The following is a 56,131-nucleotide window of genomic DNA, read 5'->3' as shown; positions in this document are numbered from 1 at the left end:
ATGAAAGGCGCATGAGACCGCGTTCACGGCCACATGGCCGCCAAAGCGGATCGTCAGATCGCGCGTTTCCAAGGAAGGTTGCATTGTCATGAATTTTGTCCGGTGGCTGTCCGGCCCCTGTATAAGGGGCCGGATGCATTGGGTTTAATTGTTGCGCCCGATGGGGATGTCCATCTCTTCGGCGGTGATTTCCCGCACCAGATCAGGGATCGCCCATGCCACATCATCATCCACACGGATTTTGAAGTGATACATGGATTGCAGCGCCTGATGGTCTTCGGGGCGGAAGGTCATTGTGCCCTTGGGGGTTTCCCAGCTCATGCCTTCCATCGCGGTGATCAGCGCTTCGGTTTCCCAGTCTTCGGCTGTCTCCAGCGCCTTGACCACGGCCAGCGCTGCGGCCATCCCGCCGGCGGTAAAGAAATCAGGCGGGCCGTCGAAACGTTCCTGATGGGTTTTCACAAGCCATTCGTTGACCGGATTCTTGGGCATTTCGTAGTAATAGTAGATCGCCCCTTCCATGCCCGGCGCGCGTTTGTAGGTCGGCAGTACCGGCAGGATGTGACCGCCAGTGGAGATCTCGATGCCGTGGCGTTCCGGCTGCATGGCCAGAATTTTGCCCATCGGGTCGCCGCCGCCCGCCACATAGATCAGGATAACCTTGCGGCCTTCCTTGTCCTTCAGCGCGTTGAACATCCGTTCCGTTGCAGCGGTGAAATCCGTGGTGCCCTGTGGTGTGTATTCCTCGGTCACGATGGTGGCACCAGAGCCATCCAGCGCCGCCTTGAACGCGGCAATGCCATCACGGCCAAAAGCATAGTCTTCGGCCAAGGTCGCCACAAAAAGGTTCTCATCCGGTGCCAAGGCCAAAGCCTGCGCCTGCATGTCCATCGACGAGTTGCGTGATGTCTTGAACACATAGCGGTTGCTGTCCGGCCCGGTCAGGCTGTCGGCAACGGCCGGTTCAATGATCAAGATACGCTCATATTCCTCGGCAATCGGCAGCAATCCCTTGGTCACGCCAGAGGATGTCGCCCCAACGGCGAGCAAGACCTCATCGTCACCGTAAGCCTCGGCCAGAACGGCGCGGGCCACATCCGGTTTGAACTGCGTGTCCTTGTGAATGATCTCGATCGGGTGGCCCTTGATCATATTGGTGCCGCCCGTTGCATATTCGATGCCCAGCTCAAACCCGGTTTGAGCCTGCTTTGAGAACACCTCGAACGAGTGCCCCGATATGCCGTGTACCAGCGCGATCTTGACCGGATCTTCGGCCTGCGCAGTGGTCGCGATGGCCAGACCAAACAAGGCGGCCCCAAGCCGCCGTGTGAATAATTTCATTCTTTCTCTCCCTACAGCAACCTGGCACAGCCGGGCATTGCGCCCGTCTGATCGGTCCCTTACTTCTGTAGGTGGAAATGTTTCAGGTCGTGCGATTGGGCGCAATATTGTGGAAACACGTATAGACGACAGCTTTCGAGAAGGGCAGTTCGCAGAGCTGGCCTATCTTTATGCGCCTGTGGGTCTGGTGGTTACGGAAAACCGCGTGATCCGCGATTGCAACCTTACATTTGCCAGCATGTTCGGATACGAAATCAAGGACTTGCGCGATCAAGTTTTTGCGGTTCTCTATCCATCGGACGAGGAGTTCGCCAATATCCGCGACCGCGGTGTGAAAGAGCTGCAAACCACCAACCACTATTGGGACGAGCGGATCATGGCACGCAAGGACGGCAGCCTGTTCTGGTGCCGGGTGCGCGGCCATTCCTTTACCCCAGACGCGCCCTTGGGCCGCGCGGTGTGGAGTTTCGCGGATCTGTCCGAGGTGCGCCCCTACAAGCCCCTGACCCGCCGCGAGCGCGAGATTGTCTCTTTTCTTGCGCTTGGCCTGACCAGCAAAGAGATCGCCATCAAGCTGGATATCTCTCATAGAACGGTCGAGATTTACCGCGCCAAACTGCTCAAGAAATTCGGCGTCGCCAACACCAGCAGTCTGCTGCAATCGCTGGGCGAGGTGGATTCTGTGCATGTTGTTGGACGCTAGGCGCGGCTGACCTCTTGCCCTAGTGTGATCTGGTCCATGCTCACCGAGCTGACAGAGTGAGGGACAGAAACATTTAAGGATCACATCATGACCGCACAAAATGGCCCCTTTCAGGGCGGATGCGCCTGCGGGCATGTCCGCTATGAGATCAGCAGCACTCCAATGATTGTCCACGGATGTCACTGCCGTTGGTGCCAGCGCGAAAGTGGCGGCGCGTTGGCGGTGAATGCATTGATCGAAGCGGACCGGGTGACGGTCACCAAGGGTGACGTGGCCGATATTTTGGTACCCTCGCAAAGCGGCATCGGACAGTTGTTTTCAAAGTGTCCGCAGTGTCAGGTCACACTATGGAGCAAATATCTGGCGATGCGCGGCGGTTTGGGTCAATTGGTGCGGTTTATCCGGGTTGGCACCCTTGATAATCCTGACGCCTTTCCGCCCGATGTGCATATTTTCACCTCAACAAAACAGCCGTGGGTGGTGTTGCCGCAGGATGCGCCTGCCTTTGAGGAATACTTCGTCATCAAAGATGTATGGAGCCCAGAAAGCCTCACACGGCGGGCGGTTCTGCACAAGATGGCGGGCACCCCTGCCCCCTAGTTTGCCCTTCCCCGCGGCCTGCGCTTGCGGTTAGGCTTGCGCGGCACACTGCAGGAAAGCCATGCCATGACGCCAAAAGATCTGCGCCAATTGCGGCGGCATTTTCATCGCAATCCCGAACTCGGCTTCGAAGAAGACCAAACCAAGGACAAAGTGGCCGAGATTTTGACGGATCTCGGGATCGAAGTGCATCGCGGCGCGGGCATTATTGGTATCCTCAAGCGCGGCACCGGCAATCGCGCCATCGCCCTGCGGGCCGATATGGATGCCTTGCCCATTCTAGAGACCAGTTTGCACGACTACCCATCCCAGACCCCTGGCAAAATGCATGCCTGCGGCCATGACGGGCATATGTCGATGCTTCTGGGGGCAGCGGCAGATCTGGCTGGCAATGATGGTTTTGATGGCACAGTGGTCCTGATTTTTCAGCCCAACGAAGAGCACGGGCTGGGCGCCAACGCCATGATAAATGAAGGGGTGCTCGAACGGTTTCCAGTTCAGGAGATCTACGCCATTCACAATCTGCCCGGCGCGCCGCTTGGGCAACTCTCCACCCGTCCCGGCCTGATCTGTTCCAGCGAAAGCCTGTTTGAAGTCACCATCCAAGGTCAGGGCGGTCATGCGTCGATGCCGCAGGCGGGGCGCGACAGCATCACTATCGGATCAGAGATCGTGCTGGCGCTGCAAACCATCGTATCGCGCAAACTGGCACCCGGCGCTGGTGTGGTGGTTTCGGTGACAGAGTTTCTGACAAATGGTCAGCGCAACGTGTTGCCCGGATCTGCGGTTCTGAAGGGGGATGTGCGTGCCCGGTCCGGTGAGGACAGGAAAGCCGTCGCAGCATTGATGGACCAGATCGCCAAGGGGATCGGCATGGCACATGGCGTTGAAGTGACTGTGGCGTTCAACACGGAATTTATTGAAACGGTGAATGCACCCGAACCGGTAGAGGCTGCTTTGGAGGCAGGGCGAGCCTTGGGACTTAACGTGATCGGAAACCGCGAACCGATGAGCTTTTCCGAGGACTTCGCCCATTTCAGTGCCGCCATTCCGGGGTGCTTTTTGTTGTTGGGCAATGGAACTGAAGGCGCAAATGGCCGCCCGCTGCATGCATCGGATTACGATTTCAACGATGATCTGTTGCCCATTGGCGCGGCGTTTTGGGCGCAGCTTGTGCGCAGCCGACTGCCCGCCCAGACATGAAGGGAAAGCCGATGTTCCAACGCAACCTTGAGACCTTTCGCACAAGGATGACCGAGGCGGGTTTGGATGTGGCGCTGATCACGGATGAGGACAGCGTCTATTACCTGACCGGCTATTACGACTATTTGCATATGGAATTTGGCCGCCCGACGATTTTGGTTGTGCTGCGTGACGGGTCAAGCGTTCTTATCACCCCGACCATTGACTATGTCGCGGCCCAAAATGCGGCGCAGGTGGACAGGATCGCCCCATGGAATGATGGGGCTGGCGCAGAATGGCGGGCCGAACTTCCCGCCGCTTTGAAAGGAGCCCGAAAGATTGCGCTTGAAACCGCGCATATGCCGCCCGCTGTCCGCCGTTTTGTGGATGACCTCGCAGGGGCGCAAATGGTGGTGGATGCCACGCCGATCCTGTCAAAGATGCGGATGATCAAATCCCCCGCCGAATTGCAGCTGGCCCGCCATGCCGGGCAAGTCGCCAATGCGATGATGCAGGCGGGACGGGACGCCATCGGAGACGGTGTACCAGAATTTGAGGTGGCCATCGCAACCTCACAGGCGGGCACGCGGAAGGCCGCGCAACTGCTGGCCGCGCATTATGAGGACGCCGACATGTCCCCCAACACCCATTTCCTGCAGATCATGGCCTCTGGGGATCAGATCACAAAAACCCACCACCGTGCCTCAACCCGCGTGATGCGGCGCGGAGAGCCGGTGTTTCTTTGCTTTTGCGGCATGACCAATTTTCACCGCTTCAAGCTGGGCTTTGACCGGACCTTCTGGATTGGCGAGGTTGCGGATGCGCGGCAGATTCCAATCTATGATGTTGCCGTGGCCAGCCAAAAGGCCGCGCTCAAAATCTTGCGCCCCGGCGTAACGGCAGAGACTGTGCATGCCGCCTATGCCGAGGTGATCCAGACGGCGGGCTATGAGTATCCGTTCCGCTGTGGCCGCGCGACGGGGTTTAGCTATCTTGAAGATCCACAACTGGTGACGGGTGATACCACGATCCTGCAGCCCGGCATGGTTCTGGCCGTGGACGGGTCGGTGAACACCGATCATTTCAGGGCACAGGTTGGTGACAGTTTTATTATCACCGAAGACGGGTTTGAACAGATCACGGACCACTCCAAAGCGCTCGACGATGTGGTGTTGTAGGCCTCTACCCGCGCTTGATCATCAACCGCGCCGAGACGCCAACAGCCGTGTCTTCAAACGACAATGCTCCGCCATGCAATTGGGCGATGGTGGAGACGATCGTTAGACCAAGACCATAGCCATCAATCGTGGCAGTATTGTCGCCCCGTTGAAACGGGGCCAGCAATGCCTCGATGTCCTTGGCGGAACTGTCGGAGCCTTCATCCTCGACAATGATCGTTGCGGTGTCTGCGTCTGCCTCAAACGAAACCGTCGCCCGCCGCCCGTATTTCAGTGCATTGTCGATCAGATTGGCCATCGCCCGTTGCAGGGCAATCGGGCGGCCTGTGACCGTGATCTGGCGATCTCCTGCCATCACGCTTTGCCCCTGACGGGACATGAACACCGAGCCGCCCCCCTGCATCACCACATCCTGTGCGGCGCGAAAACTGACGGCGCGGCCCATATCTTGATAGTCCGTCACCACCGCATCGATCAGCGCATTCAGCGACAGCTTGCGCGGCTCCTCCACGTTCATCTCGGCGCGGGTGTAGGTCAGAACGCTTTCGATCATGCCGGTCATGCTGTCGATGTCCGCGTCCAGTTTGCCGCGCAGTTCGGGATCGCCAATAAGCGCCGTGCGCAGCCGCAGCCGTGTGGCAGGTGTGCCAAGGTCATGACTGACACCTGACAAAACCGCAGCCCGATTGGCCAGTTGCTCCCGTTCCGCCTCTAGATAGCTGTTCACCGCCGCAACAATGTCCTGAAGCTCTTGCGGACCGGGCAGATCATAGCTCGCTGGCCCGCCCACCCGGCGGCGATCCCGCAACTGCGCGGCAAAGCGGGCGAAGTCGGAGGATTGGTTGAGGGCAATGGTTATCAGAATGCCGAAAGCGACAATGGCAAAGAGAACCGCAGGCAGGCGCAGGTCCGCAGGCGCCGCATCGCAGCCCCAGACGGGTGCACCCTCGATCCGCACCCAGGGCGCCTGCCCCATCTGGGCCACCACCACAGGATCGCTGCAATAAGAGGCCAAGAGCCGCAGCACCGCGCCTGTGGTTTCCGCCGCTGTTTGCCCGTCGCGGTGTGGCAGTCCGGCCAAACGATAGGTCAAGTCAGGCGACAGGATCGCCAGCATCAGCGGTTTGCTGGTGGTGCGGTTCAGGGCATCTGCAAGGATCGGCACATTGGTGATCCGCGCTCCATTGGGTGCACCACTGATCTGGTGAAAGGCCCCGGCCTCTGCGTGGCTTTGATCCACCGCTGACAAGGGCGTGACGCGGACGCCTTCGGGCGGGGCGGTGCCGTTTTGCATCGCATAATAAAGGGTTGTCCCCGCCAGTTGCGCCTTTGCCAGATGGGATTTCCAGTTTTGGGTCGATTGCATCCAAAGGCCCACAGCCATTGCTGCCGATACAAAGGCCGCCAGCACCAAGGCGCTGACAATGGCGCGAAGGCTGTGCAAAGCCTTCACTGGTCCTGCACCGTAACATCCGCCACAAAGACATAGCCGACCCCGCGTTCAGTGCGCAGGATTTGCGGGTCTTTGGGGTTGTTCTCAATCTTGGACCGAAGCCGCCCCACCAGCACATCAATGGCGCGGCCCGTGGCATCGGCTGTCTGGCCCGCCTCGCCCGTCACATCCAGCGCGGCGGCGATCTCTTCGCGGGTCAAGGGGATATGCGGATTGGCCACCAGTGTTTGCAGCAAAGCCAGCTCGCGCCGTGACAGGGTGACCTGAATACCCGCTGGCGACAGAACCTCGCCGCGTTTGGCGTTGTAGACCCAACCGTGAAATTCAAAAGTCTTGGTATTGCGCCGATGGACCAAGGACGACGACCGCCGCGCCCGTGACAGCACGGCCTTGACCCGCGCCAGCAGCAGATCAGGATTGAACGGTTTGGCGATGTAATCATCCGCGCCAACCTCATAGCCTTCCATGCGCTGATGATCGGCTGACAGGGCCGAGACAATGATGATCGGTACGTCCTGTTCACTGCGCAACCTCGCACAGATCTCAAGACCGTTTTCATCCCCCAGCATCACATCAAGCAAGATCAGATCCACCCGCCCGCCACCGAGATGTTTGCGCACTTCCGTTTCGGTCCCCGCAGGCAGGGCCATCGCACCGTTCTGGCGCAGGAATTGCGTCACCATCTGGCGCACGTCCTGATCGTCATCAACCACAAGAATCCGGGGGATTGTCACCTTTGTCTCTCCTGTGTGGCGGGCCGTTCTGACCGCCGGTGATCCAATTCATGTAACACAATGCAACAAAATCGAGGGCTTTGTAACAACTGGTAACGGGGCCGCCGTTTAAATGCCGTTTTGCGCCCTTGAGCCGCTATAAGTGGATTGCATGGCGGGCCGCCATTCCCACAGACTTGCGCCATCATGACCGCTATTGCGGATAATTCTGGGAGGAAACACACATGAAATCCTATGCTTTGGGTATTGCCTGCGGTGTCGCACTGGGCACATCCGGCGCGGCCTTTGCCGAACCGCAAGCCGAGGTGCTGCATTACTGGACATCCGGCGGTGAGGCCAAGTCCGTTGCCGTGTTGCAAGAAGAGTTTGCCGCGAATGGCGGCACCTGGACGGACATGCCAGTGGCAGGCGGCGGCGGTGATGCCGCGATGACCGCTTTGCGGGCGCGGGTTCTGTCGGGCAATGCGCCCACTGCCGTACAGCTGAAAGGCCCTGCCATTCAGGAATGGTACGAAGAAGGCGTGCTGGCCGATATCTCTGCCGTTGCCGAGGCCAACAATTGGGAGGCCGTTTTGCCAGCCTCTATTGCGGGCCACATGAAATGCGAGGGCACCTGGTGTGCGGCCCCTGTGAACGTCCACCGCGTGGATTGGATCTGGGCCAATGCAAATGTGCTTGAGGCCAATGGCATCGAAATGCCAACCAGCTGGGACGCGTTCAACGCCGCCGCAGACAAGCTGCAAGCGGCGGGGATCATTCCACTGGCCCATGGCGGTCAGGCCTGGCAGGACGCGACAGTGTTTGAGGCTGTCGCGCTTGGCATTCTGGGCGCCGAAGGGTTTCACAAGGCCTTTGTCGAGCTGGACAAAGATACGCTGACCTCTGATGCGATGGTCGCCACCTTCGACCAGATGCGCAAAATGCGCGGCTATGTTGATCCGAACTTCTCTGGCCGTGACTGGAACCTGGCCACAGCCATGGTAATGAACGGCGAAGCGGCGTTTCAGATCATGGGCGACTGGGCGAAGGGCGAGTTTATGGCAGCGGGCAAAGCGCCCGGCGAGGATTTCCTCTGTGCCTCCACCCCCGGTGACGGTTTCCTCTACAACGTCGACAGCTTTGCGATGTTCGAAGTGGGCGGCGCGGACAAACAGGCGGGTCAAGCCCTGCTGGCCGAGCTGGTCGTCGGCAAGAACTTCCAAAAGGTGTTCAACCTGAACAAAGGCTCGATCCCTGCACGCACGGACGTGCCACTGGACGAGTTTGACAGCTGCGCGGTCCTGTCTGCGGCAGATATGGCAGCCAGCTCTGAGAACGGGTCGCTCTTGCCCAGCTATGCGCACGGCATGGCCCTGCGCGGCGCACAGGCCGGAGCGATCACCGACGTTGTGACCGCACATTTCAACTCTGACATGTCCTCTGCGGATGCGGTTCAGATGTTGGCCGAGGCTGTTGCAAACAGCATGTAAACCACGCTGCCGCCCCGCCCATTGGCCGGGGCGGCAGATTTTCCGGGGGGATAACGTTCATGACAAAATGGCTTGAAGAAAACACACCCAAACTGGTGCTGGCGCCCTCTTTCATTGCCATTCTCGTGTTCGTCTATGGCTTTATCGCCTGGACAGCATGGGTTTCGATGACGCGCTCGCGGCTGCTGCCCAAGTACGAGATCGAAGGGTTTATCCAGTATGACCGGCTGTTTGCATCGCCGCGCTGGGACACGGCCTTTGGCAATCTTTTCATATTTGGCACCCTGTTCATTGTGATCGCGATGATCCTTGGGCTGGTGCTGGCGATCCTGCTGGATCAAAACATCCGCACCGAAGGCGCGATCCGAACGATTTATCTTTACCCAATGGCACTTTCGATGATTGTCACCGGCACCGCGTGGAAATGGATCTTGAACCCCGGTTTGGGCCTGCAAGCCATGGTGCGCGGCTGGGGGTTCGAAGATTTCACCTTCGATTGGCTGGTTGATCCGGACATGGCGATCTACACCATTGTGCTGGCCGCGATCTGGCAAAGCTCGGGTTTTGTGATGGCGCTGTTCTTGGCGGGCCTGCGGTCCGTGGACGAAGAGATCATCAAGGCTGCGCAGGTCGATGGCATCCCCACATGGCGTGTCTATACCGCGATTATCATCCCTTCGATGGCCCCGATTTTCCTGTCCGCGTTCATCGTGCTGTCGCACCTTGCGATCAAAAGCTTTGATCTGGTTATCGCGCTCACAGGCGGCGGCCCCGGCTATGCCACCGATCTGCCCGCGACCTATATGTATGCCATGGCGTTCTCGCGCGGCGATATCGGTCAGGCGGCCAGCTCCGCGATGATCATGATGCTGGTCGTGTTTGCGATTGTGGTTCCCTACCTTTATTCGGAATTGAGGTCCAAAGATGGCTGATCTGTCTGTCTCCGCTGCCTCCCTCGCGGGGCAAAGCCAGAAGGGCAAAGTCGCCCTGCGCTGGTCGCTGTATACGCTGCTGTGCCTGTTTGCGCTGTTCTATCTGCTGCCACTGTTCGTCATGATCACCACCTCGCTGAAAAGTCTGGATGAAATTCGGACAGGTGATCTGATTTCCCTGCCCCGCGAAGTGACATTCGAAGCATGGCGCACCGCGTGGTCCACAGCCTGCACCGGCATCCAATGCGAAGGGGTGCGGCCGTATTTCTGGAACTCTGTCCTGATCGCCATTCCCGGCGTGGCCATCTCAACCCTATTGGGCGCGATGAACGGCTATGTCGTGGCGCAATGGCGGTTTCGCGGCGCAAATATCATCTTTTCGCTGATGTTGTTTGGCTGCTTCATCCCGTTTCAGGTGGTTCTCCTGCCAATGGCGCGGGTGTTGGGGATGATGGGAATTGCCGGAACTATTCCGGGTTTGATCTTTGTCCATGTGATCTATGGGCTGGGCTTCACCACCTTGTTTTTCCGCAATTATTACGTGTCTATCCCGGCGGATCTGACAAAGGCTGCCAAAGTGGACGGCGCAGGATTTTTCCGCATCTTCTGGTCGATCTTCCTGCCGCTGTCGCTGCCAATCATCGTTGTGACCGTGATCTGGCAGTTCACACAGATCTGGAATGACTTCCTGTTTGGTGTGTCCTTCAGTCAGGCCGGAACCCAGCCTGTGACGGTCGCGCTTAACAACATCGTCAATTCCACCACCGGCGTCAAAGAATACAACGTCGATATGGCCGCCGCGATCATCGCCGCGTTGCCGACCCTGCTTGTTTATGTCGTTGCCGGCAAATATTTCGTCCGCGGTCTGACCGCCGGATCCGTGAAAGGATAATCCCATGGCCAACATCCTGAAAATCGAACATCTTTTCAAAAACTACGGATCCGTCGAGATCCTCAAAGACATCAACGTAGAGATCGAACAGGGCGATTTCCTTGTCCTGGTTGGCCCGTCCGGTTGTGGCAAATCCACCTTGCTCAATTGCATCGCAGGGCTTGAGCCAATCACCGGCGGATCACTGCACATTGGCGGGCAGGACATGACCGATGTCAGCCCCAAAGACCGCGATATCGCGATGGTGTTCCAGTCCTATGCGCTCTACCCCACAATGACAGTTGCCAAGAACATCACCTTTGGCATGAAAGTGCGCGGCGTGGATCAGGCGACGCAGGACCAAAAGCTTGCCCATGTGGCGCAGCAGCTCCAGATCGAGAACCTGCTCAAGCGAAAGCCCGGCCAGCTGTCGGGCGGTCAGCGTCAGCGGGTCGCCATGGGCCGTGCCCTGGTGCGTGATCCCAAGCTGTTCTTGTTTGACGAACCCCTGTCGAACCTTGACGCCAAACTGCGTGTCGAGATGCGCACCGAGATCAAGCAGCTGCACCAACGGCTTGGCGCCTCCATGGTTTATGTGACCCATGACCAGATTGAAGCGATGACGCTGGCGACCAAAATCGTGGTCATGAAAGGCGGCGTGATCCAGCAGATCGGCACCCCCGCAGAGATCTACAATCGCCCGGCCAATCTCTTTGTGGCGGATTTCATGGGCAGCCCTGCGATGAACCTGATCCCGGCCAAAGCCCGCGCCAATGGCAACGGCACCGACATCCAAATCGCCCAGGATCGCGGTGATCCGATTGTGCTGACCGACACCAAGAACCGCGATCTGCCCGAGGATGTCATTTTGGGGGTACGCCCCGAGGACATCGGTGATGCGGCGATGCGGTCGGGGGCCCATGTGCAGGAGGCCGAGTGCCTGATTGATATCGTGGAACCTGCGGGCGCGGACACCTATGCCGTTATGCAACTTGGCGGGAAACATGTCACCGCACGTCTGCATTCCGAAACCAACGCCGCCCCCGGCAATGCACAACGGCTGGCCTTCGACCTTGGCAAAGTGTCGTATTTCGCGCCGGACACGGGGCTGCGGTTGAACTGATCTGGCAGATAGCTTTGGCCCGCCGGACCGTCTAGCAATCCGTGCCTTGGCACTCAAGCAGGGCAACAATTTCTGAGCAGTTTTCGATCTTCCCGCCACAACAATCGGCGATCAGAAACTGCACAAGCGCATTCACTCTGGCCAGATTGGCCGAATAGTGGATTTCGCGCTGATGGCGGGTCGCGGACAACACCCCTGCCCGTTTCAGAATGGCCAGATGCCCCGACAGGGTTGAGGGTTTTGTCCCCAATTGCCGCGAGATTTCCAGTGCGGGCAAGCCTTTCGGCCCAACCCTGACCAAAAGACGGAATGCCTCGATCCGCGTCGGCTGCGCAAGGGCGGCAAAGGCCTCGATGGCGGTGTCTTGCTTCATTATTCGGTAATGCCCGAAATATCGAAGCTTGACAAGATACAAAGCCTGACTTAGCCCAGAGTTACTTCGGCATTTACCGAATTGAGTAAGAAAGAAGCAACAAATGGCCAGTGCCCTGGCCGTATATCGCACTGTGCATTTGCATGGGGCAATCGGAACATTTCGGCGGCGGCGCCATCGCAGCAGCCCTTACTGGAGACACAGAATGACACTTGAACGCCGGTTGATGGCAGAATGGTTGGGCACGTTTTCGCTTTTGGCGACGGTCATTGGATCGGGCATCATGGCGGAGCGGTTGGCGGACGGGAATATCGCCATTGCGCTATTGGGAAACACCATCCCGACGGGGGCTATCTTGGTGGTTTTGATCACCATTTTCGGCCCGATCTCCGGCGCACATTTCAACCCTGCGGTTACGTTGAGCTTTGTCATGCGCCGCGAAATCACCAAGGGAGATGCCGCGCTTTATGTGGTTGCGCAGGTGTTTGGAGGCATCATCGGTGTCCTTGCCGCACATGTGATGTTTGAACATCCGCTGATTGATCCCTCCGCCACCATACGCAGCGGGACCGGCCAATGGGCGGGTGAATTTGTTGCCACCTTTGGTCTGGTTGGCACCATTTTGGCCTGTATCAAAGCGAAACCCGCCGCGGTTCCGATGGCGGTTGGCCTTTATATCACGGCGGCCTATTGGTTTACCTCCTCCACCTCCTTTGCCAATCCGGCGGTGACCATCGCACGCGGATTTTCAGACACGTTTGCCGGGATCGCCCCTGTGGATGTGGCCGCGTTCATCGCGGTGCAGCTGATTGCGGCCGTTTTGGCGACCCTGTTTTTCGGGTGGCTGTTGAACTCCGACGAGGCGGCATAGCTGCAGTCCCCTCCCTATTGAGATCGGTCCTTGCCCACAGCGGTATGAGGCCAATGAAACCGAAAGACGACACAATGACCGACACCCCGAACATCGAAACGGACCACTTTCGCGCCATCGACACCGGCAGGTTGTTCGAAACCGATCAATCCGACCATGCTCCACGGATACTGTTGCTCTATGGCTCCCTGCGAAAGCGGTCCTTCAGCCGGCTGATGACCGAAGAAGCCGCCCGCGTGTTGAACCTTTTTGGCGCCGAGACCAAAACCTTTGACCCGCGCGGTTTGCCTCTGCCCGATGAGACCGAGGCCGACCATGCCAAAGTTCAGGAATTGCGCGATCTGGTCAGTTGGAGCGAGGGCATGGTTTGGTGCTCCCCCGAACGGCACGGGGCGATGACGGCGATCATGAAGGCGCAGATCGACTGGATCCCGCTGTCGCTGGGCGCCGTTCGACCGACACAGGGCAAAACGCTGGCAGTGATGCAAGTCAACGGCGGCTCGCAAAGCTTCAACGCGGTGAACCAGTTACGGATCTTGGGCCGCTGGATGCGCCTGTTGACGATTCCCAACCAATCCTCAACGCCCAAGGCTTTTCTGGAATTCGACGACAATGACCGGATGAAGCCATCGCCCAACTACGACCGGATGGTGGATGTCATGGAAGAATTGGTCAAATTCACCCTTCTGACGCGGGGACGGGCGGATTATCTGGTGGAACGCTACAGCGAACGCAAGGAAACCGGCGCGGCCTTGATCAAACGGGTCAATCAACGGGCGGGGTGATCGGGCAGATCGGGGTGAGGTGAAGTTTGTCGCCAATGCTCTTATCGTTCTTGCACAACGACAGCCATGCATCAGCTTTTGGTATTGCAAGAAAGTGACGGTGGTGCGGAAGGGCGGACAAATCTGGAAGCAGATGCTCTCATTGCTCCTGCCGAGCAACTGCCGCATTCAACTGATCCGGTCGTTTCGGCATCTTTCTTTGGAAGAGGCTTTGGTGGGGGCGGTGGGACGAAGCTAGAACTGTCGAAGCTCTCATCGCTCTTTCAGATCGACTGCCGCCCAGCGCACCATTTCGAGAGGGGTGGTCCCTTTGCTGCGCAAAGGAACTGTGGTGCGGGCGGTGGGACTCGAACCCACACGGGGCTACGCCCCAACAGATTTTAAGTCTGGTATGTCTACCATTCCATCACGCCCGCGCCGGGTGATGGGCGCACAATAGTCATGCGGCGGGCGGTGTAAATGCCTATAGATCCTCACCCTGCGGTCCAAGTGGTGCGCCCTTCGCCAAAAGCGCCGCTTCGGACAGCCAGGGATTGTTCTTGACCGCCTCCAGCAGCTGTTCGCGGGCCGCAGGAAGTTGGCCCAGGTTCATCAATGTCAGCGCCCTGCCCGATTGCGCCGCGACGTGTAAAGGCTGCAACGCCAGCGCGGCATCGAGATCAACCAACGCCTTGGCGTAGTCCTGCCGCAGGAAATGGATATAGGCCCGTTGGTTGAACCCTTCGGCGTAGTCGGGACAATAGGCAACCAGCCGGTCAAAAGCCGCCAGCGCTCCGAGAAAATCATAAGAATCGCGTTTGCGCATCCCGGCATCCAGCACCTCTTGGGCGGCTTCATCCGGGGCCCGCAGCCAAACCTGCCACATCGCCAGCGATGCTCGCCGACCATCGGTAAAGGTCTGTGCCGATTGTGCATCGGCAAAAAGATCAAGCAGTTCCGAGCGGGTGTCGGCGGGTGCAGGACACTCAGCAAACAGCGGTCCCGCCCAAAGGGCGATCACGAAAGAAGGGAGCAAACGAAGCCGGATCATCCTGTAATAAAGAGCGCCCGGCGCAGTTCCGTCAAGTGCCGTCCGTCAGCATCGTGCCCTTGACCACCTCCATCGCCACATAGGTCGAGGTGTTGGAGACATGCGGCAGGGCCGAGATTGTCTCGCCCAGAAACTGCCGGTAGGCGGACATATCGCGGGTCCGTACCTTGAGCAGATAATCAAAGTGGCTGGCGATCATATGCGCCTGTTCAATCTCCGGCACCTTGAGAACGGCGGCGTTGAATTTGCGCAGCGCGGCCTCGCGGGTGTCATCCAGTCGCACCTCCACAAAGGCCACGTGATCCAGCCCCAGGCGGATCGGATCCAGCATGGCACGGTAGCCCTGGATCACGCCGCTTTCCTCGAGCCGCCGCAGCCGCGCCTGCGTCGGGGACTTCGACAAGCCGATGCGCTTGGCCAGTTCCGTAACAGGTATCCGGCCGTCCTGCCCCAAAACGGCAAGGATCGCCGAGTCGAAGCGATCCAAATTGACCTTTCCACTTTGCATCGCGTATCTCCAAAATTTCAGTCTATTCGACCTTGATTGTGCATAAACTAAGTCAGTCAGCCCGCCAGATCCAGTGTACTTACGATAAATCCCTTCTGACTGGAGTTTCCAATGGCCCATGACGTCGCTTCCCCGCTGAGCTTGATGATTGATCAAGGCACCTATGCCGATCCTGAACAGGTCTTGCCGGAATTGATCCGCACTGCTGATCTGTCCGCAGACACCCGCGCAGAAATCAGCGCGGATGCCGCTGCTCTTGTCCGCGGTATTCGCGGGGCCACGGCCCCCGGTATGATGGAGGTGTTTCTGGCCGAATATGGTCTGTCCACGGATGAAGGCGTCGCCCTGATGTGTCTGGCCGAGGCGCTTTTGCGGGTGCCCGATGCCGATACCATCGATGCGCTGATCGAAGACAAGATCGCGCCCTCTGACTGGGGCCGCCATATGGGGCATTCGACCTCAAGTTTGGTGAATGCCTCCACCTGGGCGCTGATGTTGACTGGCCGTGTGCTGGACGACGATCAGCCCGGACCCGTGCGCCATCTGCGCGCCGCGATCAAACGTCTGGGCGAGCCGGTGATCCGCACCGCCGTGTCCCGCGCGATGAAGGAAATGGGCCGCCAGTTTGTGCTGGGTGAGGACATCAACGCCGCCATGACCCGCGCCAAGGGGATGGAGAAAAAGGGCTATACCTACAGCTATGACATGCTGGGCGAAGCGGCCCGGACCGAGGCGGATGCAAAACGTTATCACCTGAGCTACAGCCGCGCGATTTCGGCGATTGCCACGGCCTGTACGGACGAGGATATTCGCAAGAACCCCGGTATTTCAGTCAAACTCAGCGCCCTGCACCCCCGGTACGAGGTGGCGCAGCATGATGCGGTGATGCGTGATCTGGTGCCGCGTTTGCGGGCGCTGGCGCTGCTCGCGAAATCGGCGGGCATGGGTCTGAATGTCGATGCCGAAGAGGCCGACCGCCTTGCCCTGTCGCTGGAGGTGATTGACCGCGTGATGTCCGAACCGGCCCTGGCGGGCTGGGACGGATTTGGCGTTGTGGTACAGGCCTTTGGCCCGCGTGCAGGCCGGGTGATTGACGCACTTTATGATATGGCAGAGCGGCATGACCGCCGGATCATGGTACGTTTGGTCAAGGGCGCCTATTGGGACACCGAGATCAAGCGGGCGCAGGTCGAAGGGATTGATGGTTTTCCGGTCTTTACCGAGAAGGCCGCGACCGATGTCAGCTATATCGCCAACGCCCGTAAACTGCTTGGCATGACGGACCGGATTTATCCCCAGTTCGCCACCCACAACGCCCATACGGTTTGCGCCGTCCTCAAAATGGCACAGGACAAGGAAGCATTTGAATTCCAACGCTTGCACGGCATGGGCGAGACGCTGCACAACTTGGTTCTGGACCAAAACGGCACGCGCTGCCGCATCTACGCCCCCGTGGGTGCGCATCGCGATTTGCTGGCCTATCTGGTGCGGCGTTTGTTGGAAAACGGCGCGAACTCCAGTTTTGTGAACCAGATCGTCGATGAGGATGTCCCGCCAGAGGTCGTCGCGGCCGATCCGTTTGAAACGCTTGGTCAGGCCAGCATGGTGATCCCGAAAGGTCCAGAGGTCTTTTTGCCCCAGCGCGGCAATGCCATCGGGTTTGATCTGGCCCATACACCGACCTTGCAGGCCATCGAAGAGGCCCGGGGCCCGTTTGCAGACAAGCAGTGGGACGCTGCCCCGCTGCTGGCGGCCAAGGCGGCCCCTGATGCTGCTGTCGCTGTGGTCAGTCCCGCCGATCCCGAACTCTCGCCGGGCACTGTTCGCAATGCTTCCGCTGCCGATGTTGCGACCGCCCTTGATCACGCCGCGCCTTGGGATGCGCCCTTGGCGACCCGCCGGGATGTGCTGCTCAAAGCCGCCACTTTGATCGAAGAAAACTATGGCGAGATTTTTGCGCTGCTGGCACGAGAGGCCGGAAAAGGCCTGCCCGATTGTGTCGCCGAATTGCGCGAAGGCGTTGATTTTTTGCGCTATTATGCCGGACAAGCCACCAATATGCCGCCTGCGGGCATCTTCACCTGCATCTCACCGTGGAACTTTCCGATGGCGATCTTTGTCGGGCAGGTCTCGGCGGCCTTGGCGGCGGGCAATGCGGTTTTGGCCAAACCGGCGGAGCAAACTCCGCTGGTGGCCCATGTCACCGTGTCGCTGCTGCACAAGGCGGGCGTGCCGCGCAATGCCTTGCAATTGCTGCCCGGCGGCGGCGCTGTGGGCGCAGCGCTGACTTCAGACCCGCGCATCGGCGGCGTGACCTTTACCGGATCGACCGCCACCGCGATGCGCATCCGCGCGGCGATGGCCGAACATTGCGCCCCCGGCACCCCTTTGATCGCCGAGACCGGAGGGCTGAATGCGATGATCGTGGACAGCACTGCCCTGCCCGAACAGGCCGTGCAGGCAATTGTCGAAAGCGCATTCCAATCCGCAGGGCAGCGGTGTTCGGCTTTGCGTTGTCTTTATGTTCAGGAAGACATTGCCGATGATCTGACAAAAATGCTGATCGGCGCGATGAAGGCGCTCACTATGGGCGATCCATGGCAGCTGCGCACGGATGTCGGCCCCGTGATTGACGAACAGGCCCGCAAAGGCATTGCCGACCACATCGAATCTGCCCGCAGTGAAGGCCGTGTTCTGGCCGAAATTGACGCGCCGAAAGCCGGCACCTTCGTTGCACCGACCATCATCCGGGTAAACGGCATTGGCGATCTGGAGCGTGAGATTTTTGGTCCGGTTCTGCATCTTGCCACATTCAAATCGCATGAACTGGATGACGTGATCGACGCGATCAATGGCACCGGCTATGGGCTGACCTTTGGATTGCACACGCGCATTGATGATCGGGTGCAACATGTCTCCGAACGGGTTGAGGCGGGCAATATCTACATCAACCGCAACCAGATCGGCGCGATTGTCGGCAGCCAACCCTTTGGCGGCGAGGGGCTTTCTGGCACCGGCCCCAAGGCGGGCGGGCCAAATTACCTGCCCCGGTTCTCGGCTCCGGATCTGAAAACCGTCGATGGGAAATGGGATGGCACCCAAGACGCACTCCCACCGCTGCCAGCTCATGGTCCGGTCCAGCCGATTGAGACACTCTCGATGCCGGGGCCGACCGGCGAATCCAATCGCCTATCCACCCTGCCCCGCCCCGCACTGCTTTGTATGGGGCCAGGGGCGGATGTCGCTGCCGAACAGGCCCGCGCGGTCAGGGCGCTCGGCGGCGTTGCCGTGCAGGCCAGTGGCAGTATCGATCCAACGGCGTTGACAGACGGCCCTGCCTACGGCGGCGTTCTGTGGTGGGGCGATGAAGAAATCGCACGGCAGATCGAACAGGCGCTGGCGCGGCGCAACGGCCCGATCCTGCCCCTGATCCGCGGCCTGCCTGACACTGCACGCGTGCGGGCTGAGCGCCACGTTTGCGTGGACACCACTGCTTCTGGTGGCAACGCGGCCTTGCTGGGCGCGGTGACCTAAACGGCCCGGGCCGGGCAAACACGCCCGGCCCTTTCTACGGATGCACCACTCCTGTCTTGACCCCGGCGGGCCAATCGCAGAGCGTGCGGATATGTTTCCAATCCGTGATCACAACCCGTCAGGGCGCACGCCCTATGTCACCTATGCGCTGATGGCGCTGAACATCATCATTTTTCTCAGCTATGTGCCGCTGTTGAGCGAACCGCGAGCGCTTTATGCCTTTTATGATGCTTGGGCCTTGATCCCCGCGCGGATCGGCATGGGCCAGGGGTTCGAGGGCTTGTTCACCTCGATGTTCCTGCATGGCGGCTGGATGCATCTTCTGGGTAACATGCTGTTTCTATGGATCTTTGGTGACAACATCGAAGACGAGATGGGGCATTTTCGTTATCTGTTGTTCTATATCGCCTGCGGGGTGGCCGCCGGTCTTGCACAGGTGTGGTTTGAGCCAACATCGCGCGTGCCGATGGTCGGCGCGTCAGGCGCGATCGCCGGGGTTATGGGCGCTTATCTGCTGCTGTTCCCCAAGGCCAAGGTCGATATCCTGATCATCTTTGTGGTGTTCTTCCGCATTTTTCCGATCCCGGCCTGGATCATGCTGGCCCTGTGGTTTGGCGCGCAGTTTCTGGGGGGCATCGCCGCAGAGGCCGAAACAGGCGGCGTGGCCTATTGGGCCCATGCGGGCGGTTTTGTGGCCGGGCTGATCTTTGCGCTGCCCCTGTGGCTGCGGCGCGGAGCGGGTTCTTTTTGGGCCCGCAATGACGGGCACCCACCGCATCCGCCCGCCGAATATCCCCTGCTCAAAAGCAGTATCCCAAAGGTGCGGCGCAAATGAACAACGACCCAATGCATATCCGTGCCAGTTGCCACTGCGGCGCTGTGGTTTTGACGGCGACCCTGCCCCATGGCCTGTCCGATGCGGCCCGCTGCACCTGCTCGTTCTGCGCCCGCAGACAGGCCGCTGCGGTCACTGCGACGACGGCCTCCCTCAAGATCCAGCAAGGGGCAGACAACCTTGGTCTCTACACATGGGGCACCAGAACCGCGCAGCATTATTTTTGCAAAACCTGCGGAATCTACACCCATCATCAACGCCGGTCAGACCCCGACGAATGCGGGATCAATCTGGGTTGTATTGACGGGGTCAAGACATGGGAGCACGAGCCGTTCCCATGGAACGACGGCGTGAACCATCCCTCAGATCAATAGATTAACCGCGCACAACCTTGGCAAAGCCCGAGAAGATCGCCTCATTGGCGCAAATGATCTCTCCATCGGTCAGCACGTCGCCCGCAGGGTTCATCGGCTCAACCAAGCCGCCCGCCTCTTTGACGATCAACATGCCGGCGGCCAGATCCCAGGAATTCAAACGACGCTCCCAAAAACCGTCGTAACGGCCAGAGGCAACGTAAGCCAAATCCAGCGCCGCAGAGCCCCATCGCCGCACGCCCGCACAAACCGGCATCAAACGCGCCAGATCTTGCAAGGTCGCAGGCAAATCAGAACGCCCGCCAAAGGGCAGACCGGTTGCAAAGATGCTCTCGATCATCCGGTTCCGGCCCGACACACGCATCCGGCTTTCATTCATCCAGGCGCCCGCGCCCTTTTCGGCAAAAAACATTTCGTCCTTGGCGGGGTCAAAGACAACGCCCGCAACGATCTGGCCCTTGTGCTCCAGTGCGATAGAAATCGCCCAATGCGGCAGGCCGTGCAGGAAATTGGTCGTCCCATCCAAAGGGTCCACGATCCAGCGGCGCGTGGGATCTTGCCCCGCCTCTTCGCCGCCCTCTTCGGCAAGCCAGCCATAGGTCGGGCGTGCGCCCATCAGCTCGTTCTTCAGCGTCCGTTCCGCTTCGATATCGGCCTTGCTGACAAAATCCCCGGCACCTTTGACAGAGACCTGCAGGTTTTCGACTTCACGGAAGTCTTTGATCAACGCACGGCCCGCCTTGCGGGCAGCCTTGATCATGATGTTGAGATTCGCACTGCCAACCATTTGCTGTACCTTCGATGGATCAGGCGCTGCGTATAAGCGCCAATGCCGCGAATGCCAAGGGGCAGATCCAAACTGACGCACCGTGATTCTGATCTGCCCTTGCAATCGCTGCACCACGCGGCACCATGACCGCCAATCAACAGATCAAAGGGAGAGACAGATGAGCGACCAGATGCAACAGATCGTGCTGGCCAGCCGCCCCACGGGCGCGCCCAGCCAAGAGAATTTTCGCCTAGAAACCGCCGCGATACCCACCCCCGGGGAGGGCGAGATCCTGGTCAAGGTCAGCCATATGTCGCTGGACCCCTATATGCGCGGCCGCATGGACGACGCCAAATCCTACGCCGCCCCGGTGCCCATCGGTGGCAAGATGGAAGGCGGCAGCGTTGGTGTGGTCCTGTCATCCAACGCGCCGGGCTTTGCCGAGGGCGATCACGTGTTCGGCCCGTTCGGCTGGGCCACGCACAGCACCGCCAATGCCAAAATGTGCCGCAAGCTGGATCCGTCACAAGCGCCCGTGACCACCTCGCTCGGCGTGCTGGGCATGCCCGGTTTCACCGGCTGGCTGGGCCTTAAGGAATATGGCCGCCCCAAGGCGGGTGAAACCCTTGCCGTTGCCGCCGCGACAGGGCCGGTCGGTTCCATGGTCGGGCAGCTTGCCAAGGCGCAGGGGCTGCGCACGGTGGGTATCGCTGGCGGCGCAGACAAATGTGCCTTGGCCAAAGACAGCTTTGGCTTTGACGCCTGCATCGACCACCGCGCCTATGACAACGTCAAAGACCTGCGCAATGCCATGAAGGCAGCCGCGCCAGATGGCATTGACGTCTACTTTGAAAACGTTGGCGGGCCGGTTCTGGATGCGGCGCTGTCCTTGATGAACCCCCATGGCCGCATTCCGGTTTGCGGGATGATCGCATGGTACAACGCCGGTGGCCTTGGTGCGAACGCCGCGGGTCAGGGGCTGACCGCGCCCAAGCTCTGGCGGACGATCCTCGTCAATTTCCTCAGCGTGAACGGCTTTATCATCTCAAACCACTGGGACCGCTTCCCGGAATTTGTTGCTGAGGTCGCCCCAATGATCGCCGATGGCCGGGTCAAATACAAAGAGGACATCACCGAAGGCCTGGAGAACGCGCCGCAAGCCTTCATGGAGTTGCTGACCGGCGGCAATCACGGCAAAGCGATTGTGAAAGTCGGCTGACATCCGGTGCCTTGCCCCGGCCCCTAAGGCCAAATGAAGCAAGAAAGATCCCTGCTTCATTTGGCCGGAAAAACCTCCGGGGGAATCGCCGTTTGCGGCGATGGGGGCTGGCCCCCTACTGTGCCTGCAGTTTGCGCGCCTCTTCACCGGCCAGGCGCAACAATTCATCCATGAAAGGTTTGCCCAGATCATCCTCGCGCACGGCGGCGTAAAGGCGGCGGGTGATGCCGTCCTTTGTCAGCGGGCGGGTCACGTAGTCAGAGCTGTATTTCACCTCGCGCACCACCCAATCGGGCAACACCGAAACGCCGCGATTTGAGGCAACAAGCAACAAGATCACCGCCGTCAGTTCAACCTGCCGAATGGCGGCTGGTTCCACTTTGGCGGGGATCAACAACTGGCTGAAGATATCCAGCCTTGTGCGTTCAACAGGATAGGTGATCAGGGTTTCACTGCGGAAATCTGCCGCCTCGACATAGGATTTTTGCGCCAATGGATGATTGGCCGAAGCAACAAAGACCGGATTGTAATCAAAAAGTTCGACAAATTTTACGCCCGGCAGTTCCTCGGGATCGGAAGACACCACCAGATCCACCTCTTCTCGCAGCAGCGCCGGCAGCGCGTCAAAGGCCAGTCCGGGACGGATATCCACATCAACATCCGGCCAGGCGCGGCGGAAGTGTTCGAGCACCGGAAAGAGCCATTCAAAACAGGCGTGGCATTCGATGGCGATATGCATGCGTCCGGTGCTGCCCTCGCGCAGACCAGCAAATTCGTCTTGCAAGGCCTGGACCTGCGGCAACACCTGCTGTGCCAGTTTCAGCAGCCGTTGTCCGGCAGGCGACAGCTTCAACGGTTTGGAGCGGCGGACGAACAGCTCCACACCGGCCTGATCCTCCAACCCTTTCACCTGATGGCTGAGCGCGGATTGGGTGATGTTCATCTGTTCGGCGGCGCGGGCCAGACCGCCAGCCTCGTGGATGGCCTGAATGGTACGCAGGTGGCGGAATTCGATGTGCATATGAGGTATCACTCATGTTCAAGATGAAAGTTATGAATTTGTCTCACATCAACAAACATGAGACAAGCAGGTAAATTCGCACATGAGGATCACCGATATGCCAACCCCTGCCGTTTCTTTTGAGGTTTTCCCTCCCCGCAACGTCGATGCCGCGTTCAAGCTGTGGGACACCGCGCAGGCGCTGGCACCGCTGGCCCCGCGGTTTTTCTCGGTCACCTATGGCGCGGGCGGCACAACGCGCGATTTGACTCATGACGCCGCACATGTCCTGGCGCGCACATCCGGGCTGCCGGTAGCCGGGCACTTGACCTGCGTCGGGGCCAGCCGCGCCGATACGCTGGCGGTTGCCAAAGGATATGCAGAAATCGGTGTGACCGACATCGTTGCCCTGCGCGGCGATCCTGAAGGCGGGGCCGACAGTTTCACCCCCCACCCCGACGGGTTCCAAGACAGTTGCGAGTTGATCACCGCATTGGCGGAGACTGGTACATTCAACATTCGGGTGGGCGCCTATCCCGATGTGCATCCCGAAGCCGCCGATGCGCAGGCCAATGTAAACTGGCTCAAACGCAAGTTCGAGGCAGGCGCGGATGAGGCGATCACCCAGTTTTTCTTTGATGCGGACAGCTTTCTGCGATTCCGCGATGCCTGTGCCAAGGCAGGCATCGACAAGCCGGTGACCCCCGGTATTTTGCCCATCGTGAACTGGAAATCCGCCCGCGGTTTTGCCGAGCGTTGCGGCACGCCGATCCCCGATTGGCTGGATCAGGCATTTGATGCGGCCATCCGTGATGATCGGCATGATTTGCTGGCCACGGCCCTGTGCACCGAGATGTGCAGCAAACTGGTGGATGAAGGGGTCGATGCCTTGCATTTCTACACCTTGAATCGCCCTGATCTGACCCGCAATGTTTGCCGGGCGCTGGGTGTCATGCCACAGATTGCCCTTTCGGACGTGGCGTAACAGGTTGCTCTTTCACGGTTTTGCACCCTAGCATTTGTGCAAGGACCAAGATCGGAGAGAGCCATGCCCCGCGTTGCCGAACGCCCCGAAGACCTGCTGAGCCAGAGCGAGGCACTGGCCTTGTCCGGTCTCGAATTCATGCAGCGGATTGTGGACGGAACCAACCCCGGCCCGCCGATCGGGCAGACCATGGGCTATGCCCTGCATTCCGTTGAGGACGGCCGCGCCGTGTTTCGGGGTGCGCCCACATTCATGATGACCAATCCGATGGGCACGGTGCATGGCGGCTGGTACGGCACGCTACTTGACAGTGCGATGGCCTGCGCGGTGATGACCAAAGTGCCGCGCGGCAGCGTTTACACAACGCTGGAGTACAAGATCAACATCCTGCGGGCGATCCCGATTGGCATGGAAATCGACTGCATCGGGATCGCCGATCACGTCGGACGCTCAACCGGTGTGGCCCACGGCGAAATTCGCGGCATTGAGGATGGCAAGCTTTATGCCACCGGATCGACCACCTGCATCGTCATGAAACTGGGTTAGCGCGTGACCGCATCAACGAGGGTTGCGCGGATGGGTTTGGCCCTCTGGCTGTATTCCAGCAGGGTTTCGTGCAACCGCTCTGACGGGTCGGCCCCAACCTTGCGCTTGCGGCGGCTCATGAACATTTTACCGTAGCCGCGCCATTTGCCTGCCGACGGCGCATCAATGTCTTGCTCAAATCGCAGCTTCCATCCGGCGGGCATCGGCAGTCCGGTTTCCTCAATCCGGGCCAAAAGCCAGACCAACGGGATGTTGGCCAGGGGGCGCGCCGCCTCGTACCCGCCAAGCTGGCCGCCGACATCGCCATGGGTTCCGCGAAACCACACCTGTTCGACATGTCCCTCAAAACCGGGATGGGTTTCCCAAAGCACCGGCGCAAAGGCAAGGCGGGATTCGTGAAACGCCAAGGCCTGAAATCCGTTGCGAATTGTGCCGCCCAGATCATGGTTGTGAAAGGCATGGCGCGGCTCTGTCAGGCGCCATAGCACGGGCGCGTTAATCCCCAGTGATTTGACGGTGTCCCAAACGCCGATTGCCTCGATCTCAACCCGTTCGTGGCAGTGCACATCGGCAAAGGCGCGGGCGGCGGCGCCTGCGGGGTTGTTCTCATAATGGCGGTAGGCATCGCGGATGTTCCGCTCGGTCGCGCAATCGGCCCGCAGCAAGCCCACCTGATCCATGATACCGGCAAGGCTGCGCACTGCGTAGGCGCCGCGCGAATATCCCAGCATGTAAATCCTGTCACCCGGTCGAAACCGTGAGGCCAGATAGCCATAGGCGCGTTTGATTTGCCGATTGATCCCCCGCCCCATCGCCACGTCAACCGCCGACCGCCAGTCGCGCCATTGCAAACCCGGCTCGTAGTAGATGGAAATTTCGCTGCCCATCTCGCGCAGCAGGGTATAGGCCCGGCCCGCGTTGGTCTGATCGTCCGGGTCCAATGAGGACATCGTGCCATCAAGGATGATCACATGGGTCACGTTGCCCCGCCGCGGACCGAAGTCAGAAGCAGGGCGGTGCCAAAGCCGCCCGAACAGGCGGCTCAGAAAGCTGTCATTCCGCAGCGATGGACGCACCTTTCAACATCTCCCAAACTCGGTGCGGCGTGAAGGGCATATCCGCCTGCCGCACCCCCTGATCCCACAATGCATCCTGCACTGCATTCGATATCGCCGCGAGCGCCCCAACGGTGCCCGCCTCGCCGCAGCCCTTCATCCCCATAACATTGGCGGTTGAGGGCACCGGCTCTGACGTGAAAGAAATATTGGGAAGATCCGCCGCACGGGGCAAGGCATAGTCCATAAACGATGCCGTGAGCAGCTGGCCATCCTCGTCATAGACAACCCGTTCCTGCACGGCCTGTCCAATGCCCTGAGCGACCCCGCCGTGCACCTGACCTTCGGCCAGCATCGGGTTGATAAGATTGCCAAAATCGTCAACCACGGTATATCGGTCGGTGGTGACAACGCCGGTCTCGGGATCAATCACGACCTCGGCAACATGTGCGCCATTTGGATAGCTGCGCCCCGGCAGGGTGGCGCGTTCGTGATGTTCTAGCAGATCCTCGCGGCCCTTCTCGCGGGCCATCTCGGCGACCTCCAACATCGTGGGTGTCAGGTTGGACCCATCGGCACGGAACCGTTCATCGTCAAACTCAACCGCACTGGCAGGCACGCCCATTTCCTCGGCCAGAAAGGCAGTGAAAGCCTCGGTCATCTTGGCAACCGTTGCCAGCGTCGCGGTGTTCTGCGTTGTGACCGAGCGTGAACCGCCGGTGCCGCCTCCCTGTTTGATCAGATCGGAATCTCCCTGCACCACGGTGATCAGATCCGCGGGAATGCCCGTCTGATCCGACAGGAACTGCGCATAAACTGTTTCATGCCCCTGACCATTGCTTTGGGTGCCGACAAAGATCTTCACCGTGCCATCCTCTTCAAAGACCACCTTGGCCCCTTCCGAAGGATCGCCCAGAATGCTTTCGATATAGTAACACAGGCCCTGCCCGCGCAGCAGACCACGCTTGGCATCCGCAGCGCGGCGGGCCTCAAATCCAGCGCGGTCGGCCTCGGCTGCCATGCGCGTCAACAGGCGGTTGAACTCGCCTACGTCATAGGTCTCACCCGTGGCCGACGTATAGGGAAACTGGTCCGGTTTGATAAAGTTGATGCGCCGCAGCTCCCACGGGTCAATGCCCAGCTCGCGGGCGGCACGGTCCATCAACCGCTCCAGCACATAGATCGCCTCGGGCCGTCCGGCCCCGCGATAGGCGTCCACCTGCACGGTGTTGGTGTAATACCCCTCTACCTGCAACCAGGTGGTCTGAACGTCGTAAACACCCATTAAAACCCGGCTGAACAGCAAGGTCTGAATGGGCTGGCCAAACTGCGAGTTATAGGCGCCCAGATTGCAGCGCGTGCTGACCCGATAAGCGGTGATCTTGTTGTTTTCATCAAAGGCAAACTCCGCCAATGAGGTCAGATCACGCCCGCCATTGTCGGTGAGCATCGCCTCTGTCCGTTCCGACATCCAGCGCACCGGACGCCCCAAGACCCGCGCCGCCTGCGCCACGCTGAAATACTCGGGATAGGTCATGCCCTTCATACCAAAGCCGCCGCCGGTGTCAGGGTTGGTGACGCGCACCTGTTCTTCCTCAAGACCAAAGGCCTTTTGCAAGAACCCCTTGTGCACCCAGACGCCCTGCCCGTTGATCGACACATGCACACGGCCATTGTCCCATTCGGCGTAACAGCCGCGCGGCTCAATCGAATTGACGATGATGCGGTTGTCGTCCACCTGCAAGGCCACGGTCTTTGCCGCCGCGTCAAAGGCGGCCTGCGTTGCCGCCTCATCGCCCATGCCCCAATCAAAGGCACAATTGTCGGGCGCCTCATCGTGCACAGCAGCGCCGCCGCGGGCCATATCCACCTTGGCCGGCAGATCATCGACGTCGAACATGATCATCTCGGCCGCATCCCGTGCCTGCGCCAGCGTGTCCGCCACGATCAAGGCCACCGGCTCTCCCACATAGCGCACTTTGCCCTTGGCCAACATCGGGCGCTGCGGCTTGGCCCCTTTGGTGCCATCGCGGTTGTCGACCACGGCCCCGGCCATGGAAATATCCATGCCCGCCGCCTCAAGATCCGCGCAGGTCAAAATCAGATGCACGCCCTCAAGTTCGGCAGCGTCGCTGACGTCCAGTTCGGTGATCACCCCATGGGCCACCGGCGAGCGAAAGAAGAAACCATGCAACGCACCCTCGGGCGCGATATCATCGACATACTGCCCCTCGCCGGTGAGAAACCGCATGTCTTCGGTCCGCTTGACCGGCTGACTTATACCAAACTTATCCATCTGCGGACCTCCAACGCTATATCTGGTACAACAGATAAAGGGCTGAGGCCGCTTGTCCAGCCAGAACCGGCAGACCGCGCTGATAACGCAGGGTAGAGTTTTTCTTGCCAAATGACGCAATACAACCGCTCTGACATCAAGCGAGGTCTGTGTAGCAAGGCACATGCCCCTATCCCGTTTCATCTGGCCGCAAAACTGTCCCGCTCTCACCGCTTTCGCCGTGCTTTTGCGGCGGCAGCGCTAGAACACGGGCCGTGGGGCGGGGCGATCTGCGCTTTTGCGCAGGAGCGGCGACCGGCCACCCTTTCCCTTGCTGCAATCCTCCGGTAGACCCCCATCCCAAACGACCACAGGATTTACGATCATGGCTCTGGACAAAACATTCGACGCTGCCGAAGCGGAAAAGCGGCTTTATGCGGCATGGGAGAAGGCTGGGGCCTTCAATGCGGGCGCAAATGCCAGCCGGGATGAGACCTTTTCCATCATGATCCCGCCGCCCAATGTCACCGGCGTTCTGCACATGGGCCATGCGTTCAACAACACGCTGCAGGACATCCTGATCCGCTGGCACCGGATGCGCGGGTTTGACACCCTCTGGCAGCCCGGTCAGGACCACGCGGGCATTGCCACGCAGATGGTGGTGGAGCGCAAACTGGCCGAGACCCAGCAACCCTCACGCAGTGAAATGGGCCGCGACGCATTTCTGGAAAAAGTCTGGGAATGGAAGACGGAATCCGGCAACACGATCATCGACCAGCTCAAGCGCCTTGGCGCCTCCTGCGACTGGGAGCGCAATGCATTTACCATGTCCGGCGCACCGAATGCCCCTGCGGGCGAAGAGGGCAATTTCCACGATGCGGTGATCAAGGTCTTTGTTGAGATGTACAACAAAGGTCTGATCTATCGCGGCAAGCGGCTGGTGAACTGGGATCCGCATTTTGAGACCGCGATTTCCGATCTGGAAGTCGAGAACATCGAAGTTGACGGCCATATGTGGCACTTCAAATACCCGCTCGCCGGTGGTGCCACTTACACCTATGTCGAAAAAGACGAGGACGGCAACGTCACGCTGGAAGAGGAACGTGACTACATCTCCATCGCCACCACGCGGCCTGAGACCATGCTGGGCGATGGCGCTGTGGCGGTGCATCCGTCCGATGAACGCTATGCGCCCATCGTCGGCCAGCTTTGCGAAATTCCGGTTGGCCCCAAGGAAAGCCGCCGTTTGATCCCGATCATCACGGACGAATATCCGGACAAGGATTTTGGCTCTGGTGCGGTGAAGATCACCGGCGCCCATGATTTCAACGACTATGAGGTCGCCAAACGCGGCAACATTCCGATGTACAACCTCATGGACACCAAGGGCGCCATGCGGGCCGATGGCCGCCCCTACGCCGAAGAAGCCGCGATTGCCCAACGCATCGCGGCTGGCGAGGAAGCGTTCGACGTGGCCAAGATCGCCGCAATGAACCTTGTCCCTGACGCCTATCGCGGCATGGACAGGTTCGAGGCCCGCAAAGCCGTGGTGGCCGACATCACCGCCGAGGGTCTCGCGGTGATGACCGATGCCGATGATCCGCGTCTGGGCAAGCCGAATAAAAAGAAGAAACAGGACGAAGCCGAAGTTGAGGCCAGTCCTGTACCCTTGGTCGAGGCCAAGAAGATCATGCAGCCCTTTGGCGATCGGTCCAAAGTGGTGATCGAGCCGATGCTGACAGATCAGTGGTTTGTGGACACCGCCAAGATCGTCGGCCCCGCCATTGACGCGGTACGCAACGGCGATGTGCAGATCATGCCGGAGCAGGACAAGAAGGTGTATTTCCACTGGCTGGAGAATATCGAGCCGTGGTGCATTTCCCGCCAACTGTGGTGGGGACATCAGATCCCGGTTTGGTTTGACGCGGACGGCAAGGAATACTGCGCCGCAACCGAGGCCGAAGCGCAGGCAATGGCGCCCGGCAAATCCTTGACCCGCGACCCCGATGTTCTCGACACATGGTTCTCATCCGGCCTTTGGCCCATCGGCACGCTGGGTTGGCCCGAACAGACCGAGGCGCTGGACAAATACTTCCCCACCTCCGTCCTGATCACGGGTTTTGACATCATCTTCTTCTGGGTCGCCCGGATGATGATGATGCAATATGCCGTGGTGGATCAAAAACCCTTCGACACCGTCTATGTCCACGCTCTTGTCCGTGACGAGAAGGGCAAGAAGATGTCAAAGTCTCTTGGTAATGTGCTCGACCCGCTTGAACTGATCGACGAATACGGCGCGGATGCGGTGCGGTTTACCGTGACGGCAATGGCTGCCATGGGCCGCGATCTGAAGCTGTCGACAGCGCGGATTGCGGGTTATCGCAACTTTGGCACCAAGCTGTGGAACGCACATCGGTTTGCCGAAATGAATGGTGTGTTCACTGGTACGCAGGCGGAAATGCCCAGGCCCGAAGCCACCTTGAACAAATGGATCGTCGGCGAATGTGCCCGGATCCGCGAAGAGGTGGATCTGGCGCTGGAGAATTTCCGTTTCAACGATGCGGCCAATGCGCTTTATGCCTTTGTCTGGGGCAAGGTTTGCGATTGGTATGTGGAATTGTCCAAACCGCTGTTGCAGGACGATGCACCTGAGGCCGCCGAGACGCGCCAGACCATGGGCTGGGTGCTGGATCAATGTCTGATCCTGATGCATCCGATCATGCCCTACATCACCGAAGAGCTGTGGCAGACCACCGCCAGCCGCGCCAAGATGTTGGTGCATGCCGATTGGCCGACCTACAGCACCACCGATTTGCTGGATGCTGATGCGGACCGCGAATTGAACTGGGTGATTGGCCTGATCGAAAGCATCCGGTCGGCGCGCCAGCAGATGCATGTGCCTGCGGGGTTGAAGGTGCCGATGCTGGTCACGGATTTGGATGCGGCTGGACAGGCCGCCTGGGATCGCAATGAAGTGATGATCAAGCGTTTGGCGCGTGTGGACAGCCTTGAAAAGACTGGCGATTTTCCAAAAGGAACGGTTTCGATTGCGGTGCCGGGTGCCAGCTTTGGCCTGCCTTTGGCCGGATTGATCGACATTGGCGAGGAAAAGGCGCGGTTGCAGAAATCCCTGGAAAAGCTGGCCAAAGAGATCGGCGGCCTGAAGGGGCGTCTGAACAACCCCAAATTCGCTGCCTCCGCCCCCGAAGAGGTTGTCGCCGAGGCGCAGGCCAATCTGGATGCGCGACAGGAAGAGGCCGATCAGCTTCAGGCGGCATTGGACCGTCTGGCCGAGATGGAGTGATCCGAAGGCCGCGCGGTGCTTTTTATCGGTGCTTGTCGCAGCCTGAGCCAATCACGGTGATGCTGGAGGCAAGGCTAACGGGTCTGATTTTGCTGAGACGGTGTTCAGGGCGCAATGCGTCCTGAACGACCTCGATCAAGGGTGTTTGCGAGTCGCAGCGGCGTCAAGGACAGGCCGCGCCGATGGCGCGGTCGCGGTGCGATCCCTGACCCCGCTTCGAATCGCGGGCGAATTAGTCGAACTTGGCGGGGCGTTTTCCGAATTCTGCAGCAACGACTTCCATTTGTTCGGGTTTGCCCATCAGCGCCACTTGTTCTTGGGATTCCGCCAGCAGGACCGCATTGGCGTCGTCGGTTTCGGCCAAGGCAATCAACCGTTTGGCCGCGCGGATGGCAGAGGGGCTTTTGCCAGCGATAACAGTTGCAAGTTCGGTTGCCGTTGCCAGCGGATCATCCGCCGTTTGTGTGATCAGCCCCCAAGCCAGTGCCTGCGCTGCATCCACTGGCATTGCTGTATAGGTCAGCAGGCGCAGCACGTCGCTGCGCACCAGTTTGGGCAACAGGACCATCCCGCCCATATCCGGCACGATACCCCATTTCATTTCCATGACGGCAAATTTGGCATCCGGCGCAGCGATACGGATATCCGCACCCAGCGCCAATTGCAGTCCAGCGCCAAAGCAGACCCCATGCACCGCCGCGATCACCGGAATGTCCAGCCGCGCCCAGATCATCGCGACTTCTTGCCATTGGTTGGTGGTTTCATCGCCGTGGGTGCGCGGCATCAGGAGTTCTGCGGGGTCTTTGCCGATCATGCCCGACAGGCCCGAAATGTCGATCCCGGCGCAAAAGGCCTTACCTTCGCCGGAGATGACAGCCACCCGCGCCTTGCTTTCGGCGATTTCCTGGCCAGCGGCGATGATCCCGTCGATCATGGCTTGGTCAACGGCATTCATCTTGTCGGCGCGGGTCAGGCGCACAAAGGCGATGTGGTTTTCATAGGTAACGGTAACGCGGGCCATGGTGTCCTCCTGCATGGGCAGAGGCATAACACTCGATCCGGTTCTGGGTGAAAAGCAGAACGTGGCGGCAGTGGGGGATTTTAAGGGACCAGCCGGTCAATCGCCCGCATCATGCCGAGGCTTTTGTCATAGACCAGCGTCAGAACCCGCCGCGCGGCGGGTTTGGTGGCCAGCATCGGGACACTGCGGACCGTGCTGGCGGCCAAGGTTGCGGCGATAAAGCCGCGTCTGGTGAGGTTTGCCATGGATGCCCCCTAGTTGCGAATGATTCTCATGTAAGCATCCATGGTGCATTTGCAACCCTTGCCCCCTGCCCCGGCTGGGCCTATCACCTTTGCATGACCCGATATCGCCTTACCCCGCTTGCCCAATCCCTGCCTGCCACTGTGCCGTTTGTTGGCCCCGACACCCATGAACGGCAGGTTGGCCGTGCGTTCGTCGCGCGGATTGGCGCGAATGAGAATGTATTTGGCCCCTCCCCCAAGGCGGTCCAGGCCATGGCAGAGACCGAACACTGGATGTACGGCGATGCAGAAAGCTATGAGCTGCGCCGCGCTTTGGCCGCACAACACGACACCACCATGGATCACATTATCGTGGGTGAAGGCATTGACGGGCTGCTGGGCTATCTGGTGCGCCTGTTCGTCGGGCAGGGCGATGCGGTGGTGACCTCTGATGGCGCCTATCCCACCTTCAATTACCATGTGGCAGGCTTCGGCGGTACAATCCACAAGGTGCCTTACCTGGACGATCACGAAGACCCCTCTGCCCTGTTTGCCAAGGCCGCAGAGGTGGATGCCAAGCTGGTGTATCTGGCCAATCCCGACAATCCGATGGGCACTTGGCACAGCGGTGCCACTCTGGCCCGCGCGATGGAGGATTTACCGGCGGGTTCGCTTTTGGTTCTGGACGAGGCCTATGTGGAATGCGCACCGAAGGGCACAGAGCTGCCACTGCCCAAGGATGACCCGAGGGTGATCCGGATGCGCACGTTTTCAAAGGCTTATGGCCTTGCCGGGGCACGGGTTGGATATGCCATCGCCGCGCCGGAGCTGATCACCGCCTTTCACAAGGTGCGCAACCATTTTGGCATGAACCGCGCCGCACAGGCTGGGGCATTGGCAGCATTGCAAGATCAGGATTGGCTGGCGCAAACGCTGGATCAGATCACCAGATCTCGCAGCAGGATTGGCCAGCTTGCTGCCGACAACGGGCTGACCGCCCTGCCCTCTGCTGCGAATTTTGTTGCTGTGGATTGCGGCAAAGATGGTGTATTTGCCAAGGCGGTTTTGGATGGGCTGGTCGCGCGCGGGATCTTTGTGCGGATGCCGTTCGCCCCCCCGCAAAACCGCTGTATCCGGATCAGCTGTGGCACCGAAGCGCAGCTTGACGCGCTGGCCGCCGCTTTGCCCGGCGCGATTGAGGATGCAAAAAACACCTGACGTGGAGGAATTGCGGTCTATACTCCTTGGCAGTCAGCCACCGGACCCCTTATGCGTGATTCCAATGACCGCCCTGCCGCCCCCAATTACACCACCGCTTGCGTGGTGATGTTTGGTATCAATCTGACATGGATCTTGATGGCGATCTGGGTGATTTGGGGGTTGCTGGCGGCGGCAGCAACCGGATGGGCGGTCAACCGGGTGATCAGCCGCATTGATGCGGCCCGCGGTTAATCTCCAAACTCTTTATTCAGCCCCGCCTATCACTGCTGCTGCGGCCTCAAGGGCGCCGGACCCGCGCTCAATCTTCAGAGCGGACAAACCCGCCTCGATCCCGCCCAGCATCCCCATGATCATGTGGCCGTTTACATGGCCCATATGCCCCAGCCGGAAATACCCGTCCCTGGCCGGATCACCGGGAGCCGCCATGCCCAGCCCGATGCCAAGCGTCAGGCCAAGGTTCTGTTCCACCCAATTGCGCAATTCCGTGGCCAGCGGCGCCTTGAGGCACAGCGCGGTCACTGCGTGGCTGCGATGCGCCCTGTCAGCGATGTTGACAGCGAAACTGCCTTTTTGCGCCCAGGCCTCGCAAGCAGCCCAAATGGCCTGTGCCAGAATGGCATGGCGTTGCCAGATATGTTCCATACCTTCGTCGTGGATCATGTCCAACGCCGCCCGCAGACCATAAAGATGCTGGGTCGGAGCGGTCCCGCAATGGTATTCAAAAAGCTCCACCCCGTTTGCTCGCTGGGTCCAATCCCAATAGCGGCTGACACGGGGCAGCCGGGTCCGCGCCTCTGCTGCGCGGTCATTAAAGAACACAAAGGCCAGACCGGGCGGCACCATCAGCCCCTTTTGGCTGGCGGTTATGGCCACATCCACGCCCCAAGCGTCCATTTCAAACCGGTCACAGCCCATGGAGGCAATACAATCGGCCATCAGGATCGCCGGGTGTCCCGCCGCATCCATAACCTGGCGCAGGGCGGCCAGATCATTGCGCACAGAGCTGGACGTATCGACATGCACGCCAAGCACCGCTTTGATTTCATGCGCTTTGTCTGCCTCCAGTATCTTTGCAATACGGTCCATCTGCATGGGGGATTTGCGGCCAAAGCTGATCAGTTCGACCTCTGCGCCCAAGGCTTTGGCCATCTCGCCCCAGCTGATGCCAAAATGACCGGTAGCAGGCACCAAAACCTTGTCGCCGGGCATGATAACGTTGCACAGCGCCGCCTCCCATCCCGCGTGGCCATTGCCGATATACATGGCCGCGTGTTGTTTGGTGCGGGCGACCTTTTTGAGATCCTCCATCAGCCCCGGCATCATCTCGACCAGTTCACCGGCATAGATGTTGGGTGTCGGCCGGTGCATCGCGTTCAGCACGGCTTCGGGCATAACCGAAGGCCCGGGGATAGCCAGATAGGAACGCCCCTGCGCCAATGAGATGGAATGTGTCATGTCGGCCCTGAATTTATGGAGTTTCAACCGCACATTAGGCTGCTTGGATGCGGCGTCAACCAGATGGCGGACACTTGCCCTGCTCGGCCGCGTTACGTACAACGACCAAAGGGTTTCGAAAGGATCAACCGGGGATGAATGACCAAACCTACACGTCCGGTGATCTGCTGCGCTGGCTTTGGAAAAACTACCTGAAAAAGCATATTGGCCTTATGGCGCTGGCCACGTTCTTTATGATCATCGAAGGCAGTACGCTGGGCGCATTGGCGCGGCTGATGGAGCCGATGTTCGATCAGGTCTTTGTCGCCGGAGAAAAGGACGCCCTGCTTTGGGTCGGGCTGGTCTTGATCGGCATTTTCATTCTGCGGGCCGTGGCCGGGGTGTCACAAAAGGTGCTTTTGACCCGCGTGGCGCAGCGCACGGCGGCGGATATGCGCATTGATCTGCTGGACCGGATGATGAAACAGGACGGCGCGTTCCATCAATCGCATCCGCCCGGTTTCCTGATCCAGCGGGTGCAGTCGGATGTGAATTCTGTCGGGGATGTCTGGCGGGCGGTGATCACCGGCGCGGGGCGTGATTTCATCGGGTTGATGGTGCTTCTGGGTGTTGCGATATCCATTGATCCGGTCTGGGCCCTGCTGGCCTGTGTCGGCATTCCCGTGATGGTGCTGCCGGCCGCCGCAGCGCAGCGGTTTGTGCGCCGCCGGTCCCGCGAAGCAAAGGATCTGGGTGCCAATCTGGCAACCCGTCTGGATGAGGTGTTCCACGGGATTGTTCAGGTCAAACTGAACGCGCTGGAGTCCTATCAGGCGCGGCAATACCGCGATTTGACTGACAAATTCATCGGCACAGAAGTCCGCGCCGCCTTTGGCAATTCGGCCATTCCGGGGATGATCGATATCATGTCCGGTGTCGGGTTTATGGCGGTGATCCTTTATGGCGGTTCCGAGATCATCTCGGGGGACAAGACCATTGGCCAGTTCATGACCTTTTTCACCGCCATGGGGTTCACCTTTAGTCCCCTGCGCCGTCTGGGCGGGATCAGCGGCTTGTGGCAGGTTGCAGCAGCAGCACTGGAACGCATTCGCGAGTTGCTCGAAGCGCCCCTGCGGTTGAAAGATCCGGCCAGCCCTGTCGCTGCGCCGACCACGAACACCGATATCGTTCTGAAGGATGTGGACCTGTCTTACGGTGAGGCCAAGGTGCTCGATCGTCTGACCCTGACCGCAAAGGCCGGGCAGACCACGGCTTTGGTCGGCGCCTCCGGCGCAGGGAAATCGACCATTTTCAACGTATTGACCCGGCTCATCGATCCACAAAACGGCAGTGTCAGCATTGGCGGCGTTGCGGTGGACCAGATGAAGATGACCGACCTGCGCGGGCTGTTTTCCGTGGTGACACAAGAGGCGCTGCTGTTTGACGAAACCCTGCGCGAGAATATCGTGCTGGGCCGCACCGATGTCACCGAAACGCGGCTGCAGGAGGTCTTGAAAGCTGCTCATGTCGCGGATTTTCTGCCCAAGCTTGAAAAAGGCCTCGAGACCTTGGTCGGCCCACGCGGATCGGCCCTGTCGGGCGGTCAACGTCAGCGGGTTGTGATCGCACGTGCCTTGCTGCGCGATACACCTGTGCTGTTGCTGGATGAGGCAACCTCGGCGTTGGATGCGCAATCAGAACAGGTTGTGCAGGATGCGCTGGACCGGTTGTCGAAGGGGCGCACCACCATTGTAATCGCCCACCGCCTTGCCACGATCCGCAGCGCTGACAAGATTGTCGTGATGGACCGGGGCCGCGTGACGGACGAAGGCACCCATGATGAGCTGTTGTCGCGCGGCGGGATCTATGCCGATCTCTATCGCCTGCAATTTCAGGATGGCAAAACCGTCAGCGATGTTAAAGGGTTGCGCGCGCTCAGCGCCAAGGACCGCGCCACCAAGCCCAGCAAACCGGGGTTGATTCAACGATTGGGGCAACGCCTGTTCGGCAGCGGGTAGGCCGCTATCTGCGATAGGCAGCGGCGAGCGTTTCGGGGTCTGCCCCGGAAAAGTAACGCAGCAAGGTCCACAGATTGCGCCCGCCCCGGCGCAACCATCCTTGACGGCGATATTTTTCGGCACTCGTCGTGACCTGCACCTCCAATCCAGCAAGCCGCCCTTTCAAGGCCCGTGCCAGCGCCACGTCTTCCATCAATGGAATGTCCTGATAGCCGCCGTGCGCATCATAAAGCGTCTTGGAGATCAGCAACCCTTGATCCCCGTAGGGCAACCCCATGCGGCTGCGCAGATTGGCCCATCCGGCGACGATCCGTGCGGGCAACCCGCCGTGGTCGAACCGCAATTGAAACCAATGGGCCTGATCCGCTGCGCCAAGCGCATTTGCGGCCGCGTCGGCCCATCCGGATGACAGGCGGCTGTCGGCGTGCAGCACCAGCAACCAATCGCCCTTGGCGGCTGCGCAGCCACGGCGCAACTGCCCGCCGCGTGTCGCGGCCCCCTGCACCACTTCTGCGCCCCAAGCCTGTGCCAGGGCACCTGTCGCATCGCTGGACCCGCCATCACTGATCACCAATTCACGGATCAACCCGGCCTCCAAGCCCTCCATCAGGCTTTCCAGACAGCGGGGCAAAACCGCTTCGGCGTTCAGGGTCGGGATGATCACGGAAATGGGGGCGGGCATCATTGGCTCTTTTGATGGGGCGTTGCAGACTATATGTCATGGCAAAATGCCAAAGGACACACCTATGACAACGCGCCGTATTCTGCGCCTGACAGGCGATGACACGACTGATTTTCTGCAGGGGCTGATCACCAATGACATTGCCAAGTTAAAGGGCGGAGGTGTTTACGCCGCATTGCTGACGCCGCAGGGCAAATACATGGCCGATTTCTTTTTGGTACGGGATGGCGATGCTGTGCTGCTCGACGTGGCAGAGCCGCTTGGCGATATGCTGGTGCAGCGGTTGGGCATGTATAAATTGCGAGCCAAGGTCGCAATTGAACAGACCGATCTGCATCTACATCGCGGTGTGGGCGATGTGCCTGCGGACGGTTATGCAGACCCGCGCCACCCTGCCCTTGGCTGGCGGGCTTACCGCGATGCGCCGCAGCCGGAGAGCGGCATTGATTGGGAGGCGCTGCGCGTTGCGCATCTGGTGCCGGAAACCGGGGTAGAGCTGACGCCGGACACATTTATCCTTGAGGCTGGGTTTGAGCGGTTGAATGGCGTGGATTTCCGCAAAGGGTGCTACGTGGGCCAAGAGGTCACGGCGCGCATGAAGCACAAGACCGAGCTGCGCAAGGGTTTGGCCACAGTGGCCGTTGAAGGTGCGGCGCCGGTGGGCAGTGAAATCCTGGCGGGAGACAAGCCTGCCGGCACACTCTTTACCCAGTCGGAGGGACGCGGCATCGCCTATCTGCGCTTTGATCGGGCCAAGGGACCAATGCAGGCCGGGGACGCGATGGTCCAATGGGACCAGAGCCCAGCAGATTGATACGAAAAAGCCCCGGTAATGCCGGGGCTTTCCATTTTGACCGAGCTATGACGCCACGTCATCGCAGCGTGAAATCAGGCGCGTTCAACGTATTCCATCGTTTCGGTATTCACGACGATATCTTCGTCCTGACCCACGAACGGCGGCACGCTGACGCGCACGCCGTTGTCCAATGTCGCCGGTTTGAATGAATTGGCGGCGGTCTGGCCTTTGACGACAGGCTCTGTCTCGACGATCTTGCACACGACCTTTTGCGGGAGGGACGCGTTCAACGCCTCGTCCTCGTGATACTCCACAACCACCATCATCCCGTCCTGAAGGAAGGGGCGGCGATCACCCAAAAGCTCGGCAGGAAGCTGCACTTGCTCATAGGTATTGGTGTCCATCAGAACCAGCATCCCACTGTCTTCATAGAGAAATTGCTGATCTTTCTGCTCAAGGCGCACTTTCTCAACCTTGTCCGCAGACCGGAAACGTTCGTTGAGTTTTGAGCCGTTGCGCAGGTTGCGCATCTCGACCTGGGCAAACGCGCCGCCCTTGCCGGGCTTGACGTGATCGACTTTCACAGCCGCCCAAAGGCCGCCGTTATGCTCCAGCACGTTACCGGGGCGAATCTCATTTCCGTTAATTTTAGGCATGTGTCCAAACCAAGGCAAAAGGTTGATAGAATGATGATCAGCTCTATATCTGGGAGGTGCGCCCCCTGCAAGGCAACGATATCTCGTAGCTCAATCGGACAGGCATGCGTCAAATGCATAGGAGTTATGCAAAAAATTGGTATCCGAATCGCGCGATATCCGTCATAAGGGGCTTCACGCCGAAATGACAAGAGCAAGAATAATGGAAAGGACGACGAGATGAAAGATTTCGTTGATGGCACCGCTTTCAATAACGAACAAGGCAACCGTGCCCGTAAACTTTTCGCAGCTGTGGTACTGGCTGCGCTGGACGACGCTATTGCTGACGACAAGAAGTATGGCAATGGTCCCGAGCAGATTGCACGCTGGGCGCGTTCGCGCGACGGCCGTGAAGTATTGAGCTGTGCAGGTATCGACCCCAACGAACGTGTTGTGGAAGGTCTGATGGATTTTGTTGGCAAGGGGGTCCGGACCTCTGTTGCGCTGTCGCGCGAAGAATCTGAGCGTCGCAATGCCGCACAGCAGGCCGAAGCGGCTTAGGTATCCACGCATAAGACTGACAAAAAGACGTAGCCTTCGGGCTGCGTCTTTTGTTTTTGTGCGCCGCCTTTTGCCTTTGCGCCGTTCTTTCCGGTTTGTTGGTCGCCAACGCTCTTTCGCCCCAGTTCGAATTGCGCCATTTTGCGGTCAAACGGACAAAGGCCCCCCATGACCAAAGCCATCATGATCCAAGGCACCGGCAGCAATGTCGGCAAATCCATGATTGTTGCAGGGCTGGTCCGCGCCTGCACCCGGCGCGGCATGGCTGTGCGCCCCTTCAAGCCACAGAACATGTCCAACAACGCCGCCGTGACCGAGGATGGCGGCGAGATTGGCCGGGCGCAGGCCTTGCAGGCCCGTGCGGCGGGCGTCGCGCCTCACACGGATATGAACCCGATCCTGCTCAAGCCGCAGACCGCTACGGGGGCACAGGTGATCGTGCAGGGGCAGATTGCCGGACATCAAGAGGCCGCCGCCTTTGGCAAGAACAAGAACGCCCTGATGCCCGCGGTGTTGCAGTCCTTTCATCGTCTGGCCGAGGGGTGCGATTTGATCATCGTCGAAGGGGCCGGAAGCCCCGCCGAGACCAATCTGAGGGCGGGTGACATTGCCAACATGGGCTTTGCCCGCGCGGCGCATGTCCCGGTGATCTTGATGGGCGATATCGACCGGGGCGGCGTGATCGCGCAGATCGTCGGTACGCAGGCCGTGCTGGACGCGGAGGACAACGCATTGGTGCGGGGCTTTGCCGTCAATAAGTTTCGTGGTGACCGCAGCTTGTTTGATGCGGGGCGCGACGACATCGCCCGGCGCACCGGCTGGCCCTCGCTGGGTGTGATCCCGTGGTTTGATCAGGCGCACCGCCTGCCCGCCGAGGATGTGATGGACTTGCCCGCGCGGGCCAGATCACACGGCGACGGGATCGTGATCGCGGTGCCGCGTCTGCCGCGCATCTCAAACTTTGACGATCTTGATCCGCTGGCCGCAGAGCCAGGCGTCGATCTTCGGATGATCATGCCGGGCAGCCCCCTGCCCGCCGATGCAGATCTGGTGTTGATGGTGGGCAGCAAGGCAACTATCGCCGATCTGTCCGCCTTCCGCGCCGAGGGCTGGGATATTGATCTTGCCGCACATATCCGGCGCGGCGGGCATGTTCTTGGCCTCTGCGGCGGCTATCAGATGTTGGGCCAGCGCATTGCCGATCCGCACGGGATTGAGGGCGAACCGTCAGAGGTTGCGGGCCTTGGGCATCTGGACATCGAAACGGTGATGGCGCCGGTCAAACATTTGTCGCTGAAGTCCGGCACCCATCCACAAAGCGGCGCTTCCCTTGACGGCTACGAGATCCACATCGGCGAAACATCTGGGCCGGACACGGGCCGTGCGTGGCTTGATTTCGCTGGCCGCCCCGAGGGCGCTGCCAGTGTCGATGGACGCGTGCGGGGCTGCTATATGCATGGGATCTTCAGCTCGGATGCCTTCCGGGCCGCTTTCTTGGAGGAGCTGGGCGGCACGTCATCTGTGGTGTTCGAAGCCGGCGTCGAAGCCGCACTTGATGCGCTGGCCGATCACGTCGAACGTTACATGGACGTCGATCTGATGCTATCGGTGGCTGGCGAAATAGCGCGTTAAGCTGCGCTATTCCATTTCCTGTGCGGTCAAGGCACGGTGAATTTCACGGCGCACCAATTTGCGGACATTGCGGGTGATCCGCTCACCCAAAGCGCCCTGCAATTCTGAACGGACAATCTCAGACACCAGATCGCGCAGTGCCTCTTCGTCGATCACCTGATCGTCTGCTCCGTATTCAAAATCGTCCTCAACCGCCGCAGTGGCGGTCTGCTCCACCGGCGGCGGGGTCACCAGAACGTCTGGACTACGCATAGAAGCTTCGGCCCGATCGGGCGCATCCGCCGCGTGATGGCGTGTTGAGGCAAAAATACCAGGTGATGCGTCTTCTTCATCGTCCGAAGCATCTTCCATCACAGCGGTTAGATCACTTTGAGTGTCCCGAGATGGCTCTGGCTGCTGGGCGGTCTGAGGTTGATCGCCCGCCTCGTCTTCCCACGCCATTCCGGGGGCATCGGTGCCGGAATATTCATCCTCGCCCGGGCTGTCAGGTTCCCAGGTGTCGGAAATATTGCCAATTGCGGTTTCCAGCGCCTCGATTTTTGCGGTCAGGGACGCGGTGCCCACGGGCGCGTCATTACCATCGGAAGCATCACCCTCGGAAGCCTCGTCGTCTTCCGGCATGCGGCGCAGCCAGGATTGTTCATCATCGACACCATCAGCGCCTGCATCATCTGCATCATCTGCAAAACCGTAAGGATCATCCGAGTAATCCTGATCCGGCGCAGTGTTGTCTTCGTGTGATGGCGCGTCTTCGAACAATTTGTGCAGGTCCGCATCCGTTGACGCGCTGTCATGGTTTTTCCCGGCGCTTTCGGTCCCTGCCTGAGCGGTCTCTGCTGCGGCAGTTATCTGCTGGAGGTTTCGCGCAAATTCATCTGCCGACTGCGGCGCTTCGGCGCTCTGTTCAGCTTCCTTCTCAGCCGGGGAATCCGCCACCCGCAAGGCGGGCGTCAGCACCAAGCGGTCGCTTGGTTCTGCCTCTTTGGGCTCGGGCTCTTTGAAGGCCTGCATCGGGCGTTTGTCTTCTGAAACCAGACGCCGGATCGAAGACAAAACATCTTCTACCTCGGCATTTGTGACGGGGTCGGACATATCATTACCACTCTTTCCTCGCTCGCCAGTTTAACGCGAACACCGGATTCTCACAATGGTTGGTTACAATTGGTCAGTTTTTAAGGATACCTTTGAGCGCCTTATCCAACTGTTTGCCCTGTTTGGAGCGTTTGGCCGGGCTGTCTTTGACCAAATTATAATAGGCCGCAGGATCATAGGTCTGCACGGGCAGTTTGAGATCCTTGACCGTCAAACGACCGGTGGCGGACAGCAATGTATAGGCCGCCACATAAAGGTTGGCGCGGGCCGAGACCTGCAGGGACTGCGCGTCCAGCAAGGATTGTTCGGCGTCCAGAACATCCAGCGTGGTCCGTGCGCCCAAGGCGGCCTCTTCGCGGATGCCACGGAAGGCGATGCGCGCGGCGCGAATCTGGCGTTCGGAGGCGGACAATTGTGCGCGGGCCGATGCGAGGTTGGCATAGGCGTTGCCAACCGATTGTTGCACATCATGACGAACAGTATGCAGGTTCGCCCGCTGCGCATCGCTGCGGGCTTTGTTCTGCCGTACGCCCGCGGACAGACGGCCACCTTGATAGATCGTCTGTCCCAGCTCGATCCCGATAGACACACTGTGGTTAAAGTCGCTGGAACTTAGGTTTTCGCTCAAGCCGAGCCGCCCGTTCAGGCTCACCTGCGGCGACATATCCGCTTCGGCAGCGCGGGTCAGCAAATCAGCGGCAGCCACCTGATGCTGTGCGGACAAAAGCAGGGGATGCACACGCACGGCCAAGGCTTTGGCTGCATCAACGCTTTCGCTGATGGACGGCAATGGCGGCGCGGCCCGCAACTGGCCGGGCTTGCGGCCGACGGCATTGCGATATTCTTCGATCGCGCGAAGCCGGTCGCCCTGCGCACCCGCCAGACCGCTGCGGGCCTGAGCAAGCTGTGCTTCGGCAAGGGCAACATCGGTGCGGGTCACTTCGCCCACTTCAAACCGGTCGCGGGCGGCGCGCAATTCCTGTGTCAGCAGTCGGACGTTATTGGTGCGAAGAGCTACAAATTCAGAGGCTTCCAGCACGCCCATATAGGCGGCGATGGCCCGTAAAAGTACCTGCTGCTCTACATTCACCAGCGCATCGCGGGTCGCCAGAACCGTTTCCTTGGTGGCCTCAACGCGGAATTTCCGTGCACCACCGTCGTAGATCAGCAATTCTGCAATCAGGTTCAGCGACGCGGTCAAATCGTCATTCGCAACAGCGCCGCCCGTGGCGGCAGTGCGCACCTGGCCAAAGCTCTGCGTGGCGGCGGCAGTCCAACGGACAACCGGCTTGAGCGCCGATCCAGCGATGGCGACATCCTCGTCAGCGGCCCGCAGCAGGGCACGGTTCTGCTCCAGCAAGCCGGAGTGTTTGTAGGCTCCGACAAGCGCATCCGCGAGCGTTTCTGCCGTGACCGCCTGCGGCACTGCAAATCCGGCAGCAACCGCCAGAACCCCGCCCAGCAATCGCGATTTGAACGATGTTTTTGCAGACCGCATTTCGAACGCCTCTTACTATTTCAATACAATCGGCACCTGACAGGTGCCCGAAATTCAAAGCTGGAATTCAGCCGTCTTTTCAAACCCCGGCAACACAGGGGCTGCCGCGTTGAACGCCATGCGCCAGCTCACCTGATCGCCGCGCTTGTAGCCAATCCGAACCTCGCCCAATTGCCCCTCCATAAACAGACAGGCAATGCGGCCACCATCCTTGAGTTGGTCCAAAATCGCATCTGGCAGTGTGGCGACGCCGCCTTCGACCACAATCACATCATATGGTCCATGCTGCGCCACACCTTCGGCAATCGGGCCGACATGCATAATCACATTGTCCGCACCTGCCGCGGTCAGGGCTTCCTGCGCCTCGGCAGCCATGGATTCATCTTCCTCGACGGCGACAACGGCCTCGGCCATGTGGGCGATAACGGCGGCCGAGTATCCCATGCCGCACCCCAGATCGAGCACCATTTCCCTGTTCCCGATCGCCAGGGCATCCAGCATTTTCGCCAAAGTGCGCGGCTCCAACAGAACCCGCCCCTGCCCCAAATCCAGGTTCTCGCCCAGGTAAGCCGCCTCGCGCCGGGCCGCTGGCACAAAGTCCTCGCGCGGTACCGTCAACATGGCGTCAATGATTGGAAATTTGGTCACATCGGATGGACGGACCTGTGTATCGACCATCATTGTGCGGCGGGCAGTGAAATCACTCATCAGCTAAACTCATACGTTCAGATTCTTCTCAAACAGATGTGCCACATCGCGGGGCTGTCAGCAACGGCTAGCATGCACTTTCCCGCAAGTCGCATCTTGCAGCCGCTTAAATGATCCGTTAGCAGTGCCACGACCACAGGCGGCGAGTTGGCGGAGTGGTTACGCAGCGGATTGCAAATCCGTGTACACCGGTTCGATTCCGGTACTCGCCTCCAATAAAATCAATGACTTGCGTCATCCTTCCTCTCCTTCACTGCCATTTTTGAAACAACCGTTGAAACTTTCACGTTTCGGTCTTGCTTCGTTCCATTTGATTTCTTGCCTCTTGAGCGCGCTTAGCGAGCTCTCTTTGCCGGATCGGCCCACCGTACTTTTTCAGCATCTCGACGCCTGAATGGCCGGTGACCGCCTTGACCATCTCGTCATCACATCCAGCCAGATACAGCTCGATCGTCGCATTTTTCCTGAGCCCGTGCGTTTTGTAGTAGCTCGCCCTCTCGTGCTTCATCTTCTTTTTGTTGGTGCGCATTTCCTCAGCAACGATCCGGTAGCTCACTGGTCGACCCTTGGCGTCGGTCACAACAGTGCCGTCCGTTCGTGCAAGCCCGTCGAGATGGGCTTTCAGGCGGTCGGTGAGCGGGATCCAAAGTGGCTTGTCGGTTTTGCCCTGCGTGAAATCGAATCCTTCATCGGAGAAGTGCTCCCATTTCATCTTCACGACATCACCAATACGCTGGCCTGTTCCAACGCAAAGCTCGTAAACCAGCCGCGCCCTCTTTGAAGCCAGCGCTTCGAACTCGGCCCGAACATCATCTGGCCACGGCTCCCAGCCGTCGCTCTGCTGCTTGAAAAGCGGGATGCCCTTTGCCGGATTGCCGTGCTCTTTCTTGATGAAGCCAATCAATCGGGCGTGATTCATCAGGACGACCATGACTTGGACAAGATAGTTGGCTTGCCGCCAATGATCCGCATTGGCCCGGTGCAATTCATAAATGTGATGGGTTTCGATCCTGGCCGGGTCTTTGTCGGCCCAGATCTCACGAATGTGGCTGATGTATCGCCGATAGTCGGATCTCGTCCGGGGCTTCAGCTTCTTGTAGGCGTCGCTCTCGTAGTAGCTAAGGATCAACGCCTCAAAATTGCGTTTCACCGGCGCAGGCGCTGGTTTTCCTTTCAGCAGGCGATTGTAATGATCCCAAAATTCCGGCGTGCCCGCTTCCTCGTGCATCATGACCGAGATACCGCGCGAACGCCGGATGAACCGGAGATATCCCCGGTCATTGTAGACGTATTTGGGCAAGCTCTTGCGAGTCATTCGCCCATTCTCAGGTCACCGTTGAGAAAGTCGTCTGCCGCCTCTGGCGCGACCATGTTGGCATCGACGATGACACTGCCATCAGGCTTGATCTCAAATTTTGCCCGCTGCCAACCTGCCTCCCGCGCCTCGCGGATGAAGGCGGAGGCTGCCTGCCTCGCCTTTGTCTGTACACTTGCTTTGGTCATCTGATCGACACCTCTCTTAATCGTTAAAAACGCACACTATCACCCTGATCCATATTGATATTTCCAACTGATCCGAGTGTGGACCGCCTGTCTTTCGCCGCGCGAATGGCGCGGATCACTTCTGAATTTTGGGAGTTTCCATTGCGATCTGACTCCGCCTTGATCCACTCTTTGAGCTCTTGTGGAAGCCGAAGCTGCATTGGTTTTCGACTTTTCATGAAACGCCTCCAGGTTGAAACCACAACCTGTTAGTGGCACTTAGCCACTATTGCGTCAATTGCTTTTTATGGCACAGTGCCACTATGCCAGAACAAAGCTCTCAAAATCAGGATAAATTCATCGTGCGTCTGCCAGGCGGCCTGCGCGATCGAATACGCCTCGCGGCTGAGGCTAACCATCGCAGCATGAATGCTGAGGTCGTTGCCCTCCTCGAAGAAAACTATCCGGCTCCTGTACCGGAAAACGTCACCGATCCTGCTGCAAGGCTTCTTTATTGGCTTGCCAAAAGAATACGACGCAGAACGCCCAAACCGGGTTCAGCGAGGGAGCGCCAAGCGGCGCTCTACGAAACAATTGCCAACGAGATAGTAACGCGGATGGTTGCTATTGAACGCGGCGATGCGAAGAACGAGCGCGGCTAAGCACGCAGGAAAGAGCTCGAATTGATTGAGTGGATTATTGGAACGGCCGTACTCGGCGGCTTGCTATTTGGTGGCAAAGGGCAATCGAAAGACCCCGGCCCCAAATTGGCGCGCGCTAGCTTAAAGCTAATTGAGCCAACGCTTTCAATAACCAAAGACTCTGAATACTCCGCTTGGCGAGCAAAGTGGGAAGGCGAAGTTGACCCAGATAAGTGGGTACCTAAAGGTGCGGCCGAGAGCATTATCCGACGCTTTCCACCATTTAAGAACGGGAGCGAAGAAGCTGAACCCACTTCGCAGCATCCACGTTTTCAGAAGGCGCTTTTGAAAGAGTTCAATGCGGCCAACGCCGCCTTAATCAAAAAACAGAAAGACCGATTGAGCAATTTTTTTTCGTCAGTTGAGCGGAACCCTCTTACCGATGAGCAAATGGATTGCTGCATCTGCATGGACAATGCGCTCCAAATCGTTGCTGCGGCAGGATCCGGGAAAACATCAACGATCGTTGCGCGTGTTGGGTACGCGCTAAAAGAAGGCCTAGTCCCACCTGAGGAGATTTTGATTCTTGCGTTCAACCGATCTGTAAAGGACGAACTGGAAGTTCGTATCAAAGAACGCCTTGGTGATTTTCCCAATGTTAAACGCATTAATGTAAAGACATTCAATGCTTTCGGCCTGGAGGTAATCGGAAAGAGCACCGGGCGAAAGCCAAGGTTGGCTGACTGGGTTGAACCAGGCAAAGACGTTCAAGCCATCTCAGAAATTGTAGAAGATCTTCGCCAACGCGATCCCTGCTTCCGGCTTGACTGGGATTTGTTCAGAACAGTCTACGGTCGCGGCATTGATGAGTGGGACAACCTCAAACAACCGCAAACCGACGTCATAGGTAAAGGCAGCATTCCAACGGCAGACGGGAAACTGGTTAAGAGCCAAGAAGAGCGCATGATCTGCGATTTTCTCTTCTACCACGGCGTGCCATATGAGTACGAACGAGCATACGAACACGACACTGCCACAGCAGAGCACTCCCAATACCATCCTGACTTTTATTACCCCCGCTTGCACCTTTACCACGAGCATTTTGCGCTAGACGCGGATGGCAAGGCACCGGCCCATTTTTCCGGCGATTATGTTTCGGGTGTCCTCTGGAAAAGGGAGCTACACGACGAAAAAGGAACCCAGCTATTCGAAACCACCTCGCATGGCTTGCGAAACGGTAATGACCTAGATCGGCTGAAATCCGAACTGGAGAAACACGGCGAAGTTCTGGAGTTCGACGAAAACCGCAAATCCACCGGCCAAGAGCCAATTCCAACCAAGCAACTAGCTTCGACGATCCGTGCGTTCCAGCAGCATGTCAAAAGCAATGGACTGAGCCCGAGGGACTTGCACCAGAAGATTGCTGGTCATGAGCGTGGCCACCGCGACCGGCTAACGCGCTTCGTTAAACTATACGAAAGAGTCGCCGAGGAATGGCAGCAGCGTCTTGCTGACGAAAACTGCATCGATTTCGATGACATGTTGCTCGATGCAATCAAGCACCTGAAAGAAGGGACATATCAAAGCCCCTTCAACATGGTTCTTGCGGACGAGTTTCAGGATGTTTCTCAGGCTAAGTTGCGTTTACTCAAAGCCCTCATAGAAAGCGCAGGGACTTCCGCAAGCTTGTGCGTTGTTGGCGACGACTGGCAAGGGATCAATCGTTTCGCTGGTGCCGATATTTCCGTTATGACCGGTTTCGCCCGAACATTCCCGAACGCCACACAGCTCACACTAAGCAAAACGTTCCGATGCCCTCAGGTTTTGTGCGAAGCATCCAGCGACTTCATCCAGAAGAATCCGATCCAAATAAAAAAGTCCGTTGAAACCACCAACACTTATGAAAGAGCCGGGCTTCATACATTTGCAGCTGAGACGATGAGTGGCGCTCTTGAGCGCATCGAGAAAGATCTTAGGCAGCTGCATGGTGCCGCCAAAAATGGCCAGCTTGACGTTCCCGACGGCAACAAAATCACCATCATGCTCTTGGGCCGTTATCACAAGGATAAGCCCGCCAGCTTCAACAGTTGGAAGCGCGCCTATGGCGATCAACTTGAGCTCAGTTATTCTACTGCCCATGCCGCAAAAGGCCTCGAGGCTGACTATGTGATGCTTCTCAATGTCACCGAAGGCTTGATGGGGTTTCCAAGCCAAATAGTTGACGATCCCGCATTGCAGCTCGCGATGCCAGAGCCCGATGACTTCCCACTGGCTGAGGAGCGCCGCCTTTTCTATGTTGCCCTGACACGCTCCCGCCGGCAAACGCGTATCTATACATTGCAGGACAAGCCTTCGCGGTTTGTCGTTGAGCTCGCCAAAGACGGGCACACCGAGATCAAAGGCGAAAAGGCTACGTTGAAGGTCTGCCCAAAATGCGGGGCTGGCACACTCAGCCAAAAGAACGGAAGATTTGGACCGTTTGAAGCGTGCAGCGCGCATCCAGAATGTGATTATACCAAGCGACTACTTTCGGTTGGTGGAGGCAGCGCTTCTGCGGCGAAATCCATTCGACTAAAAGACCCCATAGCTGAAGGGGCGAAATGTCCAACATGCAATCAAGGCACCATGGTTCTCCGACTGGGGCAAAACGACGAACCTTTCCTTGGATGCTCTTCCTTCCCTCGTTGTCGAACAACAGCACAAATCACCAAACGACAAAACGGGAACGGAAAAAGGGGCACCAGGCATTAGTAGGCCACCCACTCATATCCGTGGTTGCCTTCGTGATCTTCCCATTCCACACCGACGCCTCGTCGCCAATTTGACGACGAACAGCGCCGTGACGGCAGAACCCATTGCGGGGCGGCGGCTGGTGTCGTGCGTTGCCAGCCGAATTCGCCCTGCGTGCCGTAGGTCCCGAGACGCATGTTGTAGCTCTCAGAGCAATCATCGTCGCGACCGCGCTCGCGATGGCTGTAGTACCGCACATCCCAGACGCGGATCGAGCGGACAAAATCAAACTCCAGACCGCTGATGTCGATATCGGCACTGCCTTCAGCCACCTGAGCCTGAATAACTTGGGCGAGTGTCTGACCATTGTGGTTGCTGGCCTCCCAGATCTTAGGGGCCGTGCTTTGCAAAGGCGCGCGCTCAGAAACGCCCATAGGGCAGCGCCAGATCTGCAAAGGCGGCTCAATCGGCCAGGGCGTGATCCGGCGGATAAACACGGCACGGGCATGGGCACATTCTGCTGAAGCAGGCCACCCACCTGCCAGGCAAAGCAAAATGGCGCAGTCAACCTGATAGGCCTTAGCCGCCTGCGGGGCCACGGTTGAAAGCAAAGCCAAAGCCACTCCGGCAGTCCAATTCCTGATAAGTTTGCACTGCATATCAATTAGTACCTTTTGATTACATTACTGCATTATTGACACAATAGCTCCAACCTCAACCTTCACACCATATGCGAGCATGGGGTTTATGATGTTCGCGCGCGTTTTGTGGAATATATTCCGTAGAGCACTTCTTGTGATCTGGCCGAATACAGGCCATGAAATTGAGGGAACAAGTAGGGCTAAACATCCGGAATCTAAGAAATTCCAAAGGTATGAGCCAAGAACAACTAGCTTTGGCTGCGGACGTGGACCGCAGCTACATCAGCGAGATCGAACTCGCCAAGAATTCAGCATCAATCGATATTCTGGAGCAGATTGCGCTTGCCCTCGATGTTGCCCCCAAGGAATTGTTTAACGAGAGGGGCTAGTTTTGCCCAAACTTGAGAGTGTTCGCACGACGGCTGAAGCCATCGGCCGTATTAAGTGTATCAGGACTGGCAAAGAAATTGGTCTACTGTATCAGTGGGATAACGGCGAGACGCAGGCCGCGCTTCACGAAGTTAGCCCTGCCGAAGAACTCAACTACTCAAATAAACTGAACGGCGGGAACGTTGGCTCAAAGTGCTCTTAACGGCCACAACGTGGCCCCAAGCACATCGGTTACCGATTATGTTGAAGGTCGACCTTACCGCGCGCGCTCTCGAAGTAGTTCGTATAGCAAATCGCTGATTACACTAAATGATGCCTGGCTTCTCGCAGACTCCGCGATTTGCGCAAACTCTGGATCTTCCATTTGCTGTCTCACTATAATGGAACACGCCGAAGAGAACTGATCTGCGTCAGGATACAACTCACGGGGAAGTTCAACAGTCCCTTCGCGATCAAGGGCAAGATTGTAGAGAAACAGGAATTCGGACCGCTTTTCTTGGTAGCTTTGTATCTGGCCAGTTAGATTCATTACGCCAAAGTCTTTGTCACTCAGGCGACTAAGCCGATCCTCTATTTCCTGCTTATCAGTAACATTGCTTGTCCAAAGAACACCCCGGCAATATTCTTCGTCCACTTGATCAAAACTGCCATCGCCAACAATTACGTTCAGAGACTCTTGGAGTTTGACAATTCCTGCACCAAGCTCATCTTGGGCGTTTGAAGCGGTCGAATACACACAAATCGATGCCAGGACGACAACCAATAGAGAGTTTTTTGACCTTGGAGCAAACGGACGGTTCGGCAATTTGATTCCTTTCGATTGTGGTTCGAATATGTTGATGTCTTAAGCGAGATCGAAGAACAAGCGGCCCGGATGTCCACGTTGACGACTTCCGGAAAAACACTTGCTAAGGGCCGATATTTTTAGGCCGAACAAGGCGCTATTCAGACTTGCTCACTTCCAACTCCAAAACGCGCGCATAGTCTCCACTGACCACGCGCGCTTGTTCGAAGACCTCTCGCCTCTGCTGATCTAGGCAACGGAAGTACCGCTCGACATCGGTAAAATACGTCTCCGCATCGCGCCTCAACAGGTCCGCATAGGCCCGCACGTCGTCGGTATTGGTCGGCATCCAAGGCGGCGTAGGCGGCAAACAAGTGCCCGCAATCGCGGCAGAACCCCAGCTCAGAACGATCATAACCGCCCATGTTTGTTTCAAAAGCGCCATATTATCTTGGCTCAGCCACTCCGTTGCAGTAAATTTGTTTCAACGCATGAAGGGCGCAACAACTCATATTGCACCTATTGATTGCAAGATTATAATATTGTATCGGTTCGGTAGTCCATGAGGGACTGCCGGGCTAATGCACAATTCTGCAAGGCTCGATCCTATGAATTTGATGCAAGACGCCCCTAATGTTGTCAGTGAAGACGGGCTGCGCACGCTGCTTGCCGAGGGTCATTCGGCGGATGTTGTGTGCCGGGTTACGCCCAAACGTACAGGTGCTCAGTGGTCCGGAGTTTGGACCGTGCATTGCGTCTCGCCTGATGGCGAGACGCGTCGCCTGCTCGTTACAGCGCGCAACAACATGGCGCCCCGAGAGTTCAAGACAATCAACGGCTTATCCAGCTTCCTCGCGGGCCTTGGCGTTTCGATCGTCTCGATCCCAATGTTCGAAGGCAAGATCGCCTCTCACACGTTGGACGACGCGGGCTAAGCTACTTTCCGTTCTCGCGGCATTTCTTGCTGCCCCCGCCTATTCCGAAGGCTTCGTTCTTTCCATGCGAGCCGATGGCCAGTTGGAAACCAAAGCACCCCAATCAGGTTTTGCACAGAGCTATGTCGACGGGATTGGTGCAAACCCACTAGAGCTGGTTGTATTCGCTGGAACTGAGCCTGCGCCGCCTCCTGAACCCGCCCGCGCAGTTCCCCGCCCCGAAATCCTCGCAGCACTTGAAAGCACCGCGCATCGATATGGCGGGCACCCGGCGTTGCGCCGCGCCGGGCTGTCGGTGACGGAGTGGCAGGCGCTCTTTCAAGCCAATATCGAGATTGAAAGCGCCTATCGTCCGAATGCGCGCAGCACCGCAGGTGCGATTGGGCTTGGACAGTTGATGCCCGCAACGGCCGTGCAGCTCGGCGTGGATCCGCATGACTGGCAGGCAAACCTCGACGGCTCTGCCCGCTACCTTTTGATGTTGTTGGCGCAGTTTGGCACGCCCGAACTCGCACTCGCTGCCTACAACGCGGGGCCAGACGCGGTCGCGCGCTATGGCGGCATTCCTCCCTATCGAGAAACCCAAAACCACGTGCGCCGGGTCATGGCCGTGCGTGACCGACTGACTGGAGCCTCCTGATGCACATTCAATTCCGCACGATCCTGTCGCTGGCTCTGGCCAGCTTGATGATTGCCAACCCGGCCTTTGCACAGAGCATCGATCTCTCCCCGGTGCAAAACCTTCTTCAAGGCATTGTCGACACGATCACCGGCCCCCTGGGCATTGTGATCGGCACCCTGGCCTTGATTGGCGTGTTCCTCTCCTGGCTCTTTGGCATTCTGGATTTCCGCCAAGCCCTCTGGGTGCTGGTCGCCATTGCAGGCATCGCAGCCGCACCGACCATCGTGACCGCCATCTGGGGCGCGTAAATTCGACATGGCAACGCAAACCCGCCTCTTCCTCGGCCTGATCCGGCCGCCAAAGCTCATCGGCTTGCCGATCATGTACGCCATGGTCTGGCTCTTCGGGTTTGTATTGCTGTTTCTGTGGGTCCAGAGCTGGCCGGTGATCATCATCGCCGCTCTGGCCTATCCCGCGCTGTGGAAAGCCGCTGACTGGGATCCAGCCTTTCTTGAGGTGATGGTCACAGCGCTGCAGGAGACGCCGCCCACCCCAAACCGCAAGATCCATTCGGGGGACAGCTATGCTCCGTGATCCTTCCGATGATCTTGCAACACTGCCAAACTGGGCGCGCAAAGAGCGCCCAATGGCCAGCATGCTGCCCTATGTCAGTCTCGTGGATGGCGTGACGATCCGCACGCGCGGCAATGCTCTGTTCCAGTGCATCCGCCTTGACGGCGTCAACAGCATGACCTGCGATGACGCGCATTTGGAGAAGATCCGTGCGCTCTTTGCTGCAATCATCGCCCAGATCGGGCCAGAGTACAGTTTCTATGTGCACAAGGTCTCAAAAGCGATCGAGAGCGCCTTGCCAACGATGCCCCACGATGGCTTTGCCCAAACGCTGGACACTCGCTGGCAATCAGCAATGGCACAGGCAGGCCTTCGAGACAAAACACTCACGCTCACGGTGCTGAAACGCCCCCCTCTCGGCGCGCGGCTCCGTCTGAAACGTGTAGACTCCATCGCACAGATGAAGGACCAAACATCCAAACAACTGCGCAAGCTCGAGGAGGTCGTCGGGTTTTTACTGTCGTCATTTGCTGAGATGAACCCGCGCCTGCTGGGCGCTGAAAGCGGCGAGCTACTCGGGTTCCTCGGGGCGCTCAATATTGGCCAGGAGCGTTCGCTCTTCGCAAAATCGCGATTTGGCGTCATTGCCGAAGATGTAGCCAACGCCCGCGTCACGTTTCAGGGGCGAGGCTTCACGTTGGACGATGGGACGGCAGGTAAGCGGTTCGGCACCAGCTTTGCCATCAAGACCTACCCGGCCAAAACCAGCTGCACGATGTTCGATGAGCTGAACCTGCCTGTCGACATGGTCGTCACGCATTCCTTTACGCCGATCAATAGCAACATCATGGCCAGCCGGATCAAACGGCAACAGCGCTTGATGAAAGCAAGCGATGATGGCGCGATATCCCTTGCGGAAGAACTGGTCGACGCGCTGGACGATCTGGAATCCAAGCGGCTGAGCTTTGGCGATCATCACATGACGGCCACAATCTTTGCAGAGACCGAAGAAAAGCTGGAGGCCATTGCAGCCGAGGTGCGCAACATCGCGGCCAGTGAAGGCGTCAATCTTGTGAACGAGAGTTTTGCGGCTCGGACACATTATTTCGCGCAGCATCCGGGGAACGGGCAGATGCGCAGCCGCAAAGCCGCCATCACCAACACGAACTTTGCCGACCTCGCGGCGCTTCATCGTGGTCAACTGGGCAAACCTGGTCACCAAGTGCCTTGGGGCAAGCCGATTACTCTCTTCCCGACGCCTGAACGCTCAGGCTTCCTATTCAACTACCACGAAGCCGGACAGCCGGACAAAGAGCCGACCGGCGGGCATACCTTGATCCTTGGCCGTCCTGGCTCTGGCAAGTCGGTACTGTCGGCTTTTCTGATGACCCAAGCGCGGCGCTGCGACGCGCGCGTGTTTGTGTTCGACTATCGCGCGGGCATGGAAATGGCGGTACGGGCCAATGGCGGGCGCTACAGCGCCATCAAGGCGGGTGAAGCAACCGGCCTCAACCCGCTCCGCACCGAAATTGATGGGCGCGGCCAAACCTGGCTGTCTGATTGGCTGGCCACGCTGTTGCATCGCGCTGACAAGCCCCTGAGCCCTGTTCAGATCAATCGCATCCAAGAAGTGGTGCGCCAGAACGCCGGGGCGAGCGATGCCGCCCTGCGCAACTGGCAGGATCTGGCCTCGCTGTTTGTGGCGGGGGCAGATGAAGGGGACCTGTTTGAGCGGATACAGGAATGGACCGCAGACGGTCGATATGGCTGGATCTTCGGGCAAAGTGCTGAGGATACCTTCTCGCTCGATGGTGATGTCGTGGGCTTCGACCTTACCGGCATTCTCGACAGCGAAAGCGAAAAGGAACGCATGGCTGTCCTCTCTTACCTGTTTCGGCGGGTGGAACGCGTCATCGAGGACCGCAAGCCGACATTGATCATCATCGATGAGGCCTGGAAAGCGCTCGACAACCCGTATTTCGCAGATCGGCTCAGCAACTGGCTGGTCACGGCGCGCAAACAGAACGCGGTTGTCGTGATGATGACCCAATACGCAAGCCAGCTTGAGAAAACCCGCACTGGCAAAACGATCGTCGAGGCTGTGCCGACGCAGCTTCTGCTACCCAACATCCGCGCCTCGGCCAGCGATTACACTCTGCTGGGCCTCACTGAAAAAGAGCTCAGCGTTCTGCTCAGCACAGGCAGCAATTCCCGTCTGGCGCTGGTGCGTGATGATCAAGGATCGGTGGTGATCGACGCTGATCTCCGCGCGCTCGGCCCCTACCTCACGATCCTTGGCGGCATGGAAAAAGGCGAAGCGCTGGTGGGCGCGGATTATCGCCAGAACCTCGATTTTTGGAGACAGATTGATGCGTAGACTTTGCGTGCTGACCCTCACCCTTTTGACCCTGACAGCCTGCGCGGAATATCGGCCGTCTGAAGCCGAATGCTTCAGCTCCTTTGCCGAGGTCAGCCGCAGCAACTGCAATTTTGAACTGCTTGGGCCGATTGGTGGTCTCGGTGAGTAGGCACCGCCTGCATATCTTTGCGGGCTTGGTGTGGTTCGCCGCGCCAATGGCCTATGCCCAAGGCGTGCCGACCTTTGATGCGGGCATGTTCCTGCAGCGCGAGCGCGTGTTGCAGCAAAGCGAACAAGATCTGGCGCTGCAACGGGATCGGTTAACCAAAGAGGAAGAGCTTGAAGAGCTTGAGCAAGAACAACTCCAGGCGCTGGAAGACATCCTCAATGCCACCACGTTGGC

General features: G+C 58.7%; 57 protein-coding genes and 2 tRNA genes (2 of these 59 cut by a window edge). 34 read left to right on the top strand and 25 right to left on the bottom strand.

From position 1 onward, the window contains the following. Both JNX03_RS01040 and JNX03_RS01035 read right to left on the bottom strand, forming a co-directional pair. Nucleotides 1-90: the 5' end (the start) of an ABC transporter ATP-binding protein gene (locus tag JNX03_RS01040; protein ID WP_203210637.1), read on the bottom strand. 678 nt of this gene lie to the left of the window's left edge; only the first 90 of its 768 coding nucleotides appear in the window; it begins with the start codon at nt 88-90; its stop codon lies beyond the left edge, outside the window. A gap of 54 nt (nt 91-144) precedes the next feature. Next, the gene (locus JNX03_RS01035) at nt 145-1,341 is read right to left on the bottom strand and encodes a substrate-binding domain-containing protein (RefSeq protein WP_203210636.1); all 1,197 of its coding nucleotides are present in this window, start codon (nt 1,339-1,341) and stop codon (nt 145-147) included. A gap of 106 nt (nt 1,342-1,447) precedes the next feature. On the opposite strand from JNX03_RS01035, the gene JNX03_RS01030 reads away from it, so the two are divergent. The 4 genes from JNX03_RS01030 (at nt 1,448) to JNX03_RS01015 (ending at nt 5,004) form a co-directional block, all read left to right on the top strand. After that, a complete protein-coding gene (locus JNX03_RS01030; RefSeq protein WP_409202389.1) occupies nt 1,448-2,044 on the top strand; it encodes a LuxR C-terminal-related transcriptional regulator in 597 nt (198 codons plus the stop codon). An 87-nt stretch (nt 2,045-2,131) separates the two neighbouring features. Continuing rightward, nucleotides 2,132-2,644, top strand: coding sequence for a GFA family protein (locus tag JNX03_RS01025; RefSeq protein WP_203210634.1), 513 nt, complete (start codon nt 2,132-2,134; stop codon nt 2,642-2,644). A gap of 66 nt (nt 2,645-2,710) precedes the next feature. Continuing rightward, nucleotides 2,711-3,847, top strand: coding sequence for an amidohydrolase (locus tag JNX03_RS01020; protein ID WP_203212086.1), 1,137 nt, complete (start codon nt 2,711-2,713; stop codon nt 3,845-3,847). An 11-nt stretch (nt 3,848-3,858) separates the two neighbouring features. Then, nucleotides 3,859-5,004 carry a M24 family metallopeptidase gene (locus JNX03_RS01015; RefSeq protein WP_203210633.1) on the top strand — a complete coding sequence of 382 codons (1,146 nt, stop codon included), beginning with the start codon at nt 3,859-3,861 and terminating at the stop codon, nt 5,002-5,004. A 4-nt stretch (nt 5,005-5,008) separates the two neighbouring features. On the opposite strand, the gene JNX03_RS01010 is transcribed toward JNX03_RS01015, so the two are convergent. Continuing rightward, on the bottom strand, nt 5,009-6,457 hold the full coding sequence (locus JNX03_RS01010; RefSeq protein ID WP_331000440.1) for a sensor histidine kinase: 1,449 nt from the start codon (nt 6,455-6,457) through the stop codon (nt 5,009-5,011). Then, nucleotides 6,454-7,191: a response regulator transcription factor gene (locus JNX03_RS01005; protein ID WP_203210632.1), complete on the bottom strand. Its 738-nt coding sequence runs from the start codon at nt 7,189-7,191 to the stop codon at nt 6,454-6,456. Before JNX03_RS01005 ends, JNX03_RS01010 begins: the two co-directional genes overlap by 4 nt. Nucleotides 7,192-7,415: 224 nt before the next feature. On the opposite strand from JNX03_RS01005, the gene JNX03_RS01000 reads away from it, so the two are divergent. The 4 genes from JNX03_RS01000 to JNX03_RS00985 are packed head-to-tail and all read left to right on the top strand — an operon-like array spanning nt 7,416 to nt 11,586. Further along, a complete protein-coding gene (locus JNX03_RS01000) occupies nt 7,416-8,660 on the top strand; it encodes an ABC transporter substrate-binding protein (protein WP_203210631.1) in 1,245 nt (414 codons plus the stop codon). 59 nt (nt 8,661-8,719) lie between these two features. Beyond that, entirely contained in the window at nt 8,720-9,592 is an 873-nt protein-coding gene (locus JNX03_RS00995; RefSeq protein WP_025046707.1) for a carbohydrate ABC transporter permease, read from the top strand. After that, nucleotides 9,585-10,484, top strand: coding sequence for a carbohydrate ABC transporter permease (locus JNX03_RS00990; RefSeq protein ID WP_203210630.1), 900 nt, complete (start codon nt 9,585-9,587; stop codon nt 10,482-10,484). The genes JNX03_RS00995 and JNX03_RS00990 overlap by 8 nt, the downstream gene beginning before the upstream one ends. 4 nt (nt 10,485-10,488) lie before the next feature. Next, entirely contained in the window at nt 10,489-11,586 is a 1,098-nt protein-coding gene (locus tag JNX03_RS00985) for an ABC transporter ATP-binding protein (protein WP_203210629.1), read from the top strand. A gap of 31 nt (nt 11,587-11,617) precedes the next feature. Here the strand turns inward: JNX03_RS00985 and JNX03_RS00980 are convergent, their stop codons facing one another. Further along, entirely contained in the window at nt 11,618-11,959 is a 342-nt protein-coding gene (locus JNX03_RS00980; protein WP_203210628.1) for an ArsR/SmtB family transcription factor, read from the bottom strand. Nucleotides 11,960-12,164: 205 nt separating this feature from the next. Between JNX03_RS00980 and JNX03_RS00975 the strand changes: the two genes are divergently transcribed. Both JNX03_RS00975 and arsH read left to right on the top strand, forming a co-directional pair. After that, a complete protein-coding gene (locus JNX03_RS00975; RefSeq protein ID WP_203210627.1) occupies nt 12,165-12,830 on the top strand; it encodes an aquaporin in 666 nt (221 codons plus the stop codon). 74 nt (nt 12,831-12,904) lie between these two features. After that, on the top strand, nt 12,905-13,615 hold the full coding sequence (gene arsH / locus JNX03_RS00970) for an arsenical resistance protein ArsH (RefSeq protein WP_203212084.1): 711 nt from the start codon (nt 12,905-12,907) through the stop codon (nt 13,613-13,615). 329 nt (nt 13,616-13,944) lie between these two features. Here arsH and JNX03_RS00965 read toward each other — a convergent pair. From JNX03_RS00965 to JNX03_RS00955, 3 genes are all read right to left on the bottom strand, one after another. Then, nucleotides 13,945-14,031: transfer RNA gene (locus JNX03_RS00965), tRNA-Leu, on the bottom strand. A 47-nt stretch (nt 14,032-14,078) separates the two neighbouring features. Further along, nucleotides 14,079-14,630: a tetratricopeptide repeat protein gene (locus tag JNX03_RS00960; RefSeq protein ID WP_231024108.1), complete on the bottom strand. Its 552-nt coding sequence runs from the start codon at nt 14,628-14,630 to the stop codon at nt 14,079-14,081. A gap of 46 nt (nt 14,631-14,676) precedes the next feature. After that, complete coding sequence (locus JNX03_RS00955; RefSeq protein WP_203210626.1) at nt 14,677-15,153, bottom strand: Lrp/AsnC family transcriptional regulator; 477 nt, start codon at nt 15,151-15,153, stop codon at nt 14,677-14,679. Nucleotides 15,154-15,264: 111 nt separating this feature from the next. On the opposite strand from JNX03_RS00955, the gene putA reads away from it, so the two are divergent. From putA to JNX03_RS00940, 3 genes are all read left to right on the top strand, one after another. Continuing rightward, on the top strand, nt 15,265-18,687 hold the full coding sequence (gene putA / locus JNX03_RS00950) for a bifunctional proline dehydrogenase/L-glutamate gamma-semialdehyde dehydrogenase PutA (protein ID WP_203210625.1): 3,423 nt from the start codon (nt 15,265-15,267) through the stop codon (nt 18,685-18,687). 91 nt (nt 18,688-18,778) lie between these two features. Then, a complete protein-coding gene (locus tag JNX03_RS00945) occupies nt 18,779-19,522 on the top strand; it encodes a rhomboid family intramembrane serine protease (protein ID WP_203210624.1) in 744 nt (247 codons plus the stop codon). Continuing rightward, complete coding sequence (locus tag JNX03_RS00940; RefSeq protein WP_231024107.1) at nt 19,519-19,896, top strand: GFA family protein; 378 nt, start codon at nt 19,519-19,521, stop codon at nt 19,894-19,896. The genes JNX03_RS00945 and JNX03_RS00940 overlap by 4 nt, the downstream gene beginning before the upstream one ends. Before the next feature lies 1 nt (nt 19,897). Here the strand turns inward: JNX03_RS00940 and JNX03_RS00935 are convergent, their stop codons facing one another. Beyond that, nucleotides 19,898-20,683: an inositol monophosphatase family protein gene (locus JNX03_RS00935; RefSeq protein ID WP_203210623.1), complete on the bottom strand. Its 786-nt coding sequence runs from the start codon at nt 20,681-20,683 to the stop codon at nt 19,898-19,900. Between the two features lie 160 nt (nt 20,684-20,843). On the opposite strand from JNX03_RS00935, the gene JNX03_RS00930 reads away from it, so the two are divergent. Further along, a complete protein-coding gene (locus JNX03_RS00930) occupies nt 20,844-21,884 on the top strand; it encodes an NADP-dependent oxidoreductase (RefSeq protein WP_203210622.1) in 1,041 nt (346 codons plus the stop codon). Between the two features lie 115 nt (nt 21,885-21,999). Here JNX03_RS00930 and JNX03_RS00925 read toward each other — a convergent pair whose 3' ends face one another. Beyond that, nucleotides 22,000-22,905: a LysR family transcriptional regulator gene (locus JNX03_RS00925; protein ID WP_203210621.1), complete on the bottom strand. Its 906-nt coding sequence runs from the start codon at nt 22,903-22,905 to the stop codon at nt 22,000-22,002. A 97-nt stretch (nt 22,906-23,002) separates the two neighbouring features. Between JNX03_RS00925 and metF the strand changes: the two genes are divergently transcribed. Then, a complete protein-coding gene (gene metF, locus JNX03_RS00920; RefSeq protein WP_203210620.1) occupies nt 23,003-23,869 on the top strand; it encodes a methylenetetrahydrofolate reductase [NAD(P)H] in 867 nt (288 codons plus the stop codon). A gap of 63 nt (nt 23,870-23,932) precedes the next feature. Continuing rightward, the gene (locus JNX03_RS00915) at nt 23,933-24,415 is read left to right on the top strand and encodes a PaaI family thioesterase (RefSeq protein ID WP_203210619.1); all 483 of its coding nucleotides are present in this window, start codon (nt 23,933-23,935) and stop codon (nt 24,413-24,415) included. On the opposite strand, the gene JNX03_RS00910 is transcribed toward JNX03_RS00915, so the two are convergent. Continuing rightward, nucleotides 24,412-25,452, bottom strand: a complete 1,041-nt coding sequence (locus tag JNX03_RS00910; protein WP_203212081.1) for a DUF2235 domain-containing protein — start codon at nt 25,450-25,452, stop codon at nt 24,412-24,414. The genes JNX03_RS00915 and JNX03_RS00910 overlap by 4 nt on opposite strands. Nucleotides 25,453-25,468: 16 nt before the next feature. Next, the gene (locus tag JNX03_RS00905) at nt 25,469-27,766 is read right to left on the bottom strand and encodes a xanthine dehydrogenase family protein molybdopterin-binding subunit (RefSeq protein ID WP_203210618.1); all 2,298 of its coding nucleotides are present in this window, start codon (nt 27,764-27,766) and stop codon (nt 25,469-25,471) included. A 364-nt stretch (nt 27,767-28,130) separates the two neighbouring features. On the opposite strand from JNX03_RS00905, the gene JNX03_RS00900 reads away from it, so the two are divergent. Then, on the top strand, nt 28,131-31,049 hold the full coding sequence (locus JNX03_RS00900; protein ID WP_203210617.1) for a valine--tRNA ligase: 2,919 nt from the start codon (nt 28,131-28,133) through the stop codon (nt 31,047-31,049). Between the two features lie 232 nt (nt 31,050-31,281). Here the strand turns inward: JNX03_RS00900 and JNX03_RS00895 are convergent, their stop codons facing one another. Both JNX03_RS00895 and JNX03_RS00890 read right to left on the bottom strand, forming a co-directional pair. Beyond that, entirely contained in the window at nt 31,282-32,070 is a 789-nt protein-coding gene (locus tag JNX03_RS00895) for a crotonase/enoyl-CoA hydratase family protein (protein ID WP_203210616.1), read from the bottom strand. Nucleotides 32,071-32,150: 80 nt separating this feature from the next. Next, a complete protein-coding gene (locus JNX03_RS00890) occupies nt 32,151-32,315 on the bottom strand; it encodes a Tat pathway signal protein (RefSeq protein ID WP_203210615.1) in 165 nt (54 codons plus the stop codon). 93 nt (nt 32,316-32,408) lie between these two features. On the opposite strand from JNX03_RS00890, the gene JNX03_RS00885 reads away from it, so the two are divergent. Both JNX03_RS00885 and JNX03_RS00880 read left to right on the top strand, forming a co-directional pair. Continuing rightward, complete coding sequence (locus JNX03_RS00885; RefSeq protein WP_203210614.1) at nt 32,409-33,512, top strand: pyridoxal phosphate-dependent aminotransferase; 1,104 nt, start codon at nt 32,409-32,411, stop codon at nt 33,510-33,512. A 51-nt stretch (nt 33,513-33,563) separates the two neighbouring features. Then, complete coding sequence (locus JNX03_RS00880; protein WP_203210613.1) at nt 33,564-33,746, top strand: hypothetical protein; 183 nt, start codon at nt 33,564-33,566, stop codon at nt 33,744-33,746. A gap of 12 nt (nt 33,747-33,758) precedes the next feature. Here JNX03_RS00880 and JNX03_RS00875 read toward each other — a convergent pair whose 3' ends face one another. Continuing rightward, nucleotides 33,759-34,970: a pyridoxal-phosphate-dependent aminotransferase family protein gene (locus tag JNX03_RS00875; protein WP_203210612.1), complete on the bottom strand. Its 1,212-nt coding sequence runs from the start codon at nt 34,968-34,970 to the stop codon at nt 33,759-33,761. A 134-nt stretch (nt 34,971-35,104) separates the two neighbouring features. On the opposite strand from JNX03_RS00875, the gene JNX03_RS00870 reads away from it, so the two are divergent. Next, nucleotides 35,105-36,967: an ABC transporter ATP-binding protein gene (locus JNX03_RS00870; protein ID WP_203210611.1), complete on the top strand. Its 1,863-nt coding sequence runs from the start codon at nt 35,105-35,107 to the stop codon at nt 36,965-36,967. Nucleotides 36,968-36,971: 4 nt separating this feature from the next. Here JNX03_RS00870 and JNX03_RS00865 read toward each other — a convergent pair whose 3' ends face one another. Further along, entirely contained in the window at nt 36,972-37,649 is a 678-nt protein-coding gene (locus JNX03_RS00865) for a TIGR04283 family arsenosugar biosynthesis glycosyltransferase (RefSeq protein ID WP_203210610.1), read from the bottom strand. A 64-nt stretch (nt 37,650-37,713) separates the two neighbouring features. Here JNX03_RS00865 and JNX03_RS00860 point away from each other — a divergent pair, with 64 nt between their 5' ends. Then, nucleotides 37,714-38,463: a YgfZ/GcvT domain-containing protein gene (locus JNX03_RS00860; protein ID WP_203210609.1), complete on the top strand. Its 750-nt coding sequence runs from the start codon at nt 37,714-37,716 to the stop codon at nt 38,461-38,463. Nucleotides 38,464-38,537: 74 nt separating this feature from the next. Here JNX03_RS00860 and efp read toward each other — a convergent pair whose 3' ends face one another. Further along, the gene (efp, locus tag JNX03_RS00855) at nt 38,538-39,101 is read right to left on the bottom strand and encodes an elongation factor P (RefSeq protein ID WP_025046677.1); all 564 of its coding nucleotides are present in this window, start codon (nt 39,099-39,101) and stop codon (nt 38,538-38,540) included. A 219-nt stretch (nt 39,102-39,320) separates the two neighbouring features. Here efp and JNX03_RS00850 point away from each other — a divergent pair, with 219 nt between their 5' ends. Next, complete coding sequence (locus JNX03_RS00850) at nt 39,321-39,641, top strand: DUF6280 family protein (protein WP_011567985.1); 321 nt, start codon at nt 39,321-39,323, stop codon at nt 39,639-39,641. A gap of 168 nt (nt 39,642-39,809) precedes the next feature. Continuing rightward, on the top strand, nt 39,810-41,273 hold the full coding sequence (locus tag JNX03_RS00840; RefSeq protein WP_203210607.1) for a cobyric acid synthase: 1,464 nt from the start codon (nt 39,810-39,812) through the stop codon (nt 41,271-41,273). Nucleotides 41,274-41,279: 6 nt separating this feature from the next. Here the strand turns inward: JNX03_RS00840 and JNX03_RS00835 are convergent, their stop codons facing one another. The 3 genes from JNX03_RS00835 to JNX03_RS00825 form a co-directional block, all read right to left on the bottom strand. Beyond that, nucleotides 41,280-42,365, bottom strand: a complete 1,086-nt coding sequence (locus JNX03_RS00835; RefSeq protein WP_203210606.1) for a hypothetical protein — start codon at nt 42,363-42,365, stop codon at nt 41,280-41,282. A 73-nt stretch (nt 42,366-42,438) separates the two neighbouring features. Further along, a complete protein-coding gene (locus JNX03_RS00830; protein WP_203210605.1) occupies nt 42,439-43,863 on the bottom strand; it encodes a TolC family outer membrane protein in 1,425 nt (474 codons plus the stop codon). A 54-nt stretch (nt 43,864-43,917) separates the two neighbouring features. Next, complete coding sequence (locus tag JNX03_RS00825; protein ID WP_203210604.1) at nt 43,918-44,571, bottom strand: protein-L-isoaspartate O-methyltransferase family protein; 654 nt, start codon at nt 44,569-44,571, stop codon at nt 43,918-43,920. A gap of 141 nt (nt 44,572-44,712) precedes the next feature. On the opposite strand from JNX03_RS00825, the gene JNX03_RS00820 reads away from it, so the two are divergent. Continuing rightward, nucleotides 44,713-44,786: transfer RNA gene (locus tag JNX03_RS00820), tRNA-Cys, on the top strand. 68 nt (nt 44,787-44,854) lie between these two features. Here the strand turns inward: JNX03_RS00820 and JNX03_RS00815 are convergent. The 3 genes from JNX03_RS00815 to JNX03_RS20700 are packed head-to-tail and all read right to left on the bottom strand — an operon-like array spanning nt 44,855 to nt 46,274. After that, nucleotides 44,855-45,886: a site-specific integrase gene (locus tag JNX03_RS00815; RefSeq protein ID WP_203210603.1), complete on the bottom strand. Its 1,032-nt coding sequence runs from the start codon at nt 45,884-45,886 to the stop codon at nt 44,855-44,857. After that, nucleotides 45,883-46,074, bottom strand: coding sequence for a hypothetical protein (locus JNX03_RS00810; protein ID WP_203210602.1), 192 nt, complete (start codon nt 46,072-46,074; stop codon nt 45,883-45,885). The genes JNX03_RS00815 and JNX03_RS00810 overlap by 4 nt, the downstream gene beginning before the upstream one ends. 23 nt (nt 46,075-46,097) lie before the next feature. Next, on the bottom strand, nt 46,098-46,274 hold the full coding sequence (locus JNX03_RS20700) for an Arc family DNA-binding protein (protein WP_419584927.1): 177 nt from the start codon (nt 46,272-46,274) through the stop codon (nt 46,098-46,100). Nucleotides 46,275-46,376: 102 nt separating this feature from the next. Between JNX03_RS20700 and JNX03_RS00800 the strand changes: the two genes are divergently transcribed. Beyond that, nucleotides 46,377-46,715: an Arc family DNA-binding protein gene (locus JNX03_RS00800; protein ID WP_203210600.1), complete on the top strand. Its 339-nt coding sequence runs from the start codon at nt 46,377-46,379 to the stop codon at nt 46,713-46,715. A gap of 21 nt (nt 46,716-46,736) precedes the next feature. Continuing rightward, nucleotides 46,737-49,445, top strand: coding sequence for a UvrD-helicase domain-containing protein (locus tag JNX03_RS00795; protein WP_203210599.1), 2,709 nt, complete (start codon nt 46,737-46,739; stop codon nt 49,443-49,445). Here the strand turns inward: JNX03_RS00795 and JNX03_RS00790 are convergent. Continuing rightward, the gene (locus JNX03_RS00790) at nt 49,442-50,083 is read right to left on the bottom strand and encodes a hypothetical protein (protein ID WP_203210598.1); all 642 of its coding nucleotides are present in this window, start codon (nt 50,081-50,083) and stop codon (nt 49,442-49,444) included. The two genes, JNX03_RS00795 and JNX03_RS00790, sit on opposite strands and share 4 nt — an antisense overlap. 158 nt (nt 50,084-50,241) lie before the next feature. On the opposite strand from JNX03_RS00790, the gene JNX03_RS00785 reads away from it, so the two are divergent. Beyond that, complete coding sequence (locus tag JNX03_RS00785; RefSeq protein WP_035920163.1) at nt 50,242-50,454, top strand: helix-turn-helix domain-containing protein; 213 nt, start codon at nt 50,242-50,244, stop codon at nt 50,452-50,454. A 257-nt stretch (nt 50,455-50,711) separates the two neighbouring features. On the opposite strand, the gene JNX03_RS00780 is transcribed toward JNX03_RS00785, so the two are convergent. Further along, on the bottom strand, nt 50,712-51,260 hold the full coding sequence (locus JNX03_RS00780; protein ID WP_203210597.1) for a hypothetical protein: 549 nt from the start codon (nt 51,258-51,260) through the stop codon (nt 50,712-50,714). Nucleotides 51,261-51,847: 587 nt separating this feature from the next. On the opposite strand from JNX03_RS00780, the gene JNX03_RS00770 reads away from it, so the two are divergent. The 7 genes from JNX03_RS00770 to JNX03_RS00740 form a co-directional block, all read left to right on the top strand. After that, nucleotides 51,848-52,174: a hypothetical protein gene (locus tag JNX03_RS00770; RefSeq protein ID WP_203210595.1), complete on the top strand. Its 327-nt coding sequence runs from the start codon at nt 51,848-51,850 to the stop codon at nt 52,172-52,174. Between the two features lie 64 nt (nt 52,175-52,238). Further along, entirely contained in the window at nt 52,239-52,814 is a 576-nt protein-coding gene (locus tag JNX03_RS00765; protein ID WP_203210594.1) for a lytic transglycosylase domain-containing protein, read from the top strand. Continuing rightward, a complete protein-coding gene (locus tag JNX03_RS00760) occupies nt 52,814-53,104 on the top strand; it encodes a TrbC/VirB2 family protein (RefSeq protein WP_025060020.1) in 291 nt (96 codons plus the stop codon). Before JNX03_RS00765 ends, JNX03_RS00760 begins: the two co-directional genes overlap by 1 nt. Nucleotides 53,105-53,111: 7 nt before the next feature. Then, nucleotides 53,112-53,390, top strand: a complete 279-nt coding sequence (locus tag JNX03_RS00755; RefSeq protein ID WP_024096577.1) for a type IV secretion system protein VirB3 — start codon at nt 53,112-53,114, stop codon at nt 53,388-53,390. Further along, entirely contained in the window at nt 53,380-55,746 is a 2,367-nt protein-coding gene (locus JNX03_RS00750; protein WP_203210593.1) for a type IV secretion system protein B4, read from the top strand. The genes JNX03_RS00755 and JNX03_RS00750 overlap by 11 nt, the downstream gene beginning before the upstream one ends. Then, entirely contained in the window at nt 55,739-55,897 is a 159-nt protein-coding gene (locus JNX03_RS00745) for a hypothetical protein (RefSeq protein WP_203210592.1), read from the top strand. The genes JNX03_RS00750 and JNX03_RS00745 overlap by 8 nt, the downstream gene beginning before the upstream one ends. 46 nt (nt 55,898-55,943) lie before the next feature. After that, nucleotides 55,944-56,131, top strand: the start of a protein-coding gene (locus JNX03_RS00740; protein WP_203212080.1) for a lytic transglycosylase domain-containing protein. It continues 907 nt past the right edge of the window; 188 of the gene's 1,095 nt are visible here — the first part of the coding sequence; the start codon lies at nt 55,944-55,946; its stop codon lies beyond the right edge, outside the window.

This window comes from Sulfitobacter mediterraneus (assembly GCF_016801775.1).
GTDB lineage: Bacteria > Pseudomonadota > Alphaproteobacteria > Rhodobacterales > Rhodobacteraceae > Sulfitobacter > Sulfitobacter mediterraneus_A.
This window is presented reverse-complemented; position numbering and strand designations above follow the sequence as displayed.

Excerpts from the sequence above, each read along its gene's own strand:
- JNX03_RS00750 (WP_203210593.1), top strand. The coding sequence starts at position 53,380 with ATGCTCCGTGATCCTTCCGATGATCTTGCAACACTGCCAAACTGGGCG.
- efp (WP_025046677.1), bottom strand. The coding sequence starts at position 39,101 with ATGCCTAAAATTAACGGAAATGAGATTCGCCCCGGTAACGTGCTGGAG.
- JNX03_RS01020 (WP_203212086.1), top strand. The coding sequence starts at position 2,711 with ATGACGCCAAAAGATCTGCGCCAATTGCGGCGGCATTTTCATCGCAAT.
- JNX03_RS00985 (WP_203210629.1), top strand. The coding sequence starts at position 10,489 with ATGGCCAACATCCTGAAAATCGAACATCTTTTCAAAAACTACGGATCC.
- JNX03_RS00930 (WP_203210622.1), top strand. The coding sequence starts at position 20,844 with ATGAGCGACCAGATGCAACAGATCGTGCTGGCCAGCCGCCCCACGGGC.
- JNX03_RS00815 (WP_203210603.1), bottom strand. The coding sequence starts at position 45,886 with ATGACTCGCAAGAGCTTGCCCAAATACGTCTACAATGACCGGGGATAT.
- JNX03_RS00840 (WP_203210607.1), top strand. The coding sequence starts at position 39,810 with ATGACCAAAGCCATCATGATCCAAGGCACCGGCAGCAATGTCGGCAAA.
- JNX03_RS00875 (WP_203210612.1), bottom strand. The coding sequence starts at position 34,970 with ATGACACATTCCATCTCATTGGCGCAGGGGCGTTCCTATCTGGCTATC.
- JNX03_RS00980 (WP_203210628.1), bottom strand. The coding sequence starts at position 11,959 with ATGAAGCAAGACACCGCCATCGAGGCCTTTGCCGCCCTTGCGCAGCCG.
- JNX03_RS00790 (WP_203210598.1), bottom strand. The coding sequence starts at position 50,083 with ATGCAGTGCAAACTTATCAGGAATTGGACTGCCGGAGTGGCTTTGGCT.
- JNX03_RS00810 (WP_203210602.1), bottom strand. The coding sequence starts at position 46,074 with ATGACCAAAGCAAGTGTACAGACAAAGGCGAGGCAGGCAGCCTCCGCC.
- JNX03_RS00945 (WP_203210624.1), top strand. The coding sequence starts at position 18,779 with ATGTTTCCAATCCGTGATCACAACCCGTCAGGGCGCACGCCCTATGTC.
- arsH (WP_203212084.1), top strand. The coding sequence starts at position 12,905 with ATGACCGACACCCCGAACATCGAAACGGACCACTTTCGCGCCATCGAC.
- JNX03_RS00925 (WP_203210621.1), bottom strand. The coding sequence starts at position 22,905 with ATGCACATCGAATTCCGCCACCTGCGTACCATTCAGGCCATCCACGAG.
- JNX03_RS00955 (WP_203210626.1), bottom strand. The coding sequence starts at position 15,153 with ATGCAAAGTGGAAAGGTCAATTTGGATCGCTTCGACTCGGCGATCCTT.
- JNX03_RS01000 (WP_203210631.1), top strand. The coding sequence starts at position 7,416 with ATGAAATCCTATGCTTTGGGTATTGCCTGCGGTGTCGCACTGGGCACA.
- JNX03_RS00885 (WP_203210614.1), top strand. The coding sequence starts at position 32,409 with ATGACCCGATATCGCCTTACCCCGCTTGCCCAATCCCTGCCTGCCACT.
- JNX03_RS00765 (WP_203210594.1), top strand. The coding sequence starts at position 52,239 with ATGCGAGCCGATGGCCAGTTGGAAACCAAAGCACCCCAATCAGGTTTT.
- JNX03_RS00760 (WP_025060020.1), top strand. The coding sequence starts at position 52,814 with ATGCACATTCAATTCCGCACGATCCTGTCGCTGGCTCTGGCCAGCTTG.
- JNX03_RS00755 (WP_024096577.1), top strand. The coding sequence starts at position 53,112 with ATGGCAACGCAAACCCGCCTCTTCCTCGGCCTGATCCGGCCGCCAAAG.
- JNX03_RS00890 (WP_203210615.1), bottom strand. The coding sequence starts at position 32,315 with ATGGCAAACCTCACCAGACGCGGCTTTATCGCCGCAACCTTGGCCGCC.
- JNX03_RS00865 (WP_203210610.1), bottom strand. The coding sequence starts at position 37,649 with ATGCCCGCCCCCATTTCCGTGATCATCCCGACCCTGAACGCCGAAGCG.
- JNX03_RS00900 (WP_203210617.1), top strand. The coding sequence starts at position 28,131 with ATGGCTCTGGACAAAACATTCGACGCTGCCGAAGCGGAAAAGCGGCTT.
- JNX03_RS00880 (WP_203210613.1), top strand. The coding sequence starts at position 33,564 with ATGCGTGATTCCAATGACCGCCCTGCCGCCCCCAATTACACCACCGCT.
- JNX03_RS00895 (WP_203210616.1), bottom strand. The coding sequence starts at position 32,070 with ATGGCCCGCGTTACCGTTACCTATGAAAACCACATCGCCTTTGTGCGC.
- JNX03_RS00850 (WP_011567985.1), top strand. The coding sequence starts at position 39,321 with ATGAAAGATTTCGTTGATGGCACCGCTTTCAATAACGAACAAGGCAAC.
- JNX03_RS00915 (WP_203210619.1), top strand. The coding sequence starts at position 23,933 with ATGCCCCGCGTTGCCGAACGCCCCGAAGACCTGCTGAGCCAGAGCGAG.
- JNX03_RS00770 (WP_203210595.1), top strand. The coding sequence starts at position 51,848 with ATGAATTTGATGCAAGACGCCCCTAATGTTGTCAGTGAAGACGGGCTG.
- JNX03_RS00785 (WP_035920163.1), top strand. The coding sequence starts at position 50,242 with ATGAAATTGAGGGAACAAGTAGGGCTAAACATCCGGAATCTAAGAAAT.
- JNX03_RS00800 (WP_203210600.1), top strand. The coding sequence starts at position 46,377 with ATGCCAGAACAAAGCTCTCAAAATCAGGATAAATTCATCGTGCGTCTG.
- JNX03_RS01015 (WP_203210633.1), top strand. The coding sequence starts at position 3,859 with ATGTTCCAACGCAACCTTGAGACCTTTCGCACAAGGATGACCGAGGCG.
- JNX03_RS00905 (WP_203210618.1), bottom strand. The coding sequence starts at position 27,766 with ATGGATAAGTTTGGTATAAGTCAGCCGGTCAAGCGGACCGAAGACATG.
- JNX03_RS00835 (WP_203210606.1), bottom strand. The coding sequence starts at position 42,365 with ATGTCCGACCCCGTCACAAATGCCGAGGTAGAAGATGTTTTGTCTTCG.
- JNX03_RS00940 (WP_231024107.1), top strand. The coding sequence starts at position 19,519 with ATGAACAACGACCCAATGCATATCCGTGCCAGTTGCCACTGCGGCGCT.
- putA (WP_203210625.1), top strand. The coding sequence starts at position 15,265 with ATGGCCCATGACGTCGCTTCCCCGCTGAGCTTGATGATTGATCAAGGC.
- JNX03_RS20700 (WP_419584927.1), bottom strand. The coding sequence starts at position 46,274 with ATGCAGCTTCGGCTTCCACAAGAGCTCAAAGAGTGGATCAAGGCGGAG.
- metF (WP_203210620.1), top strand. The coding sequence starts at position 23,003 with ATGCCAACCCCTGCCGTTTCTTTTGAGGTTTTCCCTCCCCGCAACGTC.
- JNX03_RS00995 (WP_025046707.1), top strand. The coding sequence starts at position 8,720 with ATGACAAAATGGCTTGAAGAAAACACACCCAAACTGGTGCTGGCGCCC.
- JNX03_RS00870 (WP_203210611.1), top strand. The coding sequence starts at position 35,105 with ATGAATGACCAAACCTACACGTCCGGTGATCTGCTGCGCTGGCTTTGG.
- JNX03_RS00860 (WP_203210609.1), top strand. The coding sequence starts at position 37,714 with ATGACAACGCGCCGTATTCTGCGCCTGACAGGCGATGACACGACTGAT.
- JNX03_RS00935 (WP_203210623.1), bottom strand. The coding sequence starts at position 20,683 with ATGGTTGGCAGTGCGAATCTCAACATCATGATCAAGGCTGCCCGCAAG.
- JNX03_RS00745 (WP_203210592.1), top strand. The coding sequence starts at position 55,739 with ATGCGTAGACTTTGCGTGCTGACCCTCACCCTTTTGACCCTGACAGCC.
- JNX03_RS00825 (WP_203210604.1), bottom strand. The coding sequence starts at position 44,571 with ATGAGTGATTTCACTGCCCGCCGCACAATGATGGTCGATACACAGGTC.
- JNX03_RS00975 (WP_203210627.1), top strand. The coding sequence starts at position 12,165 with ATGACACTTGAACGCCGGTTGATGGCAGAATGGTTGGGCACGTTTTCG.
- JNX03_RS00830 (WP_203210605.1), bottom strand. The coding sequence starts at position 43,863 with ATGCGGTCTGCAAAAACATCGTTCAAATCGCGATTGCTGGGCGGGGTT.
- JNX03_RS00990 (WP_203210630.1), top strand. The coding sequence starts at position 9,585 with ATGGCTGATCTGTCTGTCTCCGCTGCCTCCCTCGCGGGGCAAAGCCAG.
- JNX03_RS01035 (WP_203210636.1), bottom strand. The coding sequence starts at position 1,341 with ATGAAATTATTCACACGGCGGCTTGGGGCCGCCTTGTTTGGTCTGGCC.
- JNX03_RS01025 (WP_203210634.1), top strand. The coding sequence starts at position 2,132 with ATGACCGCACAAAATGGCCCCTTTCAGGGCGGATGCGCCTGCGGGCAT.